53 protein-coding genes, 2 pseudogenes and 1 other annotated feature (1 of these 56 only partly in view) are annotated in these 57,504 nt (G+C 53.2%); of the genes and pseudogenes, 32 read left to right on the plus strand and 23 right to left on the minus strand.

Features of this window, described 5'->3' with window-relative positions:
* Positions 1-224 (plus strand): annotated as a pseudogene (locus LC431_RS09575) (IS4 family transposase); the annotation flags it as partial.
* Between the two features lie 66 nt (positions 225-290).
* On the opposite strand, the gene yciA reads toward LC431_RS09575, so the two are convergent.
* The 4 genes from yciA to LC431_RS09595 form a co-directional block, all read right to left on the minus strand.
* Positions 291-731: an acyl-CoA thioester hydrolase YciA gene (gene yciA, locus LC431_RS09580; RefSeq protein WP_013575935.1), complete on the minus strand. Its 441-nt coding sequence runs from the start codon at positions 729-731 to the stop codon at positions 291-293.
* 73 nt (positions 732-804) lie between these two features.
* Complete coding sequence (locus tag LC431_RS09585; protein ID WP_013575934.1) at positions 805-1,344, minus strand: septation protein A; 540 nt, start codon at positions 1,342-1,344, stop codon at positions 805-807.
* 99 nt (positions 1,345-1,443) lie between these two features.
* Positions 1,444-2,199: a YciC family protein gene (locus LC431_RS09590; protein WP_013575933.1), complete on the minus strand. Its 756-nt coding sequence runs from the start codon at positions 2,197-2,199 to the stop codon at positions 1,444-1,446.
* A 113-nt stretch (positions 2,200-2,312) separates the two neighbouring features.
* Positions 2,313-2,690, minus strand: a complete 378-nt coding sequence (locus tag LC431_RS09595) for a YkgJ family cysteine cluster protein (RefSeq protein ID WP_013575932.1) — start codon at positions 2,688-2,690, stop codon at positions 2,313-2,315.
* A gap of 291 nt (positions 2,691-2,981) precedes the next feature.
* On the opposite strand from LC431_RS09595, the gene ompW reads away from it, so the two are divergent.
* Positions 2,982-3,614, plus strand: a complete 633-nt coding sequence (gene ompW, locus LC431_RS09600; protein ID WP_013575931.1) for an outer membrane protein OmpW — start codon at positions 2,982-2,984, stop codon at positions 3,612-3,614.
* A 70-nt stretch (positions 3,615-3,684) separates the two neighbouring features.
* On the opposite strand, the gene LC431_RS09605 is transcribed toward ompW, so the two are convergent.
* The 6 genes and pseudogenes from LC431_RS09605 to LC431_RS09630 all read right to left on the minus strand — a co-directional run bounded on the left by LC431_RS09605 (position 3,685) and on the right by LC431_RS09630 (position 10,791).
* The gene (locus tag LC431_RS09605; RefSeq protein ID WP_013575930.1) at positions 3,685-3,999 is read right to left on the minus strand and encodes a BON domain-containing protein; all 315 of its coding nucleotides are present in this window, start codon (positions 3,997-3,999) and stop codon (positions 3,685-3,687) included.
* 215 nt (positions 4,000-4,214) lie between these two features.
* Entirely contained in the window at positions 4,215-5,021 is an 807-nt protein-coding gene (gene trpA / locus LC431_RS09610; protein WP_013575929.1) for a tryptophan synthase subunit alpha, read from the minus strand.
* On the minus strand, positions 5,021-6,211 hold the full coding sequence (trpB, locus tag LC431_RS09615; RefSeq protein ID WP_223509735.1) for a tryptophan synthase subunit beta: 1,191 nt from the start codon (positions 6,209-6,211) through the stop codon (positions 5,021-5,023). The genes trpA and trpB overlap by 1 nt, the downstream gene beginning before the upstream one ends.
* Positions 6,212-6,255: 44 nt before the next feature.
* Entirely contained in the window at positions 6,256-7,620 is a 1,365-nt protein-coding gene (trpCF, locus tag LC431_RS09620; RefSeq protein ID WP_223509737.1) for a bifunctional indole-3-glycerol-phosphate synthase TrpC/phosphoribosylanthranilate isomerase TrpF, read from the minus strand.
* A 3-nt stretch (positions 7,621-7,623) separates the two neighbouring features.
* Positions 7,624-9,227, minus strand: a pseudogene (gene trpD / locus LC431_RS09625) (bifunctional anthranilate synthase glutamate amidotransferase component TrpG/anthranilate phosphoribosyltransferase TrpD).
* A gap of 1 nt (position 9,228) precedes the next feature.
* A complete protein-coding gene (locus LC431_RS09630; RefSeq protein ID WP_013575924.1) occupies positions 9,229-10,791 on the minus strand; it encodes an anthranilate synthase component 1 in 1,563 nt (520 codons plus the stop codon).
* Between the two features lie 57 nt (positions 10,792-10,848).
* Positions 10,849-10,951 (minus strand) — a sequence feature (Trp leader region).
* Positions 10,952-11,281: 330 nt separating this feature from the next.
* Between LC431_RS09630 and LC431_RS09635 the strand changes: the two genes are divergently transcribed.
* The 7 genes from LC431_RS09635 (at position 11,282) to cobT (ending at position 17,541) form a co-directional block, all read left to right on the plus strand.
* Complete coding sequence (locus LC431_RS09635; RefSeq protein ID WP_013575923.1) at positions 11,282-12,205, plus strand: PHP domain-containing protein; 924 nt, start codon at positions 11,282-11,284, stop codon at positions 12,203-12,205.
* Between the two features lie 34 nt (positions 12,206-12,239).
* On the plus strand, positions 12,240-12,860 hold the full coding sequence (locus tag LC431_RS09640) for an L-threonylcarbamoyladenylate synthase (protein ID WP_013575922.1): 621 nt from the start codon (positions 12,240-12,242) through the stop codon (positions 12,858-12,860).
* A 597-nt stretch (positions 12,861-13,457) separates the two neighbouring features.
* Positions 13,458-14,378: a 23S rRNA pseudouridine(2605) synthase RluB gene (rluB, locus tag LC431_RS09645; RefSeq protein WP_223509797.1), complete on the plus strand. Its 921-nt coding sequence runs from the start codon at positions 13,458-13,460 to the stop codon at positions 14,376-14,378.
* A 148-nt stretch (positions 14,379-14,526) separates the two neighbouring features.
* The gene (gene cobU / locus LC431_RS09650; protein ID WP_223509739.1) at positions 14,527-15,081 is read left to right on the plus strand and encodes a bifunctional adenosylcobinamide kinase/adenosylcobinamide-phosphate guanylyltransferase; all 555 of its coding nucleotides are present in this window, start codon (positions 14,527-14,529) and stop codon (positions 15,079-15,081) included.
* 25 nt (positions 15,082-15,106) lie between these two features.
* Positions 15,107-15,859 (plus strand): adenosylcobinamide-GDP ribazoletransferase, encoded by a 753-nt coding sequence (gene cobS / locus LC431_RS09655; RefSeq protein WP_112152293.1) that lies wholly within the window; start codon positions 15,107-15,109, stop codon positions 15,857-15,859.
* A 16-nt stretch (positions 15,860-15,875) separates the two neighbouring features.
* Positions 15,876-16,472 carry an alpha-ribazole phosphatase gene (gene cobC, locus LC431_RS09660; RefSeq protein WP_013575918.1) on the plus strand — a complete coding sequence of 199 codons (597 nt, stop codon included), beginning with the start codon at positions 15,876-15,878 and terminating at the stop codon, positions 16,470-16,472.
* Positions 16,473-16,497: 25 nt separating this feature from the next.
* Complete coding sequence (cobT, locus tag LC431_RS09665; protein WP_153375808.1) at positions 16,498-17,541, plus strand: nicotinate-nucleotide--dimethylbenzimidazole phosphoribosyltransferase; 1,044 nt, start codon at positions 16,498-16,500, stop codon at positions 17,539-17,541.
* A gap of 16 nt (positions 17,542-17,557) precedes the next feature.
* Here cobT and cobO read toward each other — a convergent pair whose 3' ends face one another.
* Both cobO and LC431_RS09675 read right to left on the minus strand, forming a co-directional pair.
* Positions 17,558-18,148 carry a cob(I)yrinic acid a,c-diamide adenosyltransferase gene (gene cobO / locus LC431_RS09670; RefSeq protein WP_013575916.1) on the minus strand — a complete coding sequence of 197 codons (591 nt, stop codon included), beginning with the start codon at positions 18,146-18,148 and terminating at the stop codon, positions 17,558-17,560.
* Between the two features lie 18 nt (positions 18,149-18,166).
* Positions 18,167-18,928 (minus strand): YciK family oxidoreductase, encoded by a 762-nt coding sequence (locus LC431_RS09675; protein ID WP_015690068.1) that lies wholly within the window; start codon positions 18,926-18,928, stop codon positions 18,167-18,169.
* Positions 18,929-18,956: 28 nt separating this feature from the next.
* Between LC431_RS09675 and LC431_RS09680 the strand changes: the two genes are divergently transcribed.
* Together LC431_RS09680 and sohB are read left to right on the plus strand one after the other, a co-directional pair.
* Positions 18,957-19,121 (plus strand): hypothetical protein, encoded by a 165-nt coding sequence (locus tag LC431_RS09680; protein ID WP_157962111.1) that lies wholly within the window; start codon positions 18,957-18,959, stop codon positions 19,119-19,121.
* A gap of 167 nt (positions 19,122-19,288) precedes the next feature.
* Positions 19,289-20,332: a protease SohB gene (gene sohB / locus LC431_RS09685; protein ID WP_013575914.1), complete on the plus strand. Its 1,044-nt coding sequence runs from the start codon at positions 19,289-19,291 to the stop codon at positions 20,330-20,332.
* 114 nt (positions 20,333-20,446) lie between these two features.
* On the opposite strand, the gene LC431_RS09690 is transcribed toward sohB, so the two are convergent.
* Positions 20,447-20,698: a YciN family protein gene (locus LC431_RS09690; protein ID WP_013575913.1), complete on the minus strand. Its 252-nt coding sequence runs from the start codon at positions 20,696-20,698 to the stop codon at positions 20,447-20,449.
* Between the two features lie 463 nt (positions 20,699-21,161).
* Between LC431_RS09690 and topA the strand changes: the two genes are divergently transcribed.
* The 3 genes from topA to acnA all read left to right on the plus strand — a co-directional run bounded on the left by topA (position 21,162) and on the right by acnA (position 27,947).
* A complete protein-coding gene (topA, locus tag LC431_RS09695; RefSeq protein ID WP_013575912.1) occupies positions 21,162-23,759 on the plus strand; it encodes a type I DNA topoisomerase in 2,598 nt (865 codons plus the stop codon).
* A 350-nt stretch (positions 23,760-24,109) separates the two neighbouring features.
* Positions 24,110-25,084 (plus strand): HTH-type transcriptional regulator CysB, encoded by a 975-nt coding sequence (cysB, locus tag LC431_RS09700; protein ID WP_013575911.1) that lies wholly within the window; start codon positions 24,110-24,112, stop codon positions 25,082-25,084.
* A gap of 190 nt (positions 25,085-25,274) precedes the next feature.
* On the plus strand, positions 25,275-27,947 hold the full coding sequence (gene acnA, locus LC431_RS09705; protein WP_013575910.1) for an aconitate hydratase AcnA: 2,673 nt from the start codon (positions 25,275-25,277) through the stop codon (positions 27,945-27,947).
* A 107-nt stretch (positions 27,948-28,054) separates the two neighbouring features.
* On the opposite strand, the gene ribA is transcribed toward acnA, so the two are convergent.
* Positions 28,055-28,645 (minus strand): GTP cyclohydrolase II, encoded by a 591-nt coding sequence (gene ribA / locus LC431_RS09710; protein WP_015690066.1) that lies wholly within the window; start codon positions 28,643-28,645, stop codon positions 28,055-28,057.
* A 290-nt stretch (positions 28,646-28,935) separates the two neighbouring features.
* On the opposite strand from ribA, the gene pgpB reads away from it, so the two are divergent.
* From pgpB to lapB, 3 genes are all read left to right on the plus strand, one after another.
* Positions 28,936-29,691 carry a phosphatidylglycerophosphatase B gene (pgpB, locus tag LC431_RS09715; protein WP_013575908.1) on the plus strand — a complete coding sequence of 252 codons (756 nt, stop codon included), beginning with the start codon at positions 28,936-28,938 and terminating at the stop codon, positions 29,689-29,691.
* A gap of 268 nt (positions 29,692-29,959) precedes the next feature.
* On the plus strand, positions 29,960-30,271 hold the full coding sequence (locus LC431_RS09720; protein ID WP_013575907.1) for a LapA family protein: 312 nt from the start codon (positions 29,960-29,962) through the stop codon (positions 30,269-30,271).
* 6 nt (positions 30,272-30,277) lie between these two features.
* Entirely contained in the window at positions 30,278-31,447 is a 1,170-nt protein-coding gene (gene lapB, locus LC431_RS09725; protein WP_013575906.1) for a lipopolysaccharide assembly protein LapB, read from the plus strand.
* Positions 31,448-31,541: 94 nt separating this feature from the next.
* On the opposite strand, the gene LC431_RS09730 is transcribed toward lapB, so the two are convergent.
* Positions 31,542-31,829, minus strand: coding sequence for an Arc family DNA-binding protein (locus tag LC431_RS09730; protein WP_015690064.1), 288 nt, complete (start codon positions 31,827-31,829; stop codon positions 31,542-31,544).
* A gap of 191 nt (positions 31,830-32,020) precedes the next feature.
* On the opposite strand from LC431_RS09730, the gene pyrF reads away from it, so the two are divergent.
* Together pyrF and yciH are read left to right on the plus strand one after the other, a co-directional pair.
* On the plus strand, positions 32,021-32,749 hold the full coding sequence (pyrF, locus tag LC431_RS09735; RefSeq protein WP_121019237.1) for an orotidine-5'-phosphate decarboxylase: 729 nt from the start codon (positions 32,021-32,023) through the stop codon (positions 32,747-32,749).
* A gap of 12 nt (positions 32,750-32,761) precedes the next feature.
* A complete protein-coding gene (yciH, locus tag LC431_RS09740) occupies positions 32,762-33,091 on the plus strand; it encodes a stress response translation initiation inhibitor YciH (RefSeq protein WP_013575903.1) in 330 nt (109 codons plus the stop codon).
* Positions 33,092-33,321: 230 nt separating this feature from the next.
* On the opposite strand, the gene osmB is transcribed toward yciH, so the two are convergent.
* Positions 33,322-33,540 carry an osmotically-inducible lipoprotein OsmB gene (osmB, locus tag LC431_RS09745; RefSeq protein ID WP_013575902.1) on the minus strand — a complete coding sequence of 73 codons (219 nt, stop codon included), beginning with the start codon at positions 33,538-33,540 and terminating at the stop codon, positions 33,322-33,324.
* Between the two features lie 272 nt (positions 33,541-33,812).
* Between osmB and araD the strand changes: the two genes are divergently transcribed.
* Positions 33,813-34,508: an L-ribulose-5-phosphate 4-epimerase gene (gene araD, locus LC431_RS09750; protein WP_015690062.1), complete on the plus strand. Its 696-nt coding sequence runs from the start codon at positions 33,813-33,815 to the stop codon at positions 34,506-34,508.
* A gap of 43 nt (positions 34,509-34,551) precedes the next feature.
* On the opposite strand, the gene LC431_RS09755 is transcribed toward araD, so the two are convergent.
* From LC431_RS09755 to LC431_RS09765, 3 genes are read right to left on the minus strand one after another with little or no spacing between them, the layout of a single operon-like run.
* On the minus strand, positions 34,552-35,295 hold the full coding sequence (locus LC431_RS09755) for a DNA-binding transcriptional regulator YciT (protein ID WP_015690061.1): 744 nt from the start codon (positions 35,293-35,295) through the stop codon (positions 34,552-34,554).
* A gap of 60 nt (positions 35,296-35,355) precedes the next feature.
* Complete coding sequence (locus tag LC431_RS09760) at positions 35,356-37,788, minus strand: formate C-acetyltransferase/glycerol dehydratase family glycyl radical enzyme (RefSeq protein ID WP_223509740.1); 2,433 nt, start codon at positions 37,786-37,788, stop codon at positions 35,356-35,358.
* Positions 37,789-37,793: 5 nt separating this feature from the next.
* The gene (locus tag LC431_RS09765; RefSeq protein ID WP_121019239.1) at positions 37,794-38,693 is read right to left on the minus strand and encodes a glycyl-radical enzyme activating protein; all 900 of its coding nucleotides are present in this window, start codon (positions 38,691-38,693) and stop codon (positions 37,794-37,796) included.
* A 147-nt stretch (positions 38,694-38,840) separates the two neighbouring features.
* On the opposite strand from LC431_RS09765, the gene fsa reads away from it, so the two are divergent.
* Together fsa and kdgT are read left to right on the plus strand one after the other, a co-directional pair.
* Positions 38,841-39,506, plus strand: coding sequence for a fructose-6-phosphate aldolase (fsa, locus tag LC431_RS09770; protein ID WP_037034458.1), 666 nt, complete (start codon positions 38,841-38,843; stop codon positions 39,504-39,506).
* A 259-nt stretch (positions 39,507-39,765) separates the two neighbouring features.
* Positions 39,766-40,764 carry a 2-keto-3-deoxygluconate transporter gene (kdgT, locus tag LC431_RS09775; RefSeq protein WP_013575896.1) on the plus strand — a complete coding sequence of 333 codons (999 nt, stop codon included), beginning with the start codon at positions 39,766-39,768 and terminating at the stop codon, positions 40,762-40,764.
* A 57-nt stretch (positions 40,765-40,821) separates the two neighbouring features.
* Here the strand turns inward: kdgT and lsrK are convergent, their stop codons facing one another.
* Complete coding sequence (gene lsrK, locus LC431_RS09780; RefSeq protein WP_223509798.1) at positions 40,822-42,414, minus strand: autoinducer-2 kinase; 1,593 nt, start codon at positions 42,412-42,414, stop codon at positions 40,822-40,824.
* Between the two features lie 70 nt (positions 42,415-42,484).
* On the minus strand, positions 42,485-43,459 hold the full coding sequence (gene lsrR, locus LC431_RS09785; RefSeq protein WP_013575894.1) for a transcriptional regulator LsrR: 975 nt from the start codon (positions 43,457-43,459) through the stop codon (positions 42,485-42,487).
* 231 nt (positions 43,460-43,690) lie between these two features.
* Here lsrR and lsrA point away from each other — a divergent pair, with 231 nt between their 5' ends.
* From lsrA to lsrG, 6 genes are read left to right on the plus strand one after another with little or no spacing between them, the layout of a single operon-like run.
* Entirely contained in the window at positions 43,691-45,253 is a 1,563-nt protein-coding gene (lsrA, locus tag LC431_RS09790) for an autoinducer 2 ABC transporter ATP-binding protein LsrA (protein ID WP_119261739.1), read from the plus strand.
* A complete protein-coding gene (gene lsrC / locus LC431_RS09795; RefSeq protein WP_126124954.1) occupies positions 45,247-46,323 on the plus strand; it encodes an autoinducer 2 ABC transporter permease LsrC in 1,077 nt (358 codons plus the stop codon). Before lsrA ends, lsrC begins: the two co-directional genes overlap by 7 nt.
* Entirely contained in the window at positions 46,323-47,348 is a 1,026-nt protein-coding gene (gene lsrD / locus LC431_RS09800; protein WP_126124953.1) for an autoinducer 2 ABC transporter permease LsrD, read from the plus strand. The genes lsrC and lsrD overlap by 1 nt, the downstream gene beginning before the upstream one ends.
* 28 nt (positions 47,349-47,376) lie before the next feature.
* Positions 47,377-48,378 (plus strand): autoinducer 2 ABC transporter substrate-binding protein LsrB, encoded by a 1,002-nt coding sequence (lsrB, locus tag LC431_RS09805; RefSeq protein WP_369794782.1) that lies wholly within the window; start codon positions 47,377-47,379, stop codon positions 48,376-48,378.
* 19 nt (positions 48,379-48,397) lie between these two features.
* A complete protein-coding gene (gene lsrF, locus LC431_RS09810) occupies positions 48,398-49,273 on the plus strand; it encodes a 3-hydroxy-5-phosphonooxypentane-2,4-dione thiolase (RefSeq protein ID WP_013575889.1) in 876 nt (291 codons plus the stop codon).
* 3 nt (positions 49,274-49,276) lie between these two features.
* Positions 49,277-49,567, plus strand: coding sequence for a (4S)-4-hydroxy-5-phosphonooxypentane-2,3-dione isomerase (gene lsrG / locus LC431_RS09815; protein WP_037034453.1), 291 nt, complete (start codon positions 49,277-49,279; stop codon positions 49,565-49,567).
* A 197-nt stretch (positions 49,568-49,764) separates the two neighbouring features.
* Here the strand turns inward: lsrG and xylB are convergent, their stop codons facing one another.
* Positions 49,765-51,216, minus strand: a complete 1,452-nt coding sequence (xylB, locus tag LC431_RS09820) for a xylulokinase (RefSeq protein ID WP_223509743.1) — start codon at positions 51,214-51,216, stop codon at positions 49,765-49,767.
* Positions 51,217-51,307: 91 nt separating this feature from the next.
* Positions 51,308-52,627: a xylose isomerase gene (gene xylA / locus LC431_RS09825; protein ID WP_126124951.1), complete on the minus strand. Its 1,320-nt coding sequence runs from the start codon at positions 52,625-52,627 to the stop codon at positions 51,308-51,310.
* Positions 52,628-53,008: 381 nt separating this feature from the next.
* Here xylA and xylF point away from each other — a divergent pair, with 381 nt between their 5' ends.
* The 4 genes from xylF to xylR form a co-directional block, all read left to right on the plus strand.
* Complete coding sequence (gene xylF, locus LC431_RS09830; RefSeq protein WP_015690054.1) at positions 53,009-54,001, plus strand: D-xylose ABC transporter substrate-binding protein; 993 nt, start codon at positions 53,009-53,011, stop codon at positions 53,999-54,001.
* A gap of 101 nt (positions 54,002-54,102) precedes the next feature.
* Entirely contained in the window at positions 54,103-55,608 is a 1,506-nt protein-coding gene (locus tag LC431_RS09835) for a xylose ABC transporter ATP-binding protein (RefSeq protein ID WP_119262242.1), read from the plus strand.
* Positions 55,601-56,800, plus strand: coding sequence for a xylose ABC transporter permease XylH (gene xylH / locus LC431_RS09840; RefSeq protein ID WP_013575883.1), 1,200 nt, complete (start codon positions 55,601-55,603; stop codon positions 56,798-56,800). The genes LC431_RS09835 and xylH overlap by 8 nt, the downstream gene beginning before the upstream one ends.
* A gap of 181 nt (positions 56,801-56,981) precedes the next feature.
* A protein-coding gene (gene xylR / locus LC431_RS09845) for a D-xylose utilization transcriptional activator XylR (RefSeq protein WP_013575882.1) crosses the window boundary here: on the plus strand, positions 56,982-57,504 show its 5' portion. 665 nt of this gene lie beyond the right edge of the window; the window shows 523 of its 1,188 coding nt (coding positions 1-523); the start codon lies at positions 56,982-56,984; its stop codon lies beyond the right edge, outside the window.

Consider the following 57,504-nt stretch of genomic DNA (forward strand, 5'->3'; position numbering starts at 1 on the left):
TGCCTTATCAGCTGAGTTTTAGCGGTGCGGTGTCGGAGATATTACGGTTGTTAATCGGGCTGCCGTGGGCATCAGCGGGAGCCATCCCGGGTCATCTGAAGCATTTTTACAGCAACGCAGCGATGCTCAAACTGCCCTCGAGACGTGAGCGTGAATATGCGAGGGAAGTGAGAGAAAAAAGGTCGAAATATCCCTTAAAAAACAATGCCGGTCACCTTAAGTGACCGGCATTAGCCATGAAGGCGACCTTTTTACTTTCAGTCTTTTACTTCCCATCATACAGAACCGGCTTAGTCCTGAGAGACACCGTCGGAATCGACGCTGAAATTACTGCGACCGTCAGGCAACTGGCGCGATTTCCCTTCATCATCTACAGCAACATACGTAAACACCGCTTCAGTGGCTCTGTAACGCTGTCCGATGGGCTCAGAAGAGACTTTCTTCACCCACACTTCCACGTTGATGGTGATCGAGCTGTTACCGGTACGAATACAGCGTGCGTAGCAGCACACCACATCCCCGACAGCCACGGGTTTAAGAAACGTCATGCCGTCAACGCGTACGGTCACTACGCGACCTTTGGCGATTTCTTTCGCCTGAATCGCCCCGCCCATATCCATCTGCGACATCAGCCATCCGCCAAAGATGTCGCCATTCGCATTGGTGTCAGCTGGCATCGCCAGCGTACGCAACACCATTTCACCATTGGGTAAGCTATGTTTTTCGTTCATACGATAGGCTTCACACAGTTCAACAATTTGAAAAAGTAAGGCCTTTCAAAGAAAGGCCCGTGCAGAAGAATGCTTATTTTTTTTCGTCATCCGGCATATGCCGGTAAATATAGACGCCACTCAGCAGGGTGAATACCAGCGTCAGTGCGGTCAGGCCAAATACCTTGAAGTTAACCCAGATATTCTGCGGTAACCAAAAGGCCACATAGATATTGGCCAGTCCGCACAGCAGGAAAAAGATGGCCCAGCTGACGTTCAGTTTATTCCATACGTGATCCGGCAATGTCAGCTCTTTACCCAACATACGCTGGATTAACGGCTTTTTCAGAACCAGCTGGCTGATCAGTAATGCACCGGAGAACAGCATATAAATAACTGTCACTTTCCATTTAATGAATTCGTCATTATGGAAAACCAGTGTCAGGGTGCCGAAAACAGCGACCATCGCGAAGGTGATTAACGTCATCTTCTCGATTTTGCGATACAGAATCCAGGTAATCACTAACGCTAACGCGGTGGCCGCAATTAACGCGCCTGATGCGACAAAAATATCGTAAAGCTTATAAACCACAAAAAAGACAATCAGGGGAAGAAAATCGAGGAGCTGCTTCATACTTCATTCCATGTTTTATGTATGGGATGACTATACCGGAATCATTTCGCGGACAAAAGAAAAGGGCGCCGGAGCGCCCCTGAAAAAGTTATGTCTATATTATGCATGTAATTTCATGTAAAGACGGAACAGATAAATCAGCATAAAGGCGCTGATCAGGTTGCTCACTGCGCCGAGGATCACTGCACCAATCATCGGATTCAGCGCACTCAGTACGCCAACAAACAGCATCAGCACCACCTGCGCCACAATCCACAGCATCACGGCCGGGGCGACCAGACGCACATTGCTGAAGGCCAGGCGGGTGCTCAGGCGCATTGCTTTGAACACGCCGGCATTCTCTTTACAGGAAATAACCGGTGACATTGACCAGGCAATCGCAATCAGGAATGCCGGAACAAACAGCAGCGCCAGACCGATACGGAACATGATGCTGTAAATAAACAGCAAAATGGCCAGACGTGGCAACACCGGCAATGACGCACTCAAAATTTGCGTAATACTGGCGCGAACGCCCTGAGAAATCAGTTGGATCAACGTCAGAACGCCGCCGACCAGAATAACGTTTCCGGCGAGCGTTGACAGCAGAGCGGCCAGGCTGTAACGGAAAATCGCGCTTTGCTGCTCCGGAGTAATCTGCTGCTCAATATATCCCATCATATCGCCGACGCTCATGCCGGTCATGTTACTCATCAGTTGCCCGATGGCCTCGACCTGCTCAGATGAAGGACTTAAAACCCAGCTTAATATGACGGTGATTAATGCGGCCAGAACCGAGAGCGCCAAAACGCTACTCATCTGATTACGCATAAAATTATAACTGTCACGGTACAACGTACTGGCCGTGATAGACATGGACGCTCCTTGGCAAAAAGCAAAAATCAATAAGGCGGGGATTGTACCCTTTAAATACCCTCCGCCGATAGTTTTGCGCTGATTTCCTGTCAGACCCGTCGATCAATCTCTGCTTAAACGCAACTGAGGTGGCTGAGATCAATCGTCGGTAAATTTACATCCAGAGGGGGCAGGCCATACTTCGCACGGGCACGATCGCAGGCGGCATTGCCGATGCCATTCAACCCTGACTGATCGAATTCGCGGCACGGTGTCGGACGGTTGAGATAAACAGAACAGGAAACCGCATGTCCCACTTCACCCTCCAGGGCAACACAGCGCGGCGTTTTACTGTTCGTGCCTTGCATGCAACTCAGAAAAGGGGTGACTTGCTCTGTCAGTGCCTGCGGAACACAGCCGCCAGCCTCTTCAGATTCAGCCCAATAAAATGAAACGCGGAAATAAGCGCAGCATGCGCCACAGGTCATACAAGGATTGTTAATTTCGCCCATCTTGGAAGTTACCGACTCCTTACGGCACCAAACCAAAACTAACTATGAGTATGCAAATTACGCAGCACCATTTTTTTTAGCAACTGAAATATCACCTGTTAACAAAACAACAAAATCTCCTCATTTTTGATGCAGATCAATTCCTTTGTTTTTATAGATTTAGATCGCTTTGCGGAAGATGCATTTTCTTACTTTTTGTTTTAAAGATGTGATCCCGCATTGATCAAACCATACCAAAGAGTAGGTATCATTCGCGCGGTTGATAACTAATCCACACAAAGGGAAGGGACAATGAAAGCAGCATATTGGGCATTAGTGGCAGCAGCGGCATTTCCGGCAGTCTCGAGCGCACATCAGGCAGGGGATGTGATTTTTCGCGTAGGGACAGCCACAGTTCGTCCGACAGAAGGCTCGGACAACGTGCTGGGTCTGGGTTCATTTAATATCAATAACAACACGCAGATGGGATTAACCCTCGGTTACATGTTCACTGACAATATCGGGATGGAGTTGCTGGCAGCCACACCGTTCCAGCACAAAGTCGGTCTGCAAAGTACCGGGACTATCGCAGAAGTGAAACAATTACCGCCGTCTCTGATGGCGCAGTATTACTTTGGTGACCGTCAGGACAAATTGCGTCCGTACCTCGGAGTAGGTATCAACTACACCACATTTTATGACGCGGATTTCAACCAGACCGGGCGTGATGCCGGGCTGTCTGATTTAAGCGTCAAAGATTCCTGGGGTGTGGCAACGCAGGCTGGTCTGGATTACAACCTGGACGATAACTGGTTAATTAACATGTCTGTCTGGTGGATGGATATTGATACGGAAGTCAAATTCAAAGCTGGTGGTGAGCAGCAAAACATCAACACCCGGATCGACCCATGGGTCTTTATGTTTGGCGCCGGCTATCGTTTCTGATTTCCGGAAAGACGGTCCAAAAAAGAGGCGCTTCGGCGCCTCTTAGATTTTCAGTTTGCTACATTCCTGATTATTTCAGTCGCATATCATTCTCAATTGAACGCACACCGGCTACGCCGCGAGTCACTTCAACTGCACGGTTTGCATCTGCTGTTGACGTCACAAAACCACTCAACTGTACGCGGCCTTTAAAGGTCTCGACACTGATCTCAGTGGATTTAATGCTCTTATCTGCCAGCAGGGCAGATTTTACTTTTGTGGTGACGACGGTGTCATCGATGTAACCACCGGTTCCTTCTGATTTTTTGGTCGGCGCACAAGCGGCAACCGCCAGGACCACAACCGCTGCCATGCAGAATGCGGACAATGTTTTGAATAGCTTCATAAAATAACTCTCCATGATTTGTTATAAAACCAAAAGAAACAACATGTTAACTGAGCAGATGATATCTCTCTCATACAGTATCATTGATCTGCAGAGTAATTTTAGTTTGGATTATTGAAATGGGTAATACAAATTAAGCGGGGTAAAAAAAAGTAAGAAATTAAAAGAAACAGAACCTTAGTCACTGTATGACTGAGGTTCTGTCTGAGAGAGGGTTAAGCGCGGGTCGCGGCCTTCATTTCACTGACAAAGCGGGAAAGCTGAGCCAGCATTTCAGAAGGCTGATGCTGATTGTTTTCGATGATACGCACCGTCGCTGAACCGGAAATAGCACCGGCTGCGCCTGCGGCCAGCGTTTCTTTCACCTGTGACGGTTCGGAAATACCAAAGCCCTGCAAGGGTGGCGCGGCATTGTATTCACGTAACTTATCAACCAAGTGATTCAGCGGCGTCAGCGCGCGTTTTTCAGTGCCTGTCACGCCTGCACGTGACAGCAAGTAAGTGTATCCGCGGCCATGAGACGAAATCTCACGCAGCAAATCGTCAGAGGCATTTGGCGGACAGATGAAGATAGGAGCGATGCCGTGGCGTAACGCGGCCGCACGGAATGGCGCAGATTCTTCAAACGGCACATCGGCAACCAGCACCGAATCGACGCCCACTTCAGCGCAACGCTGATAGAAGGTTTCAATACCATTGTGGAACACCAGGTTGGCATACATCAGCAGGCCAATCGGAATATCCGGATGCTTTTCGCGAATACGGGCCAGCATGTTGAAGCATTGCGTTGGCGTCACACCCGCAGCAAAAGCACGCAGATTTGCATTCTGAATGGTCGGGCCATCGGCCAGAGGATCGGAGAACGGTACACCCAGTTCCAGTGCGTCGGCACCGGCTTCGATCAGCGTATCGATGATTGACAGTGACAGCTCAACGCCCGGATCGCCCAGCGTGACGAAAGGAACAAATGCGCCTTCTTTTTTGCTTTCCAGACGCTTGAATAATTGCTGATAACGTTCCATTAAATCTCTCCCCGGGCAGTCAGGATGTCGTGTACGGTGAAAATGTCTTTGTCGCCGCGGCCGGACAGGTTCACCACCAGAATCTGTTCTTTTTCTGGTGTTTCCTTGATCAGTTTCAGCGCGTAAGCCAGCGCATGAGAGGATTCCAGTGCAGGAATAATCCCTTCATGGCGGGACAATTCTTTAAAGGCATCCAGCGCTTCATCATCGGTAATCGACACATATTCTGCACGACCAATACTGTTGAGGAACGCGTGTTGCGGGCCGACGGACGGGAAATCCAGACCGGCTGAAATCGAGTAGGATTCTTCAATCTGACCTTCAGACGTCTGCATCATCGGTGCTTTCATGCCGAAGTAAATGCCGACGTGACCGTGTTTGAGCGGCGCGCCGTGTTGTCCGGTTTCAATGCCCAGACCACCCGGTTCAACGCCAATCAGCTTCACGCTGGTGTCGTCGATGAAATCCGCAAACATACCGATCGCATTGGAGCCGCCGCCGACGCAGGCAATCACCGCATTCGGCAGGCAGCCTTCGCGTTCCTGCATCTGCGCTTTGGTTTCTTCGCCGATCATACGCTGGAATTCACGCACGATGGTCGGATACGGATGCGGGCCTGCTGCCGTGCCCAGCATGTAGTGGGCTTTTTCATAGCTGCCGGACCAGTCACGCAGCGCCTCATTACAGGCATCTTTCAGCGTGGAAGAACCGCTATGTACCGGAATCACTTCAGCCCCCATCAGACGCATACGGAACACGTTTGGCGACTGACGCTCAATGTCTTTTGCGCCCATATAAATGCGGCATTTCAGGCCGAGCAGCGCACAGGCCAGTGCCGATGCCACGCCGTGCTGACCCGCGCCGGTTTCGGCGATGATTTCAGTTTTGCCCATGCGTTTGGCCAGTAATGCCTGACCCAACACCTGGTTAGTTTTGTGCGCGCCGCCGTGCAGCAAATCTTCACGCTTAAGGTACAGCTTGGTTTTGGTGCCTGCGGTCAGGTTTTTACACAGTGTCAGCGCGGTCGGGCGGCCTGCGTAGTTTTTCAGTAAATCAATGAATTCGGCCTGAAACTCAGGGTCGCGCTGTGCGCTGACAAAAGCTTCTTCCAGCTGAGCCAGCGCAGGCATCAGAATTTGCGGGACATACTGGCCGCCAAATTCGCCAAAGTAGGGATTAAGTAAAGTCATGTTATCGCGTCCTGTCTGTCAATTTTTGCGTCATTGCGTGCGGCTTAATACGCCCGCAATGTCTGGAATACGGCATTAATTTTCCCGGCATCTTTGATGCCCGGCTCGCTTTCAACACCGGAGTTGAAATCCAGGCCTGCGCAACCGAGTTGTGCGGCTTCGACGCAGTTATCTGCGCTCAGTCCACCGGCGAGCAAGGTATTGCTCAAATCCTGACCGGCCAGTTTGCTCCAGTCGAACCGGTGACCCGTGCCCCCTTTGCCGTTGTCCAGGACGTAACGATCCACGTGATTCAGGTCGCGCGCTGGCAATGTTTCTTTGACGCTCAGCGCTTTCCAGATCTGAACCGTTTGCGGCAAGGCTGTGCGCAGGGCATCGATATAAACCTGATCTTCGTCGCCATGAAGCTGCACGGCGGCCAGGTTTAATGTCTGAGCCGTCTGGGCCACTGTGGTGATTTCTTCATCGCGGAACACGCCGACATACTTCAGCGGTGCGCCGTTCTGCACTTCTTTCGCCTGCGTCTGTGTCACGAAACGCGGTGAGGCTTCAACAAAAATCAGCCCGCCATAAATAGCACCAGCTTCGTGCGCGGCTTTGGCATCCTGAGCGCGGGTCAGGCCACAGACCTTGTTTTCACCGAGCAGCACGCGACGAACGGCACTGCTCAGGTCTTGTTCCGACATCAGCGCACTGCCGATCAGGAAGCCATTGGCGAAGCGGCTCAGTTCACGGATTTGTCCGTAAGTATTAATACCTGATTCACTGATGACCGTGACGCCATGCGGTACGCGCGGTGCCAGCTCACGGGTGCGGTTCAGGTCGATAGACAAATCGCGCAAATCGCGGTTATTGATACCGACGACTTTGGCTTTCAGTTTAACGGCGCGATCCAGTTCTTCTTCATTACTGGCCTCCGTCAGCACCCCCATGTTAAGGCTGTGAGCAACCGCGGCGAGCTGAACGTACTGATCGTCATCGAGCACTGACAGCATCAGCAAAATCGCATCAGCCTGATAGAAACGGGCCAGATGGATCTGATACGGGTCGATAATAAAATCTTTGCACAGCACAGGCTGTGTGACGGTTTTGCTCACCAGCGGCAGAAAATCAAAACTGCCCTGGAAGTATTTTTCGTCCGTTAATACTGAAATGGCGGAAGCATGGTCTTTATAAACACTGGCGATTTCTACCGGATCGAAGTTTTCGCGGATCTTGCCTTTCGACGGAGACGCTTGTTTGCACTCCAGAATAAAGGCGGTTCTTGCCCCTTGCAGGGCATGGTAGAAACTGCGCTGGCTCTGAGTTATGTCGTTCTGAAAGCTGGCCAGCGGTTGCTGATCTTTACGTGCCGCGACCCAAATTTCTTTATCGCGAACAATTTTGTGGAGCACGGTTTCCTGCTGCATCACTTATCCTCTTGCTGCCAATGCCACCACGCGCTGGTAGGGTTCACCGCTGCGCATGACGTCCAAAGCCTGTTGTGCATTTTGCTTTAAATCTTCCTGACCGAACAGACGCAGTAACATCGCTACATTAACGGCCACCGCGGCTTCATGGGCCGGATCTCCTTTACCTTGTAATAAGCGTGCCAGAATGTCACGGTTTTCTTCCGGCTCGCCACCCAGCAGGGATTCTATCGGATAATTATCCATACCGAAGTCCTGTGGCGTCAGTTCGTAAGTGGTTATTTGACCGTCTTTCAGCTCCGCAACCTGCGTTGCCGCGTGGATCGCCACTTCATCCATGCCGCCGCCGTGAACCACCGCAGCACGCTCATAACCCAGTGCCCGCAATGTTTCTGCAATCGGCTGCACCAGTTCGGGGCTGTACACGCCAATCAGTGCCAGCGGCGGACGTGCCGGGTTGATCAGCGGCCCGAGCACGTTAAACAGCGTGCGGGTTTTCAGCGATTTACGCACCGGCATCGCATGGCGGAAACCGGTGTGGTATTGCGGCGCGAACAGGAAACACACACCCAGATCATCCAGCGCGGCCCGGGATTCTTCCGCAGGCATATCCAGACGGATGCCAAAAGCAGCCAGTAAATCCGATGAGCCCGAACGGCTGGACACGCTGCGGTTGCCGTGTTTTGCCACCCGTGCCCCACACGCTGCCGCTACAAAGGCGCTGGCGGTGGAAATATTGATGCTGTTGGTGCCGTCGCCGCCGGTGCCGACAATGTCCGCAAACGGATAGTCAGGACGCGGGAACGGCTCGGCGTGTGCCAGCAATGCTTTGGCGGCGCCGGCGATTTCAGCCGGTTGCTCACCGCGCACTTTCATGCTGATTAATGCACCGGCCAGTTGCGCCGGTTCCAGTTCGCCATTCACGATGGCGGTAAATAGCTGCTGGCTTTCTTCCTGCGTCATTGTCTGAGCGCGGAACAGATTGTCGAGAATGCCGGGAATAGTTTGCGTTTGCATGACAGTTCTCCTTACGCCAAAGCCCAGGCCAGTGTCTGCTCAAGCAGACGGGCGCCCTGTGAAGTTAAAATGGATTCCGGATGGAACTGGAAACCGCAGACGCGATCTTCTTCGTGACGTACTGCCATCACCATATCGCCGTAGCGGGCGTTGACGGTCAGTCCCTCAGGGATCTGGCTGCCGACCAGCGAGTGATAACGCGCCACCGGCAGTGGATTGTTCATACCGGCGAACATCGCTTCGTTGTCATGCGTAATAGAAGAGGCTTTGCCGTGCAGGATTTCACCGGCCTGGCCGACGAAACCGCCGTAGGTTTCCACAATTGCCTGATGACCGAGACAGATACCGATAATCGGCAACTGACCGCGCAGACGTTTGAGCAGCTCAGGCATGCAACCGGCTTCGGACGGCGTACCCGGTCCCGGAGAAAGCACCAGCACCGGTTTTTCCAGTTGGCTGAGTTTTTCGATAATCACGTCAGCCGGGATCTGATTGCGATAAATCACCACGTTATGTCCGCTCGAGCGCAACTGATCGACGAGGTTGTATGTAAAGGAATCGACGTTATCGATGAGTAAGATATCGGCCATCTTAAAATACCTCTTTCGCATTATGGGCGGTGGCGATGGCACGCAGCACTGCACGGGCTTTATTACGGGTTTCGTCGGCTTCGGCTTGCGGAACGGAATCGAGCACCACACCGCCCCCAGCCTGTACGGTGGCGATGCCGTCTTCGACATAGGCGGAGCGGATCACGATGCAGGTATCTAAATCACCGTGAGCGGTGAAGTAACCCACTGCGCCGCCGTAGCTTCCGCGACGGGTTTGCTCGGAGGCAGAAATCAGCTGCATGGCGCGCACTTTCGGTGCGCCGGTCAGTGTGCCCATGTTCATCACGGCCTGATAAGCGTGCAGTACGTCGAGGTCATGACGCAGCGTGCCAACCACGCGGGACACCAGATGCATCACGAAGGAATAGCGGTCAACTTTGGTCAGGTCGGCGACGTAACGGCTGCCCGGTTCGCAGATCCGTGCCAGATCGTTACGCGCCAAATCCACCAGCATCAGATGTTCGGCCAGCTCTTTATGGTCAGTCCGCATTTCCAGTTCGATGCGGCTGTCGAGATCCAAATCCAGTGAACCGTCAGCGCGGCGACCACGAGGGCGTGTACCGGCAATCGGATAGATTTCAATCTGACGATTTGTCGCGTCGTATTTCAGCGCACTTTCCGGCGACGCGCCGAACAACGTGAAATCGTTATCCTGCATGAAGAACATATACGGGCTCGGGTTGTTGTTTTTCAGCGTTTCATAAGCGGCCAGCGGAGCAGGGCACGGCAGTGAGAAACGACGTGAAGGCACCACCTGGAAAATTTCACCGGCGCGGATCGCCACTTTCATCTTCTCTACCACGGCACCAAACTCTTCATCGCTCTGATTTACGCTCAGTTGCATTTCCGGCACGCTCTGGTGCGGAATGGCGTGCGGCGGTAGCTGTAACTGGTGCTGCAGTTGTTCAAGGCGGGCTTGCAGACGCTGTTTCTCTTCCGGCGACGGCGTAAACAGGCTGGCCTGCAAACGACATGAACGGTTCTGATGGTCGAGTACCAGCAGAGTTTCTGCCAGATAGAAGCAGAAATCCGGGCAACGCTGGTCAGACTCTAATGCCGGTAAATCTTCAAAACCGGCGACCAGATCGTAGGCAAACAGACCGCCGAGGAACATCGCTTCGCGCTCATCGGCAGGCGCTTCAACTGAGGTCAGGATGCTGCGTAACGCATCAAACACGGAGCGCGAACGCAGGCGGGCGTCTTCATCCTGCATCTGGTCGATGGACGGGAAACTCAGCTCGCGGCCATTCGGACGCACGTCGTTACGCATTTCAGCCGGTAACGCGGTGTCAATCAGTGAGAGTAATGACGCGCCGTTTGGCGTGAGTGCCTGAATCGAAACCCGGGAACCCAGCGCCGTGATGCGCAGGGCGCTGTCGACAATCAACAGGCTCTTCAGGTTTTCTTTGCTGGTCACTTCGGAGGACTCCAGCAGCAGGGTCGCCGGACGGGCGCCGCACAACTGATGGAAAATGGCCGTCGGGTCGCCGCGGTAACATCCTTCTGCGGTCAGCAATTCTAAACGTGGTTTCTGAATAGTCATTTTGCTTCCTGAAATTTTCTCAACGTTTGTATTAAACGGATTTCAAATTAGACGGCCACAAAAAAGCCCGCATTATGCGGGCTTCGGAAATCTTGCAGCGTCTGATGACAGCTATGCGTGATTACTCCGCCCGACAAGGGGAAGTACGCCACCAGCTGAGAACCGCCATCATGTAAGTTTTCATCATCAGACACTCTTGTTTGTTTATGAAGCTATCGTTTTTAAAACGTAAGCTTTCTGAATCGGTTTGTCACGGTGTTCATTGCTGAGCTATTCCGTGAACTTGCGTACTAGTAAACTAGTTCAGAGATGTAAAGTCAACCCTCTTTTAGCGCAATTTCCCCCTTTGGTGCGGCGACGTTGTGCAAACAGTGTTGTTATAGCACTGTAACAGTGCGTAACGGCCGGGTGAAATCATCCCTAACGTGCAACGCACTAACGCGTTATGATATGTGCTGCATTCAGAAACAGGTTAATTCCCCACGTGACGATGACTTTACCAACAAACACTTCGCCTTCAGCAGACGACCAGATAACCCGCAACGCATTTACCCTTTACGATCTCCACAGCCATACCACGGCATCTGACGGCTATTTAACACCGGAAGCGCTGGTGGCGCGTGCAGTAGAAATGCGTGTCGGCGTACTGGCGATCACCGATCACGACAGCACGGAAGGGCTGGCGCGGGCAGCGCGGGCGATTGCTGACAATCAGCTGCCACTGCAACTGGTAAACGGTGTCGAGATTTCTACGCTGTGGGAAAATCATGAGATCCATATTGTCGGGCTGGGTATCGACCCGGGGCATCCGGCGATGGTGGAATTACTGAAAGTGCAGGCCGATTTGCGTCAGCAGCGTGCGCAGGAAATGGGCCGTCGTCTGGCGAAAGCGCGCATCGAAGGCGCGTGGGAAGGTGCGTTACGTCTGGCCGATGGCGGAGCCGTCACCCGTGCACATTTTGCCCGTTATCTGGTGGAATTCGGCGCGGCTGACAACATTGCGCAGGTATTCAAAAAATACCTCGCCAAGGGCAAGACCGGCTACGTTCCGCCACAGTGGTGTACAATAGAACAAGCGATTGATGCAATTCATCAGTCTGGCGGACAGGCGGTTGTCGCCCATCCGGGACGTTATGAACTGTCCACAAAATGGCTGAAACGCTTACTGGCGTTCTTTGCTGAACAGGGTGGCGACGCGATGGAAGTCGCGCAATGTCAGCAGGCACCCAATGAGCGTGCACAACTGGCGGCTTACGCCCGTGATTATCAGTTGCTCGCCTCACAGGGATCTGATTTCCATCAGCCTTGTTCGTGGATTGAGCTGGGGCGCAAACTTTGGCTTCCCGCAGGCGTAGAACCGGTATGGCAACACTGGCCGGTCGCCGGGAAACAGCCTGAAATTGAACCGGTCTGAAGCCCGACCGCAGAAGAAGAATTAAGAGGGAAAAATGAGTCAATATTTTTATATTCATCCGGAAAACCCGCAACCCCGCCTGATTAATCAGGCCGTAGAATTGCTGCGCAAAGGCCAGGTTATCGTGTATCCGACAGATTCCGGTTATGCACTGGGTTGCCGTCTGGAAGAGAAAAACGCCATGGAGCGTATTTGCCGGATTCGTCAGCTGGACAGCAACCATAACTTCACCCTGGTGTGCCGTGATTTGTCTGAGCTGTCGACTTACGCCTATGTGGATAACGCGGCTTTCCGCCTGATGAAAAACAACACGCCGGGCAATTACACGTTCATCCTGAAAGCGACCAAAGAAGTGCCGCGCCGTCTGATGAGCGAGAAACGTAAAACGATCGGCCTGCGCGTGCCGTCCAATCCGATTGCGATTGCCTTGCTGGAGGCGCTGGGCGAGCCGCTGATGTCGACCACGCTGATGCTGCCGGGCAATGACTTTGCAGAATCCGATCCGGAAGATATCAAAGATCATTTGGGCAAGGTGGTGGATCTGGTGATTGACGGCGGGTCTATTGGTCAGCAGCCTACCACGGTGGTTGATCTGACAGAGGCTGCGCCCGAAGTGGTGCGTGAAGGCGCGGGCGATCCGACACCGTTCCTCTGAGGCTTGTTTGAAAAATAACCGGACTGCAACGTTTTTTGCAGGATACAAATTGCATATAAATGTGTATAATGGCAGGCTGACTTTTTTCTAAGTCATTGTAATGATACGCAATAACTGAATTTTTGCGGGCAGATGACAAATCAGGTCATGCTGCCGGCTCCCCCCGACGCCTGTGAAGGCGACAAATGAGGCTGCTCAATGAGCGAGAAGTATAATTCCCAGAAGCACACCAGCGACAAATCCAAAGCATCACGTCCATCTGGTGACAAGCCAAAAAGTGGCAGGAATTCCGGCGCAGCAAAAAGCCGTCCGGAACCGTCGCGGGCTGAAAAGCGCGGCGAAAAGCCACGTACTGACAAACCACGCAGCGACAAACCGCGCAGCGACAAGCCACGTTCAGACAAACCACGTTCTGACGCAGGCCGCAGCGATTCGCGTTCTGAATCCCGTATCGACAATTCACGTATAGAAAAAGCACGCAGCGGCAAACCGGGTCGTCCGGAACATGCACGCGGTGAAAAGCCACGTACGTTGAAACCTCGCGGAACCAAACCTAAAGCTGAAGCACTGTTTGATGAAAACGGTGACGAAGAAGAAGTGAAATACCAGAAGCCGAAGAACGCACTGGACAGCACCGAAGGTCAAAGCGAAAAACTGCAAAAAGTCCTCGCCCGCGCAGGTCATGGTTCACGTCGTGAAGTTGAAGCGATGATCCAGGCTGGCCGCGTCAGCGTTGACGGTAAAATTTCTACGCTGGGCGACCGCGTGGAAGTCACCGGCGGTACCAAAATTCGTCTTGATGGACACGTTCTGTCAGTGATGGAATCTCAGGACACCGTTTGCCGCGTACTGGCGTACTACAAGCCTGAAGGCGAGTTGTGTACACGCAATGATCCGGAAGGCCGTCCGACCGTCTTTGACCGTCTGCCAAAAATGCGCGGTTCCCGCTGGATCGCCGTAGGTCGTCTGGACGTTAACACGTCAGGCCTGCTGTTATTCACCACCGACGGTGAACTGGCTAATCGCCTGATGCACCCGAGTCGTGAAGTTGAGCGTGAATATGCCGTACGTGTTTTCGGTCAGGTTGATGATGAAAAAATCAAACAACTGAGCCGTGGCGTGCAGCTGGAAGACGGTCCTGCGGCGTTCCGCTCGATCAAATTCCAGGGCGGTGAAGGTTTGAACCAGTGGTACAACGTGACCCTGACAGAAGGACGTAACCGCGAGGTTCGTCGTCTGTGGGAAGCTGTTGGCGTACAGGTAAGCCGTCTGATCCGCGTGCGTTACGGTGATCTGAATCTGCCTAAAGGCCTGCCTCGCGGTGGCTATAAAGAGCTGGATCTGCCAGACATCAACTATCTGCGCACACTGGTCGACATGACGGAAGAAACGGTCAGCAAACTGCCGGTTGAGCGTGATCGTCGTCGCGTAAAAGCCAACCAGATCCGTCGTGCTGTGAAGCGCCATACTCAGGTTGCACCGACGCGCCGCACTACCGGCCCGGCAAAACGGGGTTAATCGCTGACAAGCGAGGCACTTGCGTCTATGCTCATAAACCGCAGTCAGTGACTGCGGTTTTTTTTTGCTCAAAATTCAGGGCATAACATTATTCTGCATCCACCCTGTTCATGAATACTCTTCAGTAATACAACGCAAGGAGCTGATTATGATGCTAATCACCGGAGGTGCCCGCAGTGGTAAAAGCCATTTTGCTGAGCAGATAGCAGAGAAACGTGGCGGCGAGGTGCTGTATATCGCCACCTCGGTCGTTACTGATGCCGAAATGGCGGATCGCATCCGTTATCACCAGCAACAACGTCCGGCTCACTGGCATACGTTTGAAAGCTATCGTGATCTGGGGGATGTCGTACTCGCGCATCAGGCGCAGTTTCCGACCATTATTATCGAGTGCATCACGACGTTGATTACCAATCTTCTGTTTGATCTGGCCGGTGAAACACCGCCGGAACACATGGATTTTGACGCAATAGAACAGCATATTTTTGCGCAAACCACGAAACTGATGGAAGCTGCGCAACATCCTGAATATGAAGTGATTATTGTCACTAATGAAGTGGGGATGGGCATTGTGCCGGATAACCTGCTGGCGCGGCGTTTTCGTGATATTGCGGGGCGGGTGAATCAGCAACTGGCTGCCGCGGCGGATGATGTCTACCTGATTGTCTCCGGCATTCCGGTACCGGTGAAAACATCGGAATAAAACGACTCAGAACAGGGTGTTTATTATGGCTTTATGGCGGCTGTTTCTCGCGACATTGCAGTTTCTCACCCGCATCCCGGTCAGGGATCGCTGGTGCGATGGCATTGAACTGAAAGAGTATGCACGCGGCATTGTCTGTTTTCCGCTGGTCGGGCTGGTTATCGGTTTACTGTCCGCGCTGGTGTGGCAGATTTTAATGCCGCATATCGGTGTGCTTCCGGCGGCGATTGCCGTTGTCATTGCACATATTATGCTGACCGGCGGTTTACATCTCGACGGGCTGGCCGACAGTTGCGACGGTTTATTTTCGGTGCGCAGCCGGGAGCGTATTCTCGAGATTATGCGCGACAGCCGGATCGGCACCAACGGCGCGCTGGCGCTGATTGTGGCTGTTCTGTTACGAACCGCACTGGTTTATCAGATGAACGCCGACGGATTGCCGGTGCTGGCGTTTCTTATCGTCACGCCGGTTGTCGGGCGGAGCATGATGGCGGTGATGATGTACCGTCAGGCTTATGCCCGCGAGTCAGGAATGGGCAATTTGTTTATTGGTAAGATCAGCGAAGGGCGCTTTGGTATCACATTACTGTTGATGGCAACGCTGGTGCTGCTCATCGGCGGGTTATTCTCCCTGTTTGCATTACTGGTGACGTTGCTGTTTGTTCTCGGTTTCCGGCGTTTTGTCGCCACGCGCATTGGCGGCCAGACCGGCGATACGCTGGGCGCGGCATGCGAATTGAGTGAACTGGTCTTTCTGTTTTTCCTGTTATGGCACTGAGACAAGGGACAAAATTATGAAACTGTATCTGATACGGCACGGACAAACTCAGGCTAACGTTAACGGCGTTTTTTGCGGCAGCAGCGACATTGCGCTGACCGCCGAGGGTGAGCGACAGGCGCAGCATGTGGCGCGTCAGCTGGCTTCTACTTCGCTTGATGCACTGATTCACACGGATATGCGCCGCAGCCGCGATACGGCGGGCATTATTGCTTACGGGCGCGAACTGGCAATGGAAACTCAGCCGCTGTTGCAGGAAATGGGGTTTGGTGAGTGGGAAATGCGTCATCACAAAGAACTCGAAGCCTCGCAGGCAGAAGGCTATCAGGCCTGGTGTCAGGACTGGCAAAAGGCCGACGTACCGCAAGGTGAGTCATTTACAGATTTCACTCAGCGTATCCGGCAGGCGTTGCAGCAGTTGCATTTGCGTCCGCAGGAAAGCAGGCTGGCAATAGTCGCGCATCAGGGTTCACTCAGCCTGCTGCTGGCGATGATGCTGAAACTGGCACCGGCTGACATGTGGCGTTTTCCGTTTAAGCAAGGCTGCCTGTGTGAAATTGATCTCAGCCCCGGCGCTTGTGTCATTCAGCGTTTTAATGACAGCGGTATTTAACTTTTAAACTGGTAAGGACAACCCGATGGCTTCTCTGGCCAATATTATCCGTCAGATTGCTGAACCCGATGCACAGGCCGCACAAACGGCTGCTGCGCGGCTCGACAGTCTGGTAAAACCTTTAGGCAGTCTTGGCCGCCTGGAACAACTGGCGATTCAGCTGTCATCCATCCGGGGTGATCAGCCTTTGCATTTTCCGAGCAAAGAAGTGCTGGTGATGGCGGCCGATCATGGCGTGTGGCAGGAAGGCGTCACACCCTCCCCGCAGGAGGTAACGGCGATTCAGGCGGTGAACATCGTGCAGGGCAAAGCCGGGGTTTCTGTGCTGGCTCGGGTAGCCGGGGCGCAGGTGACGCTGATTGACTGCGGAATCATTGGGCCGGATATTCCCGGTACGCTGAATCACAAAGTTGCGCAGGGAACCGGCAATATTGCCACCGGCCCGGCGATGACGCGCGAACAGGCGGAATCTTTACTGATCTGGTGTGCGGAACGGGTGATCGCGAAAGCTGAAAACGGTTTATCCCTGCTGGCTGTCGGTGAGCTCGGGATGGCAAACACCACGCCGGCGGCGGCGATGGTGGCGGTGCTGACCGGCGCTGCGCCAGCGCAAACCGTCGGGCTGGGTGCGAATCTTCCGCCGGACAGACTGGCGCATAAAATCAGCGTGGTCGAAAAAGCCATTGCGGTAAATCAGCCGGATCCGTCAGATGCACTGGATGTGATGGCGAAAGTCGGGGGATTCGAACTGGTAGCCATGGCGGGTGCGATGATTGGCGCGGCGGCGGCGGGAATTCCGCTGGTGCTGGATGGCTTCCTTTCTTACGCGTCGGCGCTGGCGGCGTGTCAGTTAGCACCTGCGCTGAAACCCTATCTTATCCCTTCGCATATTTCAGCAGAGCAGGGCGCAACGCTGGCGCTTGAAGCGCTGGGCCTGCAACCGTATTTCGATCTGAATTTACGACTGGGCGAGGGCAGCGGCGCGGTGCTGGCGTTACCGCTGATTGATGCTGCCTGTGCTGTCCATAACGAAATGGCGACGCTGGCGGAGTGTCAGATAGCGCTTTAAAAGTTAAAGCAGGGCGTTACCAGTCAATGCCCTGCTGCGCCATAATTCCGGCGTCAAACGCATGTTTCACCGGACGGAGTTCGCTGACGGTATCGGCCATTTCCAGCAGATCACGATGGCAGCCGCGCCCGGTGATAATCACGGTCTGGTGCGCGGGACGGGCTTTCAGCGCATCCACCACGTCCTGCAAATCCAGATAGCCAAAACTGACCATATACGTCAGTTCATCAAGCACCACGAGATCTAATGATGCATCAGCCAGCATCCGTTTACCGTGCTGCCAGACAGCCTGGCAGGCTTCGGTATCCGTTTCTTTATTCTGCGTTTCCCAGGTAAAACCGGTCGCCATCACCTGAAATTCCACGCCATGAGGCTCGAGCAGATTTTTCTCGCCGTTAGGCCATTCACCTTTAATAAACTGGATCACTGCCGCGCGCATGCCATGGCCGACAGCGCGGGTCACCGTGCCAAATGCCGCCGTGGTTTTGCCCTTACCGTTACCGGTAAATACAATCAGTATTCCGCGCTGTTCTTTGGCGGCGTCAATGCGCGCATCAACCTGTTCTTTCAGCTTTTGCTGGCGCTGTTTATGGCGATCTTCAGTCATCAGAGACTCCGTGATTATTTATTCTGCCGGACCGGCTTTGCGCCCTGGCTGGGCATCAAAACTGATACCTGTTTTACGGCGGCTGTCATCGCCCATCAGATACAGATACAGCGGCATAATATCAGCCGGTGTCTTGAGTTTATCTTTGTTTTCATCGGGGAACGCGGAGGCGCGCATGCTGGTGCGTGTGCCGCCAGGATTGATGCAGTTGACGCGCAGGCCGGTATGCTTATGTTCTTCGGCCAGCACCTGCATCATACCTTCGGTGGCGAATTTTGACACGGCGTAAGCACCCCAGCCGCTGCGGCCTTCGCGTCCGACGCTGGACGTGGTGAACACCAGCGAAGAACTGGCAGATTTCAGCATCAGCGGCAGTAACGACTGGGTCAGCATAAACGTGGCGTTCACATTGACCTGCATGACGTTCATCCAGTCCTGCAACTTAATCTCAGCCATTGGCGTGATGTCAGTCAGCAATCCGGCGTTGTGCAAAACGCCGTCCAGATGCGGCACCCATGCAGCGATTTGATCTGCGACGCGCTGGCAGTCCTGCTGACTGGCGGTCTGTAAATCCAGTGCATAAATGAAAGCCGGTCGCAGATTACGTGCGGCAATTTCCTGCTGCACACTGGCCAGTTTACTCTCAGTACGGCCCAGTAAAATCACCTGCGCGCCGAAACGGGCATACGTCAGTGCGGCTTCACGGCCGATGCCGTCGCCGGCGCCAGTGACCAGAATGATACGGTTATTGAGCAAATCGGATTTAGGATGATAATGCACGGTCAGTCCTCTTAAGGGGGGCGGCGATGTGGCGGTAAATGACGTCATCACATCAGGCGCTCTTCATATCAAAAATGGCGGAAACGGGAGATATTGCGCTCAACCAGAGTCCGGCATTTTGGTGAAAATTTTAGCTTTTTCGGGTGCAATCACCGCTTATATGCCTCAAATGGGCATGAGTTTCAATGATTAACCGAAAAGCGGGCAGCTCTTTTGTAACAAAATTGGAACACAGACGCACTCTGTTTTACGTCTGAGTCATGATGTCATCTTCGAACAAGACGTCAGTGCGGCGATTGTTTAGAATGTTTAACATCTTTCTTACCACGGTTTTATTACCACGTTGAAAAGGCGGTATGTGTGGATTTACTTTCTCTTTATGGGCTATTTTTGGCCAAAGTCGTGACCGTTGTGATCGCCATCGGCGCGCTGGTCGTGTTGTTTGTCGGCCTCCGTCAGCGTAAATCTCACGGCAAAGGTGAGTTACACCTGGTCGATTTAGGTGAACAGTATCGCGAAATGCAACGTGAAATGCGCAGTGCGCGCATGAACCCTGCCGAACTTAAAATTCGCAGCAAGGAACTGAAGAAAAAGGATAAAGCGGAAGCAAAACAGAAAAAACTGCAAGCCAAAACCGGCAGTTCGAAAAGCAAACCTTGCCTGTATGTACTCGATTTCAAAGGCAGTATGGATGCCCACGAAGTCACCTCACTGCGGGAAGAAATCTCGGCGGTGCTGGCCGTCGCAACACCGGAAGACGAAGTGTTGTTGCGCCTCGAAAGCCCGGGCGGTGTGGTGCACGGTTACGGCCTGGCGGCATCACAACTTGTGCGTCTGCGTCAGAGCGGTATTCGTCTGACGGTTGCGGTAGATAAAGTCGCAGCCAGTGGCGGTTACATGATGGCCTGTGTGGCGGACAGGATTGTCGCCGCGCCGTTTGCCATCATCGGTTCGATCGGCGTGGTGGCGCAGATCCCAAACTTTAACCGTTTGCTCAAACGAAATGACATTGATATTGAGTTGCACACGGCGGGCGAGTTTAAACGTACCCTGACGTTGCTGGGTGAAAATACCGAAGAAGGTCGTGAAAAGTTCCGTGAAGATCTGAATGAAACGCATGTGCTGTTTAAAGAGTTTGTTCATCAGAACCGGCCGTCGCTGGACATCGATGCGGTAGCCACCGGTGAGCACTGGTTTGGTACCCAGGCGCGTGAAAATGGCCTGATTGATGCTATTGGTACCAGTGATGATTTACTGATTGCAGAAATGAAAAATCATGAAGTAATTGCGGTGCGTTACAGCCGTCGTAAACGCATGATGGACCGTTTCACCGGCAGCGCGGCAGAGAGTGCTGATCGCCTGTTCCTGCGCTGGTTACAACGCAGTCAGAAACCGCTGCTGTAATCTATTTTTTTCGCAAGGCATAAAATAAAAAGGGACGAATGTCCCTTTTTAATCCTGCGGATTAAGCCCCGCCGTTTACCGGTGGTGTATACCTTTATTAGCGATTGTTTTATCTCAATCTTCGAGATGGTATTTTTCTGAAAAAAGATGAGCCAGGTGTTTAAACATATTAAATACCGCAGTGGTTTTTCTGGTCGGTAAACCGTCTTCATCCATGAAAAACTCCCCGCGGAAAACCAGCACATTGCCTTTCTGCTCAACCTCTGTCGCCAGCATTCCATGCATGTAATCTTCGTGCTCACGGATAACCTTATTCGCTTCGACCAGTAAAGCTTCGCGACTAATTGCCGATGTATTTTCGTGCATGATATTTACTCCCCACTATAATTGCTGACGTTATTGTAATCCTGACGCAGATAAAACCGCAAATCTGCTGGGGGTAATCTGCTTAATCGCTCTGGTTATAATTTGAGCACCTTTATAAAAAACGGGCGCGTATTGGCGAAAAGGGCCTTTCCGTGTTAATTAGTTTGCGTGACGATTTTTATCAGGTAGAGTGTGGGATTTTGTGGCTTCAGGTGGAATGTTTTGTTTACGCTTGGTCATTATTTGACTTAAAAATGGGCGCATTCTGCTGAGCCCTGTCTGGTTAATCCCTCGCAGAATCAGTGTTTTGAACCTCTGGAAGTCAGTTCGCTCCTTCTTTTAAAGAAATCAGTTGACGTTCTGACTCACTGCCGCAATATAAAAAAAGACGTGATATTGTGCCGCGGCATAACTAGACAAAATCTTCTTCAGATGATGAAGAATCATTCAGGTAAAGGTAATTATGGGCAAAGCTCTCGTAATAGTTGAGTCCCCGGCAAAAGCCAAAACGATTAATAAATATTTAGGAAATGACTACGTTGTTAAGTCCAGCGTTGGTCATATCCGTGATTTACCGACCAGTGGATCCGCTGCTAAAAAGACCGCCGACTCAACCGAAGAAAAAACAAAGAAAAAAGTAAAAAAGGATGAGAAAACCGCGCTGGTTAATCGCATGGGCGTCGATCCGTATCACGGTTGGGAAGCACAATACGAAATACTTCCGGGTAAAGAAAAAGTTGTTGCTGAGTTAAAAGCGTTAGCGGAAAAAGCTGACCACATCTATCTCGCAACCGACCTTGACCGCGAAGGAGAGGCGATTGCCTGGCATTTGCGGGAAGTGATTGGTGGTGATGACAAACGTTTCAGCCGTGTCGTTTTTAACGAAATTACCAAGAACGCGATTCAAAACGCCTTTAAAGAACCTGGCGAACTGAATATTGATCGTGTGAATGCTCAGCAGGCGCGTCGTTTCATGGACCGCGTGGTGGGTTACATGGTTTCTCCGCTGCTGTGGAAGAAAATTGCCCGTGGTTTATCCGCAGGTCGTGTTCAGTCCGTGGCAGTGCGTCTGGTCGTCGAGCGTGAGAAAGAAATCAAAGCGTTCGTGCCGGAAGAATACTGGGAATTGCATGCGGATTTGCTGGCGAAGAAAGAAACCGCGCTGCAAATGGAAGTCACGCATCATCTCGAAAAACCGTTCAAACCGGTCAATAAAGAACAAACTCACGCGGCCGTTTCGCTGCTTGAAAAAGCGCGTTACACCGTGGTGGATCGTGAAGACAAACCGACCAGCAGCAAGCCGGGTGCGCCTTTCATTACTTCCACACTGCAACAGGCGGCCAGTACGCGTCTGAGCTTCGGTGTGAAGAAAACCATGATGATGGCCCAGCGTCTTTACGAAGCCGGTCATATTACCTATATGCGTACGGACTCCACTAACCTGAGTCAGGACGCCGTGGAAATGGTGCGCGGCTATATTGGCGAGAATTTTGGTGATAAATACCTGCCGAAAGCGCCGCTGCAATACAGCAATAAAGAGAATTCTCAGGAAGCGCACGAAGCGATTCGTCCTTCTGACGTGGCCGTGATTTCAGAACAACTGAAAGATATGGAAGCGGATGCTCAACGTCTGTATCAGCTAATCTGGCGTCAGTTTGTGGCCTGTCAGATGACACCGGCTCAGTACGACTCCACTACGCTGACGGTGAAAGCGGGCGATTACTCTCTGCGCGCCAAAGGTCGTACGCTGCGTTTTGATGGCTGGACCAAAGTCATGCCGGCGTTGCGTAAAGGCGACGAAGACAGAACCTTGCCGGCGATCGAAGTGGGTACGGATCTGGAGCTGCAACAACTGCTGCCCACCCAGCATTTCACCAAGCCGCCTGCGCGTTTCAGCGAAGCGTCTCTGGTTAAAGAACTGGAAAAACGTGGCATTGGCCGTCCGTCTACCTATGCGTCGATCATTTCGACCATTCAGGACAGGGGTTACGTTCACGTTGAAAACCGTCGCTTCTACGCAGAAAAAATGGGGGAAATCGTTACCGATCGTCTGGAAGATAACTTCCGTGAATTGATGAACTACGATTTCACCGCACGTATGGAAGACGGGCTGGATCAGGTCGCCAACAACAAGGCGGAATGGAAAGCCGTTCTGGATGAATTCTTCACTGAATTCAGTAAGCAGCTGGAAACTGCTGAGAAAGACCCGGAAGAAGGCGGTATGCGCCCGAATCAGATGGTGTTGACCAGCATTGAATGCCCGACCTGCGGACGTCCGATGGGGATCCGTACCGCCAGCACTGGCGTGTTCCTCGGTTGTTCCGGCTACGCCTTGCCGCCGAAAGAGCGCTGCAAAACCACCATCAACCTGATTGCTGATGCCGAAGTGCTGAACATTCTGGAAGGTGATGAAGCCGAAGCCAACGCGCTGCGTGCGAAGCGTCGTTGCGTCAAATGCGGCACGGCGATGGACAGCTATCTCATCGATAATCAGCGCAAATTGCATGTTTGTGGTAACAACCCGGAATGTGATGGCTATGAAATCGAAGAGGGTGAGTTCCGCATCAAGGGTTATGACGGCCCGATTGTTGAGTGCGAAAAATGTGGCTCTGAAATGCACCTGAAAATGGGACGTTTCGGTAAGTACATGGGCTGTACCAACGACGAATGCAAAAACACCCGTAAGATTTTGCGAAACGGTGACGTTGCGCCGCCGAAAGAAGATCCGGTTCCGCTACCGGAATTGCCGTGTGAGAAATCAGACGCCTATTTCGTGCTGCGTGACGGTGCGGCAGGGGTATTCCTGGCTGCCAACACGTTCCCTAAATCGCGCGAAACCCGTGCGCCGCTGGTGGAGGAACTGAAGCGCTTCAAAGACCGCTTGCCGGAAAAACTCAGCTATCTGGCCGATGCGCCGGTGGCCGATCCGGAAGGCAATAAATCAATGGTGCGTTTCAGCCGTAAAACCAAGCAGCAGTATGTATCTTCAGAAAAAGACGGCAAAGCCACTGGCTGGACCGCTTTCTTTGTCGACGGTAAGTGGGTCGAAGGCAAAAAATAATTATCGCCGTCATACCTTAAGCTGTTAAGCAGTTGTAAAAAACCAGTCTTCCGGACTGGTTTTTTTATTGCATTAAGATCTATCATCGCGGAGTTATGCGTGTTTTTATTATCAGTCTGCGACAGTCCTCGATTATCGTTATGTTCTTCGGGTATACATGACGCTAATAATGGATATAATTGTTATATAAAATTTATTCTTATGCACTTAAGTAATAAGTTAATGCGTCTGGGGCATAAAAACGGTGCGTTCACAGACTTCCGGTAGTCGATAAAAAATCATTTCCAGACTGTTCAGCCAACGGATGAACAGGGATGGCGACAGGGTTTGAAACCAGGGTGGTATGAGATATGAAATTGCAGCAACTGCGCTACATCGTAGAGGTTGTTAATCACAATCTGAACGTCAGTTCGACGGCAGAAGGCCTGTACACGTCGCAGCCTGGGATCAGCAAACAAGTGCGGATGCTGGAAGATGAACTCGGGATCCAGATTTTTTCCCGCAGCGGTAAACATCTGACACAGGTCACGCCGGCAGGGCAGGAAATCATCCGTATTGCCCGTGAAGTATTGTCTAAAGTGGATGCGATCAAAGCTGTTGCTGGTGAGCATACCTATCCGGACAAAGGTTCGCTGTATGTCGCGACGACGCATACGCAGGCGCGTTATGCCTTACCGAATGTGATTAAAGGCTTTATCGAGCGTTATCCGCGCGTTTCATTGCATATGCACCAGGGGTCGCCGACGCAGATTGCTGAAGCAGTTTCAAAGGGCAATGCGGATTTTGCTATCGCCACCGAAGCGCTCCATCTGTATGACGATCTGATCATGCTGCCTTGCTACCACTGGAACCGTGCCGTGGTGGTTCAGCCTGATCATCCGCTGGCAGGTAAAGAGAAAGTCACCATTGAGGAACTGGCAGCTTATCCGATTGTGACCTATACCTTCGGCTTCACTGGTCGTTCAGAACTGGATACCGCGTTTAACCGCGCCGGTCTGACGCCACGCATTGTATTCACCGCCACCGATGCTGACGTCATCAAAACCTATGTCCGCCTGGGGCTGGGCGTCGGTGTCATCGCCAGCATGGCAGTGGATCCGGTTCAGGATCCGGATCTGGTGACCGTGGATGCGAGTGATATTTTCACCTACAGCACCACCAAAATCGGTTTCCGTCGCAGTACATTCCTGCGCAGCTATATGTACGATTTTATCCAGCGCTTTGCGCCGCACCTGACACGTGATGTGGTTGATACCGCTATTTCCCTGCGCTCCAACGAAGACATTGAAGAAATGTTCAAAGATATTAAGCTGCCGACAAAATAAGTCGTCATCCTCTATTTTTATCTCCCTGAGATCCCGCCGCATCCTCACCGAAGCGGCGGGATTTTTTTTGCCTGATGATCAGTTTGAGCTGTTATCAAAATGTTAACGATAATTTGTGTTATCTTTAACTATGCACTTATAAGCCAGCGGGTTATTACTCATGGCCACGCTGAGCGCTAAAGGAGAAGCTATGTCGTCTATTCGCAAGAACAGTCTGGATAAGCTGGCAGTCCGGGAGAAAGAATTTTACTACTACAGCCTGCCACTCGCTGCCAAAACGTTGGGTGATGTTCAGCGCCTGCCAAAATCCCTCAAAGTTTTACTCGAAAATTTACTGCGCCACGTTGATGGTGACACTGTCACAGAAAGCGATCTACAGGAACTGGTCGAATGGCAGAAAACCGGTCATGCCGACCGCGAAATTGCTTATCGTCCGGCGCGCGTACTGATGCAGGATTTTACGGGTGTACCTGCCGTGGTGGATCTGGCCGCGATGCGCCAGGCGGTAAAACGCCTCGGCGGGAATGTCGAACAGGTAAACCCGTTGTCGCCTGTTGATCTGGTCATCGACCACTCCGTCACAGTGGATGAATTCGGTGATGATGAGGCGTTTGGTGAGAACGTTCGTCTCGAAATGGAGCGCAACAACGAGCGCTATCAGTTCCTGCGCTGGGGGCAAAAAGCCTTTAACCGTTTCCGCGTAGTGCCGCCTGGCACGGGTATTTGTCATCAGGTCAACCTGGAATATCTTGGACAAACCGTCTGGTACGAAGAGCAGGATGGCAAAACGATGGCCTATCCCGACACGCTGGTCGGAACGGATTCACATACCACGATGATTAACGGTCTGGGGATTCTGGGCTGGGGTTGCGGCGGTATCGAAGCCGAAGCCGCAATGCTCGGACAGCCGGTTTCCATGCTGATCCCGGACGTTGTGGGTTTCAAACTGACCGGTAAATTACGCGAAGGCATTACCGCGACGGACCTGGTGTTAACGGTCACCCAGATGCTGCGCAAACACGGCGTGGTGGGAAAATTTGTCGAGTTCTATGGTGATGGCCTTGCCGATTTGCCGCTGGCTGACCGCGCGACCATCGCTAATATGTCGCCGGAATTCGGCGCGACCTGCGGCTTCTTCCCGGTGGATGATGTGACACTGAGTTACATGAAGCTCAGTGGCCGCAGCGACGAACAAATCGATCTGGTAAAAGCCTATTCGCAGGCCCAGGGTTTATGGCGTAACGCCGGTGACGAGCCGGTCTTCACCAGTACACTTGCGCTGGACATGGGAGACGTTGAGCCGAGCCTCGCGGGGCCGAAACGTCCCCAGGATCGCGTTGCGTTGCCTGATGTGCCGAAAGCGTTCAAAGCGGCGACTGAACTGGAGTTGGGTAACAGCAAGCCGGGGCGCAGCGATAAAGAAAGTTTCACGCTGGAAGGGCAGCATTATGCGCTGACCACCGGCGCGGTAGTGATTGCGGCAATCACCTCTTGTACCAACACGTCAAACCCAAGCGTGCTGATGGCCGCTGGTCTGCTGGCGAAGAATGCCGCCGAAAAAGGTCTGGCCAGTAAGCCGTGGGTGAAAACCTCACTGGCGCCAGGTTCCAAAGTGGTGACCGATTATCTTAATGCCGCCGGTCTCATGCCGCATCTGGAGAAGCTGGGCTTTAATCTGGTGGGCTATGGCTGTACGACCTGTATCGGTAACTCCGGGCCGTTGCCGGAACCGATTGAGTCGGCGATCAAGGCCGGTGATTTAACCGTCGGGGCCGTGCTTTCCGGCAACCGTAACTTCGAAGGGCGTATTCATCCGCTGATTAAAACCAACTGGCTAGCCTCACCACCGCTGGTGGTGGCCTATGCGCTGGCGGGTAATATGAACGTCGATCTGACGACGGATCCTCTGGGTGAAGGTGCTGATGGCAAACCGGTTTACCTGAGAGATATCTGGCCGTCGGCTAACGATATCGCCAATGCGGTTGCGCAGGTGACCACGGAGATGTTCCATAAAGAGTACGCCGAGGTGTTTAACGGCGATGCCAGCTGGCAGGCGATTCAGGTCGAAGGCACGCCGACCTATACCTGGCAGGAAGACTCCACCTATATCCGCCACCCGCCGTTCTTCAGTGATATGAAGGCGGAACCTGATGCGCTGGAAGACATCAAAGATGCGCGAATTCTGGCGATTCTGGCGGATTCAGTGACCACCGACCACATTTCACCTGCCGGGAATATCAAGGCCGAAAGTCCGGCTGGTTTGTATCTGACCCAGCACGGCGTCGAGCCCAAAGCGTTCAACTCCTACGGCTCGCGGCGCGGTAACCATGAAGTGATGATGCGCGGGACGTTCGCCAATATTCGCATCAAAAATGAAATGGTGCCGGGCGTGGAGGGCGGATATACGCGTCATATTCCGTCGCAGGACCAACTGGCGATTTACGATGCGGCGATGCGCTATCAGCATGAAAGTGTGCCGACCGCGGTGATTGCCGGTAAAGAATACGGTTCAGGTTCAAGCCGTGACTGGGCGGCGAAAGGGCCGCGTCTGCTTGGGGTACGTGTGGTTATCGCAGAATCATTCGAACGTATTCACCGCTCGAATCTGATCGGGATGGGGATTTTACCGCTCGAGTTCCCGCAGGGTGTGACGCGCAAAACGCTGAAACTCACGGGCGATGAACAGATCAGCATCAGCGGGTTACAAACCCTGACGCCGGGGCAGGATGTTGCAGTGCATATCACGTTTGCTGATGGTCATACTGAAACAATTGATGCACATTGCCGTATCGATACCGGCAACGAACTGACCTATTTCCAGAACGGCGGCATTCTGCATTATGTGATCCGCAAAATGCTGTAAAACCGCTTCTCCGGCCAATAAAAAAGGTTCATCGCGGTTAAGCGTGAACCAATAGAAAAGGGCGCCTTCTTAAGGTGCCCTTAATATTTGGATCGGACTATAAATCCTTACTTGTCGAGCAGATGGCCCATTTTGGCGGCTTTGGTCGACAGGTAGCGTTCGTTTTCCGGATTACGGCCGACGATCAGCGGGACGCGTTCTGTAATGTTAATACCGGCTTCAGTCAGAATTTCGACTTTCTTCGGATTGTTGGTCAGCAGGCGTACGGAATCGACACCCAGCAATTTGAACATGTCGGCGCACAGCGTGAAGTCGCGTTCGTCTGCGGCGAACCCAAGCTGATGGTTGGCTTCGACGGTGTCGTAACCTTTGTCTTGTAAGGCATATGCGCGGATCTTATTCAGCAAACCGATGTTACGGCCTTCCTGACGGTGATACATCAGGATGCCACGACCTTCTTCGGCGATATGATTCAGTGCGGCTTCGAGCTGGAAACCGCAGTCACAGCGCAGGCTGAATAAGGCATCACCGGTCAGACATTCGGAGTGAACGCGCGCAAGAACCGGCGTTTCACCGGTGATGTCGCCAAAAACTAACGCCAGGTGGTCGTGCCCGGTGGCCAATTCTTCAAAACCCACCATCAGGAAATCGCCCCAAGGTGTTGGCAGATTGGCTTCTGCCACCCGTTTCAGCTGCATTTTATGCTCCAAAAAAACCACAAATAGTCTTTATTTACAGTAAGTATTTTACTTGTTGATGCGCATCCTACTTTCTGATGCGGCCTCTGGATAGGGAATCGGTGCCTTTCCATCACGACAGGGCATCATTTTGCCACAGTTTGGGTCACATTTTAGCGGGAATATTTGAACGATTAGTTCATAACTTATGAATTATAACCGCTTCTTCAACAACTCACGCTAAAGGAATGTTAAGCAATCACAACGTTGATACACTCCAACTCTTTTTACGCATGACTGAAGGGACGACTATGTTTGATATCGCCAGGCGCACCGCTCTCGGGGCTGTTCTTTTGTTACTGATGCCCGCAGCGGTGTGGATAAGCGGCTGGACGTGGACACCGGGTGGTAATCCCGCCGTGCTGCGTCCGCTTTATTGGGTCACGGAAACGGTGAGTGAACCATGGGGAATCATGACGACTGTGATCCTCTGTGGCTGGTTTCTGTGGTGCCTGCGATTTCGGCTTAAACCGGCCATCGGGCTGGTGGTGATCATCACCTTGTCAGTGCTGGCCGGTCAGTATGTTAAAGACTTTATCAAAGCCGAAGTCCGCGAACCCAGGCCGTATGTCGCATGGCTGGGGACGGATCATCAGATGAACGTCGATGAATTTTATGCCCGGAAAAGTAAAGCGCGTGCCCGGCAGGTGAAAGAGGTGCTGGGCGACAACGTGCAAATCCCGCACTGGCTGAATAAAAGCTGGCAGAACGACACGGGATACGCATTCCCTTCTGGCCACACGATGTTTGCCGCAACCTGGGCTTTACTCGGTGTCGGGTTATTGTGGCGGCGTAAACACTATAAAACGGTCACCGTGCTGATGGTGTGGGCGGTGGTGGTGATGGGCAGCAGACTGATGCTCGGCATGCACTGGCCACGTGACCTGATGGCATCTGTGGGCATCAGCTGGATCCTGGTAATGCTGGCCTGCTGGCTGACGGAGCGCTATGTCGGGCCGCTAACGCCACCACCAGCAGAAAACCAGGAAATCAGCGAGCGTGAATAATCCCTGTTTTTTTGATTTCATACCGTCTGAAATCTCAGGGGGTTCCTGGTGAACCCTTTAATTCATGGTTTTCATCCCCATATACATTCCATAGCCTTAATTGTCGTGGTGGTCACGACACCACACTAAAGTCGAATGAAGTTGCTACAGACGGCATTTAAACCCTCCGCAATGTTTCCCTGCTTTGTTCGGAAATGCTAACTTATTAGGTCGGGACGCGAGTTTTTGGCATAATTCATCCGGTACACCCGGCATTACAGGAATGAATGTGAAATATCTGCTGATTTTTTTATTTTTGCTGGTCATCGTTGTGATTTCTATCACTCTGGGTGCCCATAACGATCAGACTGTGACCTTCAATTATTTGCTGGCACAGGGTGACTATCGTGTTTCGACACTGCTTGCTGTGCTGTTCGCTACCGGTTTTATTCTTGGCTGGATAATCTGTGGTTTGTTCTACCTGCGTGTACGTCTGTCTCTGGGGCGCGCCCAGCGTAAAATCAAACGCCTGGAGCAGCAAATTGAACCCGCGGCTGTCGTTACGCCGCCAGCAGCATCTTACGATGTCAGCAAGGAATAACCCTCTATGTTAGAACTGCTGTTTCTGTTGTTGCCCGTTGCGGCCGCCTATGGCTGGTACATGGGGCGCAGAAGTTCTCAGCAGGACAAACAGGAAAATGCTAACCGCCTGTCGCGTGAATACGTCGCGGGGGTTAACTTCCTGCTTTCCAATCAGCAGGATAAAGCGGTCGATCTGTTCCTCGAAATGTTGAAAGAGGACAGCAGTACAGTCGAAGCGCACCTGACTCTGGGCAACCTGTTCCGCTCCCGTGGTGAAGTCGATCGTGCGATCCGTATCCACCAGTCGCTGATGGAAAGTGCTTCGCTGACTTTCGAACAGCGCCTGCTCGCCGTACAGCAACTGGGTCGTGATTACATGGCTGCCGGTTTCTATGATCGTGCGGAAGACATGTTCAACCAGCTGGTGAAAGAGCAGGATTTCCAGTTGTTTGCGCTGGAACAGTTGTTGATTATTCATCAGGCCACCAGCGACTGGCAGAACGCCATTGATGTGGCGGAACGTCTGGTCAAGCTCGGCAAAGAAAACCGCCGTAAAGAAATTGCGCATTTCTGGTGTGAACTGGCATTGCAGGCAATGGTGTCTGAAGATTTCGATAAGGCGACCGGCTTGCTGAAAAAGGCGGCGGCAGCGGACAAACTCTGTGCCCGTGTCTCCATTATGCAGGGGCGGATTTTACTGGCGCAGGGCGATTACCGCAAAGCGACAGAGGCCTTACAGCGGGTGCTGGAGCAGGATAAAGAGCTGGTCAGCGAAGCGTTGCCGATGCTGCAGGAGTGTTACCAGAATCTTGACGATACGCTGGCATGGGCCGAGTTTCTCAGGCGTTGTGTGGATGAAAATACCGGCGCCACAGCAGAACTGATGCTGGCCGAAATCATCCAGGATGAAGAAGGGCGTGAGACCGCGCAAAACTATATCAACCGTCAGTTGCAACGCCATCCGACCATGCGCGTGTTTCATCACCTGATGGATTACCATCTGGCGGATGCGGAAGAAGGGCGTGCGAAAGAGAGCCTGGTGTTGCTGCGGGATATGGTGGGTGAACAGATCCGGACGAAGCCACGCTATCGCTGTCATAAATGCGGCTTTACCGCGCATTCACTTTACTGGCATTGCCCGTCATGCCGTGGCTGGGCGACGATAAAGCCAATCCGGGGCCTGGATGGCCAATAAGTTTCCCCGTCATACTTCGGGTTGCAGATGCGTTTGTCGCCTTCCTGCAACGTGAATTATTTAGGGGAAACCGCAGTATATTTTAAATCGACTCTTACTTCTTCTTGCTGCTCGCCTTGCGGGCATTAAGCAACGTCCGCAATTTCTTGATTTCTTTGGTGGTCAGCGCGGGTTCAGTCTCTTCTGCAAGATGCTGATTATCAATTTCGTGTTCTGTGGCTTTAGCGGCTTTTTTACCTTTGGGCGCAGCAGGGTTAAAACTCTCTTCCAGGCGTGCCGCAACTTCTGCACTTAATGAATGTTCTGCTTCCGCAGCGGCGTTTTTGATCAGTTCTTTCAATTCAACCGGAATTTTAACGGTCAGGGTTGTTATCTCACTCATTTTTCTGCCTTTCCTTAGAGTAAAAGTAACAAGCTAAGCCAGCCTTGTTGCATCGTCTAGTGCATCACAAAAATTTAATAAAAATGTCACATTAGGTGTAGCTGTGAATTCAGTGGTTTGCCATGTAAAATATCGGCGGCAAAAATTATATTATTTCTTCCTGACGTAAAAACTGACAAGAGGCTGACGAGATGAAGTCCGAAAATAACACTAACAACAAAGACTTAAATACTTCACCGATTGTTGTCGCTCTCGATTATGCCGATAAATCCTCCGCACTGGCGTTTGCTGACAAAATCGATCCGCGTGATTGCCGTCTGAAAATTGGCAAAGAGATGTTCACTCATTTTGGTCCGCAGATGGTCAAAGATCTGCAGACCCGCGGTTTCGACGTCTTTCTGGATCTGAAATTCCACGACATCCCTAACACTACTGCGCGCGCTGTGGCTGCTGCGGCAGATTTGGGTGTCTGGATGGTGAATGTGCATGCCAGCGGCGGTGCGCGCATGATGACGGCGGCCCGGGAAGCGCTGGCACCGTTTGGAAAAGATGCCCCCTTACTGATTGCCGTCACGGTGCTGACCAGCCTGGAAGACAATGACCTGGCGGATTTAGGTATTGAACTTTCTCCGGCTGATTATGCTGAACGTCTGGCGCGCCTGACACGCGACTGCGGCCTCGATGGCGTAGTGTGTTCCGCGCAGGAAGCGACCCGTTTTAAATCTGCTCTCGGGCAGGCGTTCAAACTGGTGACGCCGGGTATCCGCCCGGCTGGCAGCCAAGCCGATGATCAGCGTCGCATCATGACGCCACAGGAAGCGCTGGCGGCGGGCGTGGATTACATGGTGATTGGCCGGCCGATCACGCAATCTGCCGATCCGGCGCAGACCCTGCGTGAAATTCTGGCATCACTGCGCTAAGAAGGAAAAACCATGAGCAATGACAGCAACAGCCGTTTAGTGTATTCGACCGACAGCGGCAGAATCGATGAGCCCAAAGTCGTGGCTGAGCGTCCGAAAGGTGACGGCATTGTGCGTATTCAGCGCCAGACCAGCGGGCGCAAAGGGAAGGGCGTGTGCCTGATCACCGGTGTCAGTCTTGATGATATTGAACTGGAAAAACTCGCTGCCGAACTGAAAAAGAAATGCGGTTGTGGCGGTGCGGTGAAAGACGGCGTGATTGAGATCCAGGGTGACAAACGCGATCTGCTTAAACAACTGCTGGAAGCGAAAGGCATGAAAGTGAAACTGGCGGGGGGCTGACCTGTCTGTAAACGATCACTGACCGTTTATAATAAGATGCTGCATCCGCAAAGGTGCAGCATCTTGCTTTAGCTTTTAGAGATATCACAACGCGAAAGCACGTTGTTTGTCATCCATCTGATGACAATAAAGTTGACCTGAAAAACAACCCAATCCTATTTTTAGCTTTATTCGTTGCTTAACGCTTACGTTTTTGATGCCAGTTAAATAGAACTTATCTCCCGGTTGTTTTACTTACTGACCTGATGTCCGATGATACCACCCACTGCAGCGCCACCTAATGTCCCTAGGGTACTGCCGTCAGTCAGAACTGCACCACCCAGCGCACCTGCACCCGCACCGATTGCGGTGTTGCGGTCACGCTTAGACCAGTTACCACAAGCGCTGACAGACATTGCCAGAGTCAGAACCAGTGCGATACTGGCAACACGTTTATTCACGAGCATCATAATTTTTCTCCTATCCAGACGCAGTTGTGCATCCGTTAATTAAAAATAGTGAAATTGATATACATTCACTAGGTGAATAATCTTAATTCACCAAGGATGCTCTTTCTCACCACACAAAAGACTAAAAAGCTGGACAAACATTCAACGGTTTGTGGAACAAATGGGCACTTTTACGTTTGCAGCAGATCTGTACGCACTCTTTAGCGATTTCCCCCATACCTGCACACACCCGTCACCCAGACAATAAAGCCTCGTAATAAGAGGAAACCAAGATGCTAAAGCAACTGAAAGAGCAGGTATTAGAGGCCAATCTGGCACTGCCTCGCCATAATCTGGTGACCTTTACCTGGGGAAATGTCAGCGCCGTTGACCGTAAACTTGGGCTGGTCGTGATTAAACCGTCGGGAGTGGAATACGACCACATGGGCGTGGACGACATGGTGGTGGTGGAACTGGAGACCGGCAAAATCGTCGAGGGCAGCAAAAAGCCTTCTTCCGATACCGATACCCACCGGGTACTGTACCTGAATTTCCCGGAAGCAGGGGGTATTGTTCATACGCATTCGCGCCACGCAACCATCTGGGCGCAGGCCGGTTTGGATATTCCCGCCTGGGGCACCACGCACGCGGATTATTTCTACGGCAACATTCCCTGCACGCGGCTGATGACCGAAGAGGAAATCGCCGGACGTTATGAATGGGAGACCGGTGAAGTCATCGTTAAAACCTTCGCGGAAAGACATCTGTCGCCGGCAGACATTCCGGCTGTACTGGTGCATTCGCACGGGCCGTTTGCCTGGGGGAAAGATGCCGATAATGCCGTGCATAACGCCGTCGTGCTGGAAGAGGTCGCCTACATGGGCATTTTCTCCCGCCAGTTAACGCCGCAGTTGCCGGATATGCAGCCGCAATTACTGGATAAGCATTACCTGCGTAAACATGGCAAGAATGCCTACTACGGCCAATAATCCCCTGAAACCCGAATTATCGGGGGAGACAGATAAGGATAGGTCAGCCGACCAGGCTGACCTTAATCCCGGCAGCGGAAAGTTGCTGCTGATATTCAGGGGATAATTTGTCGTCAGTGATGACCCGGCTGAAGGCGCTGACCGGCCCCAGCGGGTTAAGATTTATTTGACCGAATTTCGATGAATCCGTTAGCACGATATTTTCCGCACCTTTAGCCACGACCGCATTCACCACATCAGCACGTAACATGTCCCGGCCGGTAAAGCCGGTGGTATCGGTGAAGCCGTCGATGCCCATGAACGCTTTACTGAAATTCATTTGTTGCAGACACATTCTGGTCAGCGGGCCGACCACCGTCTGACTGGTTTTCTGATACATCCCGCCGAGCAGAACCACGTCACAGGGCATACTTTTCAGCAAAGAGGCGACATAACCGCTGACGGTAATCACCGTCAGGTTCTTCTTATCGGCAAGATATTGCGCCAGCAAGGCGATGCTGCTGCCACTTTCGAAAAATACCGTTTCGCCGTCCTGGATCAGGGATGCCGCAAACTTCGCCAGTTTCTGCTTCTGGGCAAAATTCGACATCATGCGGGTATCCACGTCATCGGTCTGGATAGCGACGGCAAAACCGTGCGCACGGCGCAGATAATGTCGCTGTTCCAGTAGCGTAAGATCGTGGCGGATCGTCACTTCTGACACCTGACAAATCTGTGACAACGCACTGACGCTGATGCGCTGCTTATCGTTTACCCATTGCAGAATAACTTGTTGTCTGTCGTTCATAACCGCCCAAAATACGGGCAGCCTGCGCCGCCCGTTGAAAGTTAAATTCAGATGCGAATTTTAAAGTGAATGTTCTGTACGGGCGATAATATCATCCTGAGCCTCAGGCGATAAGGCCGTAAAGAATGCGGAGTAACCGGCGACACGGACAACCAGGTCGCGATAGTTCTGCGGTTCCTCACGCGCTTTAAGTAATGTCTCGCGGGAAACAATATTGTACTGAACATGCCAGCCGCGATGTTCCTCAAAGAATGTCCGCAGCATTAGCATTAACGTCTCGCGTTCGCTTTCATTTTCCAGCGATGCCGGATTCAGTTTCTGATTGAGCAGTACGCCGCCGAGAATCGCTTCTGTCGGTAATTTGCTCAGCGAATTAAAGACCGCTGTCGGCCCGAGATGATCGGTACCGGATGCCGGGCTGGCCCCTTCCGCCAGCGGCGTAAAGGCTTTACGTCCATCCGGCGTGGCGGTAGTTGCGGCACCAAACGGCACGTTGGCCGAAATAGACGATGTACCCGCGTAATACGTGCCACCGACCGGGCCGCGTCCGAAGCGGGTATTGTGATAATTCGACAGTTCATCGATATAGCACTGATACGCACGCACCAGCAAATTATCGACCTCGTCTTGATCATTGCCGTATTTCTCTGCGCCGTTAATCAGCCGCTGACGCAGTCGTTCGCCGTCCAGTCCCTCATAATCTGAAGCCAGCGCGTTGGCCAGCTCCTGCTGGCCAATCACGCCCTGATCGAATACCAGCTTTTTCACTGCCGCCAGGCTGTTACCCAGATTGGCGATCCCGACCTGCAATCCTGAAACCCAGTCGTATTTCGCACCGCCTTGCTTGATGGTTTTCCCGCGTTCTATACAGTCATCGACCAGCGCCGAACACAAAATATCCTGCGCATTCTCTTCCAGAACCGTATCGACCACGCATTCGATTTCGATGGATTTGCGGGTGTAATAACGGATTTGTTCATCCCACTGCGCAAAGACCTGATCGAAATTATCGAAATTCCCCTGCGACAAACCGCGTTCCTGCGGCAGGAAGCGGGTATGACTTTTCGCGTCGTGCCCCTGTTCAAGCGCGGCGAGCATCACGCGGGCAAAGTTGATGAAACTCATGCCGGTACAACGATAGCCCCACTTGCCGCCGACTGCCGTTTCGATGCAGCCAATGGCGGCATAATCATAAGCATCCTGTTTTTCGACGCCCAGTTTGATGAATTCTGGAATAACAATTTCATCGTTATTAAAGGCGGGCATGCCAAAACCACAGCGGATCACCTGTACGCAGGCATCAAGGAAGTCGCGGCTCATTCCGGCGTGATAGCGCACGCTCAGATTCGGCTGGGTGGATCGCAATTGTCCGCAGGATTCCAGAATGGCGTATGACAGCGGATTGACCGCATCGGATGCCACGTCATTATGCAAATTCTGACCGCCGATGGTGACGTTCTGGTACAACGGGCTGCCCGCCGACGCTTTGGAATGCGTACCGGAGCGGATCTTGTTCACTTCCAGCAATTTCAGCCAGCAGCTTTGCAGCAGTTCGATGGCCTGATCACGCTCCAGCGTTTGTTCCAGCTCAACGTCACGACGATAAAACGGATACAAATACTGATCCATGCGGCCAAACGACACGGAGTGGCCGTTGGATTCAATCTGCAAAATAAGCTGAATGAAGTAACACAGTTGCAGCGCCTGCCAGAAGTTTTGCGGTGGCTGATGAGCAATGACGTCGCAGTTGGCGGCGATGGTCAGTAACTCGCTACGGCGCTGCTCGCGGGTTTCCGTGGCGGCCATTTCCCGTGCCAGTTGTGAGAAACGCATGACGTGGTCGCTGACCGCTGCCAGCGTGATATCAATGGCTTTCAGCAATTGCTCTTTATGCAAATCTTCCCAGTCAGTCAGCCGAATGCGGCTGCGACGCTCGCCCACTTTACTGCTTAATCCGTCCAGACCCAGTTCCAGCAGCAGCGGGAAATTCACCGCAAGATGGGCATCGCCGGAAGTCATATTGCCTTCGGCTTTTACGATACCGCTGTCGAGCAACGCTTTCTGCTCATCGGTAAACATACCGTAGCAGCGGTCCTGCACGGTCTGCCCGCGCCACCACGGGCAGAGTTCATGCAGGATTTTTTTGTTGGCTTCGCTGACGACAAAACCTGCGCCCGGCCGGTCAGCAAGCGCGTCAATTTCACTTTCGATCCAGCCCACGGTGTATTCCGGGAAAATCGGTGCAGCGCGCACTTCGCTGGCCTGATTACCGACGATCAGCTCGTCATGTTTGATCCAGATAGTGCGTTTGCTCAGATGTTCAGCCAGCGCCAGCGCGCGGCGTACCGCCAGCGGTTTGTCAGCATGTTGCTGATAAACCTGCGTGTAATGCTGTGCGCGCTCGGTACATACCGGTGGCTTGACGATGTGGATCAGGGCTTCTTTATGAGACCGGATACGGGCGGAAAGGGTGTTCAGATTCAGTTGGGTCATTTTTCTTATCCTCTTAACTGTGCACAAAGTCCTTTTTCTGCGGCGTATTGTTCAGCGAACGTCAGCAGGTCAGGGTCATTTAACGGCTGGCGTGGCGCCAGATAAGGTTGCCCCAGCAGGACATACTTATTGATGCCCAGCGTGTGGTACGGCAAAAAGTGAATGGCTTCGCAGCCGGTTTCATCCGCCGCAAAATCAACGATCTGGCGGATGGATGCCCGGTCAGCATTAAAATCAGGAATTAACGGCACACGGACGATGAGCTTTTGTCCGGCCGCAGCCAGACGACGGAAATTATCCTTCACTCTTTTGGCGGAACCGCCGGTCAATCGGCGGAAAGGTTCATCGGCCACATGCTTGAGATCCGCCAGCAATAAATCCAGCGCCCCCAGCGAAGGCTCAATGTATTTCCACGGCACATGCAGACAACTTTCCACGGCGGTGTGCAGCCCTTCGTGACGGCAACGTTGCAGCAGTGTCAGCGCAATTTGTGGCTGCAGGAAAGGTTCGCCGCCGGAAAGCGTCACACCGCCGCCGGTACGGGTATAAAAAGGTTTATCCCGCAGGATTTGCTGCATCAGGGCGTCAATATCCGCGTCATTTCCACACACACTCAGTGCGCCGGAGGGGCAAACCTGTTCGATCAGACAGCGATCTTCTGCCTGAAATTGTTCATGCCGAATCCCGATGCGGTCATGTTCTATGCTGACTGCATGTGGAAAAGTCTTTGCGCAGTGCTGACATCCTGCGCTGCATAAACGTGAATCGAACAGCACGTCAGGCGCCGCCGAACGACTTTCCGGATTCTGGCACCAGGTACAGCTCAGGGAACAGCCTTTCAGAAAAACCACCGTCCGGATCCCCGGGCCATCATGTGTGGAATAACGCTGCACATTGAAAATCATCTCGACGCTCCCTGGTGCTAAAAATCTTCTTTCGCAATTTAATAACTTTCATTCGAAAGTGATTTTGATGATGATCAACAAACCTTCTGCTTGCTGACGTACACTCTCTGAACTTTGCATTCACTCACAAGTTTCAGGGAGAAAGTTATGGAGCTGTATCTCGATACTGCCGATGTCACTGCGGTAAAACGTTTGTCGCGCATCCTGCCGTTGCAGGGGGTCACCACGAATCCGAGCATCGTGGCGAAAGAAGGTAAATCGCTGTGGGAAGTGCTGCCTGCCTTGCGCGATGCGCTGGGGGGTAACGGTAAATTGTTCGCACAGGTGATTGCTGCCGACGCCGAACAAATGGTTGCAGAAGCGTTGTTGTTGACGCAGCGGGTGTCCGGTTTGGTCGTGAAAGTGCCGGTAACCCGTGAAGGTCTGGCGGCCATTAAAAAGCTGAAGGGCATGAATATCCCGACGCTGGGCACGGCGGTGTATGGCGCAGGTCAGGGATTACTGGCGGCACTGGCGGGGGCGGAATACGTTGCGCCTTATGTGAACCGTCTGGATGCACAGGGCGGTGACGGCATCGCGATGGTCAAAGAGTTGCAGACCTTGCTCAGCCTGCACGCGCCGCAATCGAAGGTGCTGGCCGCCAGTTTCCGAACCCCACGTCAGGCGATGGATTGCCTGCTGGCGGGATGTCAGTCAATCACCTTACCGGTGGATGTGGCCGAACAGTTACTCAATACACCTGCCGTCGAAGCGGCGATTGAAAAGTTTGATACTGACTGGCGTCAGGCGTTCGGCACTTTATCGCTGAGCTGACATTTTTGTGTGATACCCGGCCCGCACAGGCAACTGTTGCGGGCTTTTTTGTTTTTGTGTGTTAAGTATTTTCGTACAAATAATTCGAAAATGTGATTTCTCTCCGAAATTAAATATTGACGGAGTAAATTATTAAAACTACCGATCTAAAAAATAGAAACATCGTTTCAATTTATGAGTTGAATCACTTTTATCACCCTGAGAAATGGATAACGTAGCGGCATCAGGTAGTCCGTGACTTTTAAATCAGGTGAAAATTATGCACATTAAACGAGCGATAGAAAAAATCCCCGGCGGGATGATGTTGGTGCCTCTCTTCATTGGTGCGCTGTGCCATACCTTCGCGCCTGATTCGGGCAAATATTTTGGTTCCTTCACCAACGGGCTGATGACCGGCACCGTACCTATTCTGGCGGTGTGGTTCTTCTGCATGGGAGCCTCCATCAAACTCAGCGCGACCGGCACGGTGTTGCGTAAATCCGGCACGTTGGTGGTCACCAAAATCGCGGTGGCGTGGATTGTTGCGGCGATAGCATCACGGTTCATGCCGGAAAATGGTGTGGAATTCGGCTTCTTCGCCGGACTTTCCGTGCTGGCACTGGTGGCTGCAATGGACATGACCAACGGCGGCCTGTATGCCTCGGTAATGCAGCAATACGGCACGAAAGAAGAAGCGGGCGCATTTGTGCTGATGTCTCTGGAATCCGGCCCGCTGATGACTATGGTGATCCTCGGCACCGCAGGCATCGCGTCTTTTGAACCGCACGTCTTCGTTGGCGCCGTGTTGCCGTTCCTGGTCGGTTTCAGCCTGGGCAATCTCGACCCGGAACTGCGCGAATTCTTCAGCAAAGCGGTACAAACCCTGATCCCGTTCTTCGCCTTCGCACTCGGTAACACCATCAACCTGAACGTCATCGCACAAACCGGTCTGTTAGGTGTGTTGCTGGGGATGTCGGTTATCGTCATCACCGGTATTCCGCTGATCCTCGCCGACAAATTCATCGGAGGCGGCGATGGTACCGCCGGTCTCGCTGCCTCCAGTTCTGCGGGGGCCGCGGTGGCAACGCCGGTCCTGATTGCTGAAATGGTGCCGCAGTTCAAACCGATTGCCCCGGCTGCAACCGCGCTGGTTGCTACCTCGGTTATCGTCACCTCAATTCTGGTGCCGATCCTGACCGCAATGTGGTCGAGAAGAGTGAAGAACAAAGCAGTGAAAGGCAAAGTGGCGATGGATCCGCCGATGGCGAGTATCAAATAACGCCAGATTTGGATTACTCCTCCCCTTCGCAGGGGAGGAGGCAGTCCGGAATTATCCTCACAGTCCTGGCGCTTTCCACATCGACGTCGTTAGCTGCCGGTCCACCAGCCCCAGTTGATCCGCATACACTTCCTGCCAGTTGGCTTTCTGCACCAGATATTTTGCGTGGTTCGCCACATCCGGCTGATATTCCCGTTCCCAGCGCACCAGGGCTTCACCGGTGTCTGCAAGCGACGAATACACGCCTGCCGCGACACCCGCTGCAATCGCACAGCCCAGCGCGGTGGCTTCTTTGACCACCGGCACATTGACCGGAACACCCGTCACATCACTTAAAATCTGACACCATAATTTGCCCTTCGAACCGCCGCCGGAGAACACCAGCGACCTGGCGCGTACACCGGAAAATCGGGCGATCATATCCAGATTACACGCCGATACGATGGCGGCGTTTTCTTCTAACGCGCGGAATAGCACCGGTTTGTTGCATTTTTCCGGGTCGATGGACAGATTGATGAACGACGGGGCGGCGTGATACCAGTTCTTGAAATGCATCGCATCCGAGAATACCGGCGTGACGCCCCAGGCCCCCACAGGCACGCGGGCGGCCATGTCTTCCAGCAAGCTGTAAGCATCCACGCCAAGACGCTGCGCCATGGTTTTCTCTTCGGTACAGAATGCGTCACGGAACCAGCGCATGGTCAGTCCGGTAAAGAAACTGATGGATTCGGCCTGTGCCATACCGGGGATGACGTGCGGATTGACGCGGATATTCATTTCGGGGTCGGTGACCGCTTCCGGCAGGTTGACGATTTGCTGCCAGAATGTGCCGCCAAGGACGGCGGTCTGGCCGGGACGCACCAGACCCAGGCCGAGCGTGCCAAGTTGCGCGTCGCCGCCACCCATGCCGACCGGCGTTCCGGCTTTCAGTCCACAGGCATCGGCCGCGCTGGCCGTGACATAACCGAGGCGTGTACCCGTTTCAGCCACCGGAGAAAGCATATCGGCGCGCAGCCCTGCCATATCCAGCAACTCAGGTCGCCAGTTGCGGGTGGTTAAATCCAGCATGCCGGTGGTACCGGCGTTGGACGGATCCACCGCCAGTTCGCCGCTGAGCATGTAGGCCAGCCAGTCGCTGATCATGGTAATAGTGGCAGCCTGACGGTAAATATCGGGGCGGTGATGGGCCAGCCATAGCAGGCGCGGCATGGCGCTGAGGGCCAGTGTCTGACCGGAGCATTCATAGACTTCGCGTTCAAATTCGAAATCGTGGATCTCTTTTAATTCGGAAACTTCACGGCTGGCGCGGGCATCGACGTTGGCGCAGGCCCAGACAGGTTCGCCGGATTTGTCGTACAGCACGATCCCTTCGCGCATGGAACAGGCCGCCACTGCGCGGATCGCAGAAGCGGGGATATGTGCTTCCTGCAATGCCTGACGAATACACTGACAGGCCAGTTGCCAGTTTTTTTGCAGATCAAATTCCATTGAACCGGGCACATCCGGCACCGCCAGATGGATCCATTCGGCCTGTCCGGCGGCTATCTGCTCGCCTTCGAGATTGAAAATCACCGCGCGGATACTGCCGGTACCAGCATCCAGCGCCATCAGATAGTTGCGGTCGTGGTCAGAGTTCAGGGTAGAGGTCATCGCAATGTTCTCTCGTGCCAGTTTATCGGGCACCGTGTACCTGACCGCCACGCCCCTTACACCCTGCGGGTCAGTCGAGCAGCGCCAGCATGGCTCTTGCTGTGCTCTCTTCAGTTACCAGTGCATTAATTCGTCTGCCTTTCAGCGCCGCGACGATGGCTTCAGCTTTCTCGACCCCACCTGCGACGCCTAACACGGTCGGAATGCTGGCCAGTTCGTCCGGCGCGACGGCAATCAGCTCATCGTGGATTGCCATGTTTTCTGCCAGCTCGCCGTTGCGCTGCATAAAGAAACCGAGAATGTCGCCGACCGCGCCTTTGCGGCCAAACAGCAGCTGCTCACCTTCGCTGATATAACCGGAGCGCAAAATAGTCGCGTCCTGTTTCTGGTTCAGCGAGCCAATGCCGACGACCGCAATATCTGCCGCGCAGGCGGCCAGCATGACATCGTGTACATTACGTTCCTGACGGAAAATAGCCGCTACGCTGGCTGATGACGCCCGCAGCGGAGCCGGAATAATGCTCACTCCGCAGGCTGCATCAAGCTGACCAATCCCGGTCATATAGGGCCCGACGCCGCCGGAAAGCGTGACCATGCGGATTTGTTGTGAGGAGATGAATCCGCTCAGATGTTGCAACGTACTCATCGCCGTTTCGCCAAAACCCACAGCCAGCAGTTGTTCCGGCCTGAGCAATGTCATCAGCATGTGTGCTGCGCCGACCCCCAGCCGTGTGCTCAGCGAGCCGTCGGCCAGTTGTGGCAGCACGCGGATCTGCTGTAAACCAAAGCGTTCGAGCAGGGTATTTTCCAGCGTCAAACAGCCCTCAAAACGCGAGTTAATTTGTACGCGGATCACTCCTGACTGCCGGCCTTTTTCCAGCAGGCGTGACACTTTCAGCCGCGTCAAACCAAGCCGTTCACCAATTTCATTCTGGGTCAGGCCGTCGTGGTAATAGAACCACGCGGTGCGCGCCAGCAGTTCCTCTTCGCCCATGCTGAATTCCGGATGGTTAGTCAAATCGGAAAGCGTTGTCTTCTCATTCATAGTGAACACTTATCAAAATGTAGATCAATTGTTCGTTAACAAAATGTTGTTAACTGTGATGTGTTTTGCAAATTTCAAATGATTACTGCCTGAATCATAACGCAGAGTATATGAGTTGAACAAACTGTGATCAGCACAAAAGTTTTCCCTGCCACCTCGGTCTAGTTTTATGAACAATGTTAAATGATAAATACATTTGTTCAATTAATGTATCAAGCCAGAGGCCGGTGTATGCAGAGCAGCAAACAGTTATCAGCAGACCTGCAAACCACGAACCTGCTGTTGCAGGTCAGCGGTGTCAGTAAAAGCTTTTCCGGCGTGGCAGTGCTGAAAGACATCGATTTCAGCCTGCAAGGCGGAGAAGTCCACGCGCTGCTTGGCGGCAATGGAGCGGGTAAATCGACACTGATGAAAATCATTGCCGGTGTCGAAATAGCCGACAGTGGCACGTTACTGCTCGGCGGCGAGCCTTTACTGGCGCAGTCACCAGCAAAAGCGCATCAGGCGGGGATTTATCTGGTACCGCAGGAGCCGATGCTGTTTCCCAGCCTGACCGTGCGCGAAAACATCCTGTTCCGCCTGCCTGCACATCAGGCCGGCGAAAAAAAATTGCAGCAAACGCTGGCTGATCTGGGGTGCAATTTACCGCTGGGTGCCCTTGCCGGAACCCTGGAAGTGGCCGATCAGCAACTGGTGGAAATCCTGCGCGGGCTGATGCGCGATGCGCGGCTGTTGATCCTTGATGAACCAACCGCCTCGCTGACACCGGCGGAATCCGCCCGCCTGTTTACACAAGTCCGTCATCTCACCGGGCAGGGCGTCGGGGTGGTATTCATCTCGCACAAACTGCCGGAAATACGTGCGATTGCCGACCGGGTCAGTGTGATGCGTGATGGCAAAATTGCGCTCAGCGGCAGGCTCGCCGAACTGGATAACGATGCGCTGATCCGCGCCATCACCCCGCATTCCCAGGACACCGCGCTGCCCGCAGAGCAAAAGTTGTGGCTGGATTTACCCGGCACACGACGCAACCCGGCAGGCAGCGAACCGGTCTTGCAGGTGCAAAACCTGACCGGTGAGGGCTTTATTAATATTTCATTCAGCGCCCGCGCCGGGGAAATCGTCGGGCTGGCAGGCGTGGTGGGGGCAGGGCGCACCGAACTGGCAGAAACCCTGTATGGCCTGCGCGACGCCCGACGTGGTCAGGTGCTTTTGCAGCAACAAGACATCAGCGGCCTGACGACCTTACAGCGGCTGAAAAAAGGGCTGGTGTATTTGCCGGAAGACCGGCAGGCATCCGGCCTGTATCTCGACGCGCCGCTGAGCTGGAACACCACCTCACTCACCTTCAACCGTCAGGGCTGGTGGCTGAACATCAAACGCGAAGCGGCGGTGCTCGAACGCTATCACCGTGCGCTCGGCATTCAATACCGCGACGGGTCACAAACTGCCCGTACGCTTTCCGGCGGTAATCAGCAAAAACTGTTGATCGCCAAATGTCTTGAGGCACAGCCCGCGGTGCTGATTGTCGATGAACCTACGCGCGGCGTGGATGTGTCCGCGCGCGCTGACATTTACCAGTTGCTGCGCGAAGTGGTGCAACAGAACGTGGCGGTGATCCTGATTTCATCTGATCTGGATGAAATTGAAGGACTGGCGGATCGGGTATTCGTTATGCATCAGGGGGAAATGAGCGGCGAATTGCAGGGCAGCGACATCAACGTCAGCAACATTATGCATATCGCATTTGGTAATCATGCCAAAACCCCCGCCACCGGAGGAACCTCATGCTAAAGCGGATACAAAACAATCGTGAACTGACCGCGTTGATGGCGATTATTGCGCTGTTTGCCTTGCTCGGTGCGATGGACCGGCAGTCGTTCAGCTTTCAGACACTGAGCATGATTTTTGGCAGCGCGCAGATCCTGATGTTGCTGGCGATGGGGGCCACCGTGGTGATGCTGACCCGCAACATCGACGTGTCGGTCGGTTCCGTTACCGGCCTGTGCGCCGTGACGCTGGGGGTTTTGCTCAACGGCGGCATGAACCTGCCGCTGGCCTGTCTGCTGACTCTCGGCACCGGTTTACTGGCCGGAATATTTAACGGTGTACTGGTCGCCTGGCTGCGTATTCCGGCGATTGTCGCCACGCTCGGTACGCTGGGGTTATACCGCGGGCTGATGCTGCTGATGACTGGCGGCAAATGGATTGAAGGCTTACCGGCCGGGCTGAAATCTCTGTCAGAACCGGTTTTCCTCAATGTCTCCCCGCTCGGCTGGCTGGTGATTGTCTTGCTGGCTGCGATGTTCTGGATGCTGGGTCGCACGGCGTTTGGCCGCAGTTTCTACGCTGTCGGCGACAACTTACAGGGTGCCAGACAACTTGGCGTGGCCGTCAACCGGGTACGCATTCTGGCATTTGGCATTAACGGCATGATGGCCGCCATTGCCGGAATTGTCTTCGCTTCACAAATCGGCTTCGTGCCCAATCAGACCGGCAGCGGGCTGGAGATGAAAGCCATCGCCGCCTGCGTGCTGGGCGGCATCAGCCTGCTCGGCGGCACCGGCTCCATTCTCGGTGCGGTGCTCGGCGCGTATTTCCTGACCCAAATTGACAGCGTGCTGGTGCTGTTACGCCTTCCGGCGTGGTGGAACGATTTTATCGCCGGGCTGGTGCTGCTGGCGGTGCTGGTATTTGACGGCAGATTGCGGCAGGCGCTGGAGAAAAACTTGCGGCGGCAGAAGTATTCACGCTTTCTGGCGGCCACGCCACCGCCTCAGAAGAAACCCGTTGAACGCAAATCTCAGCAACCGAAAAATACAAGCCGCCGGCTAAGTACCGGCAAAAAGAGCGGGGTAGTGTGATGAACAAACTCCAACAATATGGCTGGGAAATCGCGCTGCTGGCGTTGTTGGTCATCGAAATCTTACTGTTCGGTTTCGCCAATCCGCGCATGCTGGACGCCAGTACGCTGCTGTTCAGCACCAGTGATTTCATCACCATCGGGATTGTGGCGTTACCACTGACACTGGTGATTGTCAGCGGCGGTATCGACATTTCCTTTGGTTCCACCATCGGACTGTGCGCCATCGCGCTCGGTGTACTGTGTCAGGCCGGTGTGCCGCTGGCACTGGCCATTATGCTTACGCTGGCACTGGGCGCGGCCTGTGGTTTGCTCAATGCGGCGCTGATTCTTTATACCGGCGTGAATCCGCTGGTCATCACACTGGGGACGCTCTACCTGTTCGGCGGCAGCGCCTTACTGCTTTCCGGGCTGGCGGGCGCGACGGGTTTTGAGGGTATCGGTAATTTCCCCGATGCGTTCACCAACTTTGCCAATCAGATTGTGCTGGGCCTGCCCATGCCGCTGGTGATCTTCCTGCTGGCGACACTGTTTTTCTGGCTGCTGATGCACCGCAGTCGCACCGGTCGCAACGTCTTCCTCATCGGTCAGAATGCCCGAGTGGCGCGTTATGGCGCATTGCCGGTCAGCCGCACGGTGTTTGCTCTCTACGGCATGACCGGGCTGGCGTCGGCCGTGGCCGCCATTCTGATGACTTCGTATTTCGGCTCGGCGCGTTCTGATCTCGGTAATGCGCTGCTGATGCCCGCTATCACCGCGGTCGTGCTGGGCGGTGCCAATATCTACGGCGGTTCAGGTTCCATTCTCGGCACAGCGCTGGCGACACTGCTGATCGGGTATCTCCAGCAGGGTTTGCAGATGGTTGGCGTCTCCAGTCAGGTTTCCAGTGCGCTGTCCGGCGCGCTGCTGATCCTGGTGGTGATTGGCCGCTCTGCCAGCCTCAACCGTGGTCTTATCCGCAGTGTTTTCCAGCGCTATTGCCGGCGCGGGTCTGCGCCTTCTCCTTCCTTGACGTCTTCTCAATAAGCCGGGGTTAATGATGAAAGCCAACACAATGAAAATCTTGTTAATTGCCAGTGCCGTGAGCCTCGCGTGTCTGAGCGCACAGGCGGCTGAACGTATCGCCTTTATCCCAAAACTGGTGGGCGTCGGTTATTTCACCAGCGGCGGCAACGGCGCAATGGCCGCCGGTAAAGCGCTGGGCGCGGACGTGACCTACGACGGTCCGACCGAGCCGAGCGTTTCCGGTCAGGTGCAGATGATCAACAACTTTGTCAATCAGGGATACAACGCGATTGTGGTGGCGGCGGTATCACCCGACGGCCTGTGTCCGGCGCTTAAACGCGCGATGCAACGCGGCGTGAAAGTGCTGACCTGGGATTCCGATACCAAACCGGAATGCCGCTCGATTTACATCAATCAGGGCACACCACAACAACTGGGTTCGATGCTGGTTGAGATGACCTCCAGCCAGGTGAAAAAAGAGAAAGCGAAAGTGGCGTTCTTCTATTCCAGCCCGACAGTGACGGATCAGAATCAGTGGGTGAAAGAGGCGAAAGCCAAAATCGCCAAAGAGCATCCGGGCTGGGAAATCGTGACCACGCAATACGGTTATAACGATGCCACTAAATCCCTGCAAACCGCCGAAGGGATCCTGAAATCTTATGGCGATCTGGATGCGATTATTGCCCCTGATGCCAACGCATTACCGGCAGCGGCTCAGGCGGCGGAAAACCTCAAACGTACCAACGTGACCATCGTCGGTTTCAGTACGCCAAACGTCATGCGCCCGTATGTCGAACGCGGCACGGTGAAACAGTTCGGTCTGTGGGACGTGGTCAGCCAGGGCAAAATTTCGGTTTATGTCGCCGATCAGTTATTGAAAAAAGGCGCGCTTAACGTGGGTGACAAACTGGATGTGCCGGACGTCGGAACGGTGGAAGTGGTGCCGAACAGCGTGCAGGGCTACCAGTATGAGGCCAAAGGTAACGGCATCGTTTTACTGCCGGAACGCGTGGTCTTCACCAAAGACAACATCGGCAAATACGATTTCTGATCAGTAAGGAGAAAAGAAAATGGCAGATCTGGACGATATCAGAGACGGCAAAAATTTCGGCATCGGCACGCCGCAGGATAATCACGCGTTCTTCCTCAAGGGCAGCGGTCAGCTTGACTGGGGAATGCAGTCGCGGCTGGCGCGGATTTTCAATCCGCAGTCTGGCCGTACGGTGATGCTGGCGTTTGACCACGGTTATTTTCAGGGGCCGACGACCGGCCTTGAACGCATCGACATCAACATTGCGCCTTTGTTTTCGCATACCGACGTGCTGATGTGTACCCGTGGCGTGCTGCGCAGCGTGGTGCCTGCGGCGGTGAACAAACCGGTGGTGATGCGGGCTTCCGGTGGTAACTCGATCCTGACTGAACTCTCTAACGAAACGGTGGCGGTGGCGATTGAAGATGCGCTGCGCCTGAATGTCGCCGCGATGGCAGCGCAGGTGTATATCGGCAGTGAATACGAACATCAGTCGATCAAAAACATTATTCAACTGGTCGATCAGGGGATGCGTTACGGCATGCCGACCATGGCGGTGACCGGCGTCGGCAAAGACATGGCGCGGGATCAGCGTTACTTCTCGCTGGCAACCCGCATTGCCGCTGAAATGGGCGCGAACATTATCAAAACCTACTATGTCGATGAAGGTTTCGAACGCGTCGCAGCGGGATGTCCGGTGCCGATAGTGATTGCTGGCGGCAAAAAATTGCCGGAACGCGAGGCGCTGGAAATGTGCTTCAAAGCCATCGATCAGGGCGCATCCGGTGTGGACATGGGGCGCAACATCTTCCAGTCCGAATCGCCGGTTGCCATGCTGAAAGCGGTGAAAGCGGTGGTGCATGAAAACGCCAGCGTGGCGCATGCTTATGAACTGTTCCTGAGTGAAAAGGGGTGAATCATGGAAGTGACACTGGTCGAAATTAATGTTCAGCCGGAAAAGGTGGATGAGTTCCTGGCGGTATTTCACGCTAACCATTTGGGCGCGGTGAAGGAACCGGGAAATCTCAGATTTGATGTGTTGCAGGACGAGGCGGTACCGACGCGCTTCTTTATCTACGAAGCCTATCAGGATAACGACGCTGTGCTGGCACACAAGAAAACACCGCACTATTTGAAATGCGTCGAGGCGCTGGAGGGGATTATGTCGGAGCCGAGGAAGAAGACGGTGTTTAAAGGGGTATATCCGTAAGGTAAAAACGGGTTTGCTCCACCTTTAGTGAGGACCATAGCGGAGCATTATTAGTTTTGGCTCCTCCCCCTGCGAAGGGGGAGGCTGGGAGGGGGTTTTAGGGGCTAACACTTAGTCAAAGCTGACTTTAACTGTCTGATTTTTCTTTAATACCCCACCCCAACCCTCCCCTTCGCAGGGGAGGGAGCAGTCTTGTATTACATCAACCCCTCAAGCCTCACATATAACTCCCTGAACACTTCACGCCGCTCCGCATACGCAGTATGCCGTTCTGCGTCCGGCTGATGTACTTGCTCAAGTGGCAGTTCCGGCAGGAACCGCTCCAGCGGTTGCCCCGGATTCATGGCGATTTGTGCTAAACGTGCAGCACCGAGCGCCGGGCCGACATCGCCGCCGGTGCGGTATTCCAGCGTTTTACCGCTGATGTCGGCCAGCATTTGCCGCCAGTAAGGGCTGCGGGCGCCGCCGCCAATCAGCGTGATGCTGTGCGGTTTCAGACCGGTTGCGTGCAGCACGTCCATTCCGTCTGCCAGAGCAAACCCCACACCTTCAAGTACGGCGCGGGCGATATCAGCCGGGCCATGCTGATGGGTCAGGCCGAACAATACACCTTTGGCATTCGGGTTATTATGCGGGGTGCGTTCGCCGGAGAGATACGGCAGGAACCAGACCGGTGAATCTGCAGGCGGGGTCTTTTCTGCCAGACTGATCAGTTCGCCAACCGATGCGGTGCCGGTCAGTTTTGCAGCCCAGTCCAGACAAGAGGCGGCGCTGAGCATGACGGACATCAGATGCCAGGTGTCGGGCAGGGCATGGCAGAAGCTGTGTACCGCCTGTTGCGGATTACTCAGAAAACCGTCGCTTACCGCGAAATACACGCCGGACGTACCCAGGGATAGCATCGCTTGTCCGGTTTTATACAACCCGACACCGACCGCCCCGGCGGCATTATCACCGCCACCGGCAATCACCGGCACGGAATCCATGTTCCAGCGTGAGGCGAGTTCCGGCAACAGGTGTCCGGTAATCTGATTACCTTCGAAAAGCGCGGGCATCTGCTGGCGTGTCAGGCCGGTGGCATGCAGTAATTCGTCATTCCAGTCGCGCTTAGCGACATCCAGCCACAGGGTGCCAGCGGCATCAGACATATCGCTGGCGAACACGCCGGTCATCAGCCAGCGCAGATAATCTTTGGGCAGCAGAACCTTGTCTGTTTTGGCAAACACATCCGGTTCGTTTTCACGTAACCAGAGTAATTTGGGCGCGGTAAAACCGGGCATCATCAGATTACCGGTGATCTGGCGGGAATTCGGGACTTCCGCTTCCAGTTGCTGACACTGACTGAAGCTGCGGCCATCGTTCCATAAAATGGCCGGACGTAACACGTTCTGTTGTGCATCCATTACCGTCGCGCCATGCATCTGACCGGTCAGACCGATGGCTTTGACGTCTTTGAGTGAACGCTGATGCGAAAGCGCCGTGACCGCCTTGTCCGTGGCTTTCCACCAGTCAGCGGGAAGTTGTTCAGACCACAGCGGATGCGGGCGGGAAAGGGTTAACGCCTCACTGTGGCTGGCGACCACCCGACCTTCTTCGCTGAGTAAAATGGCTTTCACGCCAGATGTGCCAAGATCTATTCCGAGATACATAGTTTTCCCTTATCTGTTAACCCGAATCTGTAACGATTAACGCCCTGCAATTCCGCGCGCAGCGGGCAGGGCGTCAACTTATTTTAGCCGGTTAACCAAACAGATAGCGGTTAACCAGATTCTCCAGACGCTCCTGCTGACCGCTCTGGTGCTGAGGGGACAGCGCGTTGTGTTGCGCATAGTTGCTCAGGGATTCCAGTGACATTTTGCCTTGCAGGATCTGCTGGCCCAATTCTGTGTTCCAGCCAGCGTAACGTTGGGCAACATGCTTATCCAGTTCACGGCTTTCAATCATACGGGCTGCCACTTTCAGCGCCAGCGCCATGGTGTCCATTCCACCGATATGGCCGTAGAACAGGTCATATTTATCGGTGCTCTGGCGACGAACTTTTGAGTCAAAGTTCAGGCCTCCGGTGGTGAAACCGCCCGCTTTGATGATTTCATACATCACCAACGCATTTTCTTCCACGCTGTTCGGGAACTGATCGGTGTCCCAGCCACACTGCGGGTCGCCACGGTTTGCATCGACGGAACCGAAGATACCCAGAGCAATTGCGTTAGCAATTTCATGGTGGAATGAGTGACCCGCCAGCGTGGCGTGGTTGGCCTCGATATTCACTTTGATCTCTTTTTCCAGGCCAAACTGTTTCAGGAAGCCATAGACGGAAGCGACATCATAATCATATTGATGCTTGGTCGGTTCCTGCGGTTTAGGTTCGATCAGCAGGGTGCCCTGGAAGCCAATTTTGTGTTTGTGCTCAACGACCATCTGCATGAAGCGACCCAGTTGTTCGCGTTCCTGACGAAGATCAGTATTGAGCAGGGTTTCGTAGCCTTCACGGCCGCCCCACAGCACGTAATTTTCGCCCCCCAGTTGTTTGGTGGCATTCATGGCGTGCACAACCTGCGTTGCGGCCCAGGTATAAATTTCTGGATTAGGATTGGTCGCCGCGCCTGCGCCGTAACGTGGATTGGTAAAGCAGTTAGCTGTACCCCACAACAATTTTACACCGCTGGCTTCCTGCTTTTGCGCCAGTACATCAGTCATGATGGCAAAATTATTGACGTATTCTTTAATTGATGTGCCTTCCGGCGATACGTCAACGTCATGGAAGCAATAGTAAGGCACGTTCAGCTTCTGGAAGAATTCGAAAGCGACATCCGCTTTACTTTTAGCCAGCTCCAGCGCGTCACCGGGATGTTGCCACGGGCGGTCAAAGGCGCCCACACCGAACATGTCATTACCATTCCAGCAGAAGGTGTGCCAGTAACAAGCCGCGAAACGCAGATGCTCAGCCATCGTTTTGCCGAGGATCACTTCTTCAGGGTTGTAATGACGGAATGCCAGCGGATTAGTGCTGTTAGCACCTTCGTAGCGAACTGCGTCGAGCTTGTCGAAATATGCGTGCATTGATAACTCCTTGAAAACGGGCCCAGCGGGACTGGGAGGCTGAGGCTCTATCTTCGGAGTTGACGTGACATCCCACAATTACGTTATTTCACACTCAATTTAATAGAATTATTAAGTGTGCGGCAGATCGCATAAATAACCTTTTTTCTTGTCGTTTTTATCCGTCTTCCACGATATCTCGATAATAAAAGTATCTGGCTTGTGCATATTACAATCAAACTATGATCCCCATCATAATTCCTAAAATAAACAAAAAATCGTAATGCAGTGATTAAAATCTGCAATTGCCGATTAATTACCCAGCGACAACAATCCTTGTGTCATTGCTGTACGCACTTCTCTGTATCTGCCTCTACTTATTCTTATAAAAGGTCTGACATGATGAAAATGAATAAAGTAATTCTTTCTGCCTGTGCCGCATTAGTGCTTTTTAGCCAGTCAGGGTTAGCGAAAGAAATTAAAATTGGTATGGCTATTGATGACTTACGTTTAGAGCGCTGGCAAAAAGACCGTGATATTTTTGTGGCTAAAGCCAAAACGCTCGGCGCGGATGTTTTTGTGCAATCCGCAAACGGCAATGAAGAAACACAAATGGCGCAGATTGAAAATATGATCAACCGTGGCGTCGATGTGCTGGTCATCATCCCGTATAACGGCGAAGTGCTCAGCAACGTGATCGCCGAAGCGAAGCAGGAAGGCATCAAGGTGCTGGCCTATGACCGCATGATTAACAACGCGGACATTGATTTTTATATCTCTTTCGACAATGAAAAGGTCGGGGAGCTGCAGGCACAAAGCCTGGTTGAGCGTGTGCCGCAGGGGAATTATTTCCTGATGGGCGGCTCGCCGGTGGATAACAACGCCAAGCTGTTCCGCGCAGGACAAATGAAAGTGCTGAACCCGCTGATCAAAGACGGGAAGATTAAAGTTGTGGGAGATCAGTGGGCCGATGGCTGGTTGCCGGAAAACGCCCTGAAAATTATGGAAAATGCCCTGACGGCCAACAACAACAAAATTGATGCCGTGGTGGCGTCTAACGATGCGACGGCCGGTGGTGCAGTACAGGCTCTGTCAGCACAAGGGCTGGCAGGGAAAGTAGCGATCTCGGGTCAGGATGCCGATCTCGCGGCGATCAAACGTATCGAAGCCGGTACTCAAACCATGACCGTTTATAAACCGATTACCAAACTGGCCAATGACGCTGCCGAAATCGCGGTGCAGTTAGGCAAAGGGGAAACCCCGAAATCCAATGCCACATTAAATAATGGCAAAAAAGACGTGCCGTCTTATTTATTAACACCGATTCCGGTGGATAAAAATAATATTGAAAGCACCGTGGTGGCCGACGGATTCCACAAAAAATCAGACCTTTAATTTTTCAATATTTTCTATAGAAACAACACTTCCCCCCGGAAGTGTTGTTTCTGCTGGAGGTGAAAGTGCCAGAACAATATGAAAAATTACCGTTGCTGGATATGCGCAATATCACCAAGCGGTTTGGTGCAGTAAAAGCCGTTGATAATATTAGTCTGACGTTATCTGCGGGTGAAGTGCTATCGCTGTGTGGCGAAAATGGATCGGGTAAATCCACGTTAATGAAAGTGTTGTGCGGTATTTATCCGCAAGGAACGTTTGAAGGTGAAATTTATTTTTCAGGAGAACGTCTTACTGCGAAAGGTATCCGTGATACCGAGCAAAAAGGGATCGCCATTATTCATCAGGAACTTGCGCTGGTTAAGCAACTGAGTGTGCTGGAAAACATGTTTCTGGGTAATGAATGGGGCAGTTATGGGCTGCTGGATACCGACAAAATGTATCTGCGTTGTCAGCGCATGCTGGCGCAGGTCAAACTCAATATTGATCCGCATACGCTGGTCGGGGAACTGGGGCTCGGGCAGCGGCAACTGGTTGAAATTGCCAAAGCGCTGAACAAGCAGGTCCGTTTGCTGGTGCTGGATGAACCGACGGCATCATTGACCGAAAGTGAAACCGCGATTTTGCTCGATATCATTCGTGACCTGCGCCATCACGACATCGCCTGTATTTATATTTCCCACAAACTCAATGAAGTCAAAGCCATATCGGACAAACTGTGCGTGATCCGCGATGGTCGTCATATCGCCACCTGCAATGCCGCCGGGACGTCGGAGAAAGAAATTATCGCCATGATGGTGGGGCGTGAACTGACGGAACTCTTTCCGCCGCGTGAACGCCAGATCGGTAAGGAAATATTAAGGGTGGAAAATCTTACTGCCTGGCATCCGGTTAACCGGCATATCAAACGGGTGGATAACGGCGGTTTTACGTTACGTGAGGGCGAGGTGCTGGGTGTCGCCGGACTGGTGGGTGCCGGAAGAACCGAAATGATGGAGTGTTTATTTGGTGTTTATCCGGGACGCTGGTCTGGCGATATCTGGCTGCAAGGCGAGAAAGTGCAGATCACCGATTGCCGCGATGCCATGCGGCGCGGGCTGGCGATGGTGCCTGAAGACCGTAAACGTGACGGCATCGTGCCGGTTATGGCCGTTGGCAGCAACATTACACTGGCGGCGTTAAGCCAGTTCAGCGCTGGCGGTGTTCTGCGCGAAGCCGAAGAACAGCACAGCATCAGTGAGTCAGTGAAACAACTCAAAATCAAAACCTCTTCTCCCGAACTGGCAATCGGGCGGCTCAGCGGTGGCAATCAGCAAAAAGCCATTCTGGCACGGTGCCTGCTGCTAAAACCTAAAATCCTCATTCTTGATGAACCGACGCGCGGGATCGACGTCGGGGCAAAACATGAAATCTACAAACTGATCGGCCAGCTGGCGGCGCAGGGCATGGCAATTATCGTCATCTCATCAGAGTTACCCGAAGTGCTGGGACTCAGCGACCGCGTGGTAGTCATGCATCTCGGACAGGTCAAAGCCTGTCTGGATAACAATAATTTAAGTCAGGAACAGGTCATGGAAGCCGCATTGAGGAGTGAATCTTATGTCTAAATTTCCCCAACCAGGAACCCCGTCTGCGCCTGCAACTCAGGGTGGGGCCGACGCGTTATTTTCGATGCAGAAACTGAAGAGTATTAACCTGCAGGTGTTCGTCATGCTGGCGGCCATTGCGGTGATTATTGTCTTCTTTAGCGTCACCACTGACGGCGCGTATATCAGCGCACGTAACGTGTCTAACCTGCTGCGTCAGACCGCCATCACCGGCATTCTGGCTGTAGGCATGGTCTTTGTGATCATCTCAGCGGAGATCGACTTGTCCGTCGGTTCCATGATGGGGTTACTGGGTGGAGCGGCGGCGATTTTCGATGTCTGGCTCGGCTGGCCTTTGCCGCTCACCATTGTGGTGACTCTGGCATTAGGGCTGCTGTTGGGCGCATGGAATGGCTGGTGGGTAGCATATCGTAAAGTCCCGTCATTCATTGTCACACTGGCCGGAATGCTGGCGTTTCGCGGCATCCTGATTGGTATCACCAGCGGCACCACGGTATCACCGACGACACCTGCAATGTCGTTAATAGGTCAGAGTTATCTGCCGGATTCTTTCGGTTTTGGTATTGGTGCGATTGCGCTGGCCCTGTTTATTGGCTGGCAGTGGCGCAGGCGCAAACAGCGGGCGGTGCTGGGTTTGCCGCTGACCGCAGCAAAAAGTGATGTGACCCGCCAGGCACTCACTGCGGTTATCGCGCTGGGCGCTATTTACCTGCTCAATGATTATCGCGGTGTGCCAACGCCGGTGTTGATTCTGGTGGCGCTGATGTTGGGTGGCATGTTTATGGCCTCCCGCACCGCATTTGGCCGTCGTATTTACGCTATTGGCGGCAACATTGAAGCGGCGCGGTTATCCGGTGTTAATGTCGAGCGCAGCAAGCTGGCGGTGTTTGCGATAAACGGTCTGATGGTAGCGATTGCCGGTCTGATCCTCAGTTCGCGGTTGGGGGCAGGTTCGCCTTCGGCGGGGAATATCGCGGAACTGGATGCCATTGCAGCCTGCGTTATTGGCGGAACGAGCCTGGCGGGTGGTGTCGGCAGCGTAGCCGGTGCGGTCATGGGGGCTTTCATTATGGCTTCGCTGGATAACGGCATGAGCATGCTGGATGTACCAACGTTCTGGCAGTACATCGTTAAAGGCGGAATTTTACTGCTGGCGGTCTGGATGGATTCGGCGACCAAACGACGTGCATAAAGTCAGCAGAGATGGCAGTGATGACGGGTGGTCACTTAGGAAAGTCTGAGCAACCTCACAAATTCACTAAGCTAAATCTACGTAAGCCATGGCGTTGTGCTATTGACCAACCCAATCAGCCTCATTCATGAGTACAAATGAATGAGGCTTTAGTCTATTAGAAAACCGGTGAGAGACAGGCATGTTTGAAAAACGTTATCGGATCACGTTGTTATTTAACGCCAACAAAGTCTATGACCGTCAGGTCGTCGAAGGCGTGGGTGAATACCTTCAGGCCTCACAAAGCGACTGGGATATCTTCATTGAGGAGGATTTCCGCTGTCGCATAGACAACATTAAAGACTGGCTTGGTGATGGTGTGATCGCCGATTTTGATGACCGTGAAATTGAAACGTTGCTTGAAGGCCTCAATGTGCCGATTGTCGGGGTGGGCGGGTCTTATCATCAGGAAGAAGATTATCCGCCGGTGCATTATATCGCTACCGACAACTACGCACTGGTTGAAGCGGCCTTTATGCACCTGAAAGAGAAGGGGATTAACCGCTTCGCGTTTTACGGTTTGCCTGATGCCGGGGGAAAGCGCTGGGCGCAGGAACGCGAGCACGCGTTCAGAAAACTGGTGTCTGCTGAACAGTATCAGGGTGTGGTCTATCAGGGGATGGAGACAGCACCGGAAAACTGGCAACACGCTCAGAACCGGCTGG

This window comes from Rahnella sp. GSA61A, from assembly GCF_019969905.1.
Classification (GTDB): Bacteria; Pseudomonadota; Gammaproteobacteria; order Enterobacterales; family Enterobacteriaceae; genus Rahnella; species Rahnella aceris.

What these genes read in the sequence shown, in the direction of transcription:
- LC431_RS09585 (WP_013575934.1), bottom strand. Translation starts at nt 1,344, where the DNA reads ATGAAGCAGCTCCTCGATTTTCTTCCCCTGATTGTCTTTTTTGTGGTT.
- cobC (WP_013575918.1), top strand. Translation starts at nt 15,876, where the DNA reads ATGAAACTGTATCTGATACGGCACGGACAAACTCAGGCTAACGTTAAC.
- yciA (WP_013575935.1), bottom strand. Translation starts at nt 731, where the DNA reads ATGAACGAAAAACATAGCTTACCCAATGGTGAAATGGTGTTGCGTACG.
- LC431_RS09760 (WP_223509740.1), bottom strand. Translation starts at nt 37,788, where the DNA reads ATGACCCAACTGAATCTGAACACCCTTTCCGCCCGTATCCGGTCTCAT.
- lsrB (WP_369794782.1), top strand. Translation starts at nt 47,377, where the DNA reads ATGAAAATCTTGTTAATTGCCAGTGCCGTGAGCCTCGCGTGTCTGAGC.
- lsrC (WP_126124954.1), top strand. Translation starts at nt 45,247, where the DNA reads ATGCTAAAGCGGATACAAAACAATCGTGAACTGACCGCGTTGATGGCG.
- lsrG (WP_037034453.1), top strand. Translation starts at nt 49,277, where the DNA reads ATGGAAGTGACACTGGTCGAAATTAATGTTCAGCCGGAAAAGGTGGAT.
- araD (WP_015690062.1), top strand. Translation starts at nt 33,813, where the DNA reads ATGCTAAAGCAACTGAAAGAGCAGGTATTAGAGGCCAATCTGGCACTG.
- cobS (WP_112152293.1), top strand. Translation starts at nt 15,107, where the DNA reads ATGGCTTTATGGCGGCTGTTTCTCGCGACATTGCAGTTTCTCACCCGC.
- acnA (WP_013575910.1), top strand. Translation starts at nt 25,275, where the DNA reads ATGTCGTCTATTCGCAAGAACAGTCTGGATAAGCTGGCAGTCCGGGAG.
- pgpB (WP_013575908.1), top strand. Translation starts at nt 28,936, where the DNA reads ATGTTTGATATCGCCAGGCGCACCGCTCTCGGGGCTGTTCTTTTGTTA.
- trpA (WP_013575929.1), bottom strand. Translation starts at nt 5,021, where the DNA reads ATGGAACGTTATCAGCAATTATTCAAGCGTCTGGAAAGCAAAAAAGAA.
- cysB (WP_013575911.1), top strand. Translation starts at nt 24,110, where the DNA reads ATGAAATTGCAGCAACTGCGCTACATCGTAGAGGTTGTTAATCACAAT.
- topA (WP_013575912.1), top strand. Translation starts at nt 21,162, where the DNA reads ATGGGCAAAGCTCTCGTAATAGTTGAGTCCCCGGCAAAAGCCAAAACG.
- LC431_RS09635 (WP_013575923.1), top strand. Translation starts at nt 11,282, where the DNA reads ATGACTTTACCAACAAACACTTCGCCTTCAGCAGACGACCAGATAACC.
- lsrR (WP_013575894.1), bottom strand. Translation starts at nt 43,459, where the DNA reads ATGAATGAGAAGACAACGCTTTCCGATTTGACTAACCATCCGGAATTC.
- LC431_RS09605 (WP_013575930.1), bottom strand. Translation starts at nt 3,999, where the DNA reads ATGAAGCTATTCAAAACATTGTCCGCATTCTGCATGGCAGCGGTTGTG.
- lsrF (WP_013575889.1), top strand. Translation starts at nt 48,398, where the DNA reads ATGGCAGATCTGGACGATATCAGAGACGGCAAAAATTTCGGCATCGGC.
- LC431_RS09730 (WP_015690064.1), bottom strand. Translation starts at nt 31,829, where the DNA reads ATGAGTGAGATAACAACCCTGACCGTTAAAATTCCGGTTGAATTGAAA.
- osmB (WP_013575902.1), bottom strand. Translation starts at nt 33,540, where the DNA reads ATGATGCTCGTGAATAAACGTGTTGCCAGTATCGCACTGGTTCTGACT.
- ompW (WP_013575931.1), top strand. Translation starts at nt 2,982, where the DNA reads ATGAAAGCAGCATATTGGGCATTAGTGGCAGCAGCGGCATTTCCGGCA.
- kdgT (WP_013575896.1), top strand. Translation starts at nt 39,766, where the DNA reads ATGCACATTAAACGAGCGATAGAAAAAATCCCCGGCGGGATGATGTTG.
- cobO (WP_013575916.1), bottom strand. Translation starts at nt 18,148, where the DNA reads ATGACTGAAGATCGCCATAAACAGCGCCAGCAAAAGCTGAAAGAACAG.
- xylH (WP_013575883.1), top strand. Translation starts at nt 55,601, where the DNA reads ATGTCTAAATTTCCCCAACCAGGAACCCCGTCTGCGCCTGCAACTCAG.
- yciH (WP_013575903.1), top strand. Translation starts at nt 32,762, where the DNA reads ATGAGCAATGACAGCAACAGCCGTTTAGTGTATTCGACCGACAGCGGC.
- xylA (WP_126124951.1), bottom strand. Translation starts at nt 52,627, where the DNA reads ATGCACGCATATTTCGACAAGCTCGACGCAGTTCGCTACGAAGGTGCT.
- lsrD (WP_126124953.1), top strand. Translation starts at nt 46,323, where the DNA reads ATGAACAAACTCCAACAATATGGCTGGGAAATCGCGCTGCTGGCGTTG.
- trpCF (WP_223509737.1), bottom strand. Translation starts at nt 7,620, where the DNA reads ATGCAGCAGGAAACCGTGCTCCACAAAATTGTTCGCGATAAAGAAATT.
- ribA (WP_015690066.1), bottom strand. Translation starts at nt 28,645, where the DNA reads ATGCAGCTGAAACGGGTGGCAGAAGCCAATCTGCCAACACCTTGGGGC.
- trpB (WP_223509735.1), bottom strand. Translation starts at nt 6,211, where the DNA reads ATGACTTTACTTAATCCCTACTTTGGCGAATTTGGCGGCCAGTATGTC.
- LC431_RS09595 (WP_013575932.1), bottom strand. Translation starts at nt 2,690, where the DNA reads ATGGGCGAAATTAACAATCCTTGTATGACCTGTGGCGCATGCTGCGCT.
- xylB (WP_223509743.1), bottom strand. Translation starts at nt 51,216, where the DNA reads ATGTATCTCGGAATAGATCTTGGCACATCTGGCGTGAAAGCCATTTTA.
- LC431_RS09640 (WP_013575922.1), top strand. Translation starts at nt 12,240, where the DNA reads ATGAGTCAATATTTTTATATTCATCCGGAAAACCCGCAACCCCGCCTG.
- LC431_RS09630 (WP_013575924.1), bottom strand. Translation starts at nt 10,791, where the DNA reads ATGACTATTCAGAAACCACGTTTAGAATTGCTGACCGCAGAAGGATGT.
- pyrF (WP_121019237.1), top strand. Translation starts at nt 32,021, where the DNA reads ATGAAGTCCGAAAATAACACTAACAACAAAGACTTAAATACTTCACCG.
- LC431_RS09690 (WP_013575913.1), bottom strand. Translation starts at nt 20,698, where the DNA reads ATGCACGAAAATACATCGGCAATTAGTCGCGAAGCTTTACTGGTCGAA.
- lsrA (WP_119261739.1), top strand. Translation starts at nt 43,691, where the DNA reads ATGCAGAGCAGCAAACAGTTATCAGCAGACCTGCAAACCACGAACCTG.
- xylF (WP_015690054.1), top strand. Translation starts at nt 53,009, where the DNA reads ATGAAAATGAATAAAGTAATTCTTTCTGCCTGTGCCGCATTAGTGCTT.
- LC431_RS09835 (WP_119262242.1), top strand. Translation starts at nt 54,103, where the DNA reads ATGCGCAATATCACCAAGCGGTTTGGTGCAGTAAAAGCCGTTGATAAT.
- LC431_RS09765 (WP_121019239.1), bottom strand. Translation starts at nt 38,693, where the DNA reads ATGATTTTCAATGTGCAGCGTTATTCCACACATGATGGCCCGGGGATC.
- lapB (WP_013575906.1), top strand. Translation starts at nt 30,278, where the DNA reads ATGTTAGAACTGCTGTTTCTGTTGTTGCCCGTTGCGGCCGCCTATGGC.
- lsrK (WP_223509798.1), bottom strand. Translation starts at nt 42,414, where the DNA reads ATGACCTCTACCCTGAACTCTGACCACGACCGCAACTATCTGATGGCG.
- LC431_RS09590 (WP_013575933.1), bottom strand. Translation starts at nt 2,199, where the DNA reads ATGTCTATCACGGCCAGTACGTTGTACCGTGACAGTTATAATTTTATG.
- cobU (WP_223509739.1), top strand. Translation starts at nt 14,527, where the DNA reads ATGATGCTAATCACCGGAGGTGCCCGCAGTGGTAAAAGCCATTTTGCT.
- fsa (WP_037034458.1), top strand. Translation starts at nt 38,841, where the DNA reads ATGGAGCTGTATCTCGATACTGCCGATGTCACTGCGGTAAAACGTTTG.
- cobT (WP_153375808.1), top strand. Translation starts at nt 16,498, where the DNA reads ATGGCTTCTCTGGCCAATATTATCCGTCAGATTGCTGAACCCGATGCA.
- LC431_RS09755 (WP_015690061.1), bottom strand. Translation starts at nt 35,295, where the DNA reads ATGAACGACAGACAACAAGTTATTCTGCAATGGGTAAACGATAAGCAG.